The organism is Streptomyces sp. NPDC050534 (genome assembly GCF_044457745.1).
GTDB lineage: Bacteria > Actinomycetota > Actinomycetes > Streptomycetales > Streptomycetaceae > Streptomyces.
This window is the reverse complement of sequence record NZ_JBITHF010000004.1, coordinates 500,617-557,186: the sequence shown is the minus strand read 5'-3', so window position 1 is coordinate 557,186 and position 56,570 is coordinate 500,617. Positions and strand designations below refer to the sequence as shown.

Genomic DNA, 56,570 nt, shown 5'->3' with positions numbered 1-56,570 from the left:
GGGACACGGCGCGGTAGGCGTCGGCCTGCTTCGACAGGTCGTCGAAGATGATGAGGACGTGCTTGCCCTCGTACATCCACTGCTGACCGATGGCCGAACCGGTGTACGGCGCAAGGTACTTGAAGCCGGCCGGGTCGGACGCCGGGGCGGCGACGATGGTCGTGTACTCCAGGGCGCCGGCCTCTTCGAGGGAGCCACGCACGGAGGCGATCGTGGAACCCTTCTGACCGATGGCGACGTAGATACAGCGGACCTGCTTCGACGGGTCGCCGGTACGCCAGTTGTCGCGCTGGTTGATGATCGTGTCGACAGCCAGGGCGGTCTTGCCGGTCTGACGGTCACCGATGATCAGCTGACGCTGGCCACGGCCGATCGGGGTCATCGCGTCGACGGCCTTGTAGCCCGTCTCCATCGGCTCGTGCACCGACTTGCGCTGCATGACCGTGGGGGCCTGCAGCTCAAGGGCACGACGACCGCTGGTCTCGATCTCGCCGAGACCGTCGATCGGGTTGCCGAGCGGGTCGACGACGCGGCCGAGGTAACCCTCGCCCACGGCGACGGAGAGCACCTCACCGGTGCGCTGCACCGGCTGGCCCTCCTCGATGCCGCTGAACTCGCCGAGGACGACCGCACCGATCTCGCGCTCTTCCAGGTTCAGCGCGAGGCCGAGGGTGCCGTCCTCGAACTTCAGCAGTTCGTTGGCCATGGCCGAGGGCAGGCCCTCGACCTTCGCGATGCCGTCACCGGCAAGGGTGACCGTACCGACCTCCTCGCGCGAGGCCGCGTCCGGCTTGTACGACTGGACGAAGTTCTCCAGCGCGTCCCGGATCTCCTCCGGCCGGATCGTGAGCTCCGCCATCTGGGTTCCCTGCTCTCCTTGTTGGGCCCGAAGTCTTTGGGGGTCTGGGGCTGTTTCCCTCAGCGGCTGTGCCGCGGGCCCCCAGCAATCTTCTGCAATTTCTGCACGACCCAACCGGGCCGCTGTTCTTCTTGTTGGCCGGGTGGCCGTCAGCCGGCCAACCGCCGGGACGCCTCCGCGAGGCGCTCCGAGATCGTGCCGTCGATGACTTCCTCACCGACCCGTACGGAGATCCCGCCGAGGACCGTGGGGTCCACGTCCAGGTTCAGATGCATCTGGCGTCCGTACAGCTTCGCCAGCGCAGCGCCGAGACGCTGCTTCTGTCCCTCCGTGAGCGGCACCGCCGAGGTGACGACGGCCACCGCCCTGTCCCTGCGTGCCGCGGCGAGCCGGGACAGGGCCTCGAGGCCCGCCTCCAGGCTACGTCCCCGCGGCCGTGTCACAAGGCGCACGACCAGCCGCTCGGTCACCGGGTTGGCCCGGCCGCCGAGCAGGCTGTGCAGCAGCGCGCTCTTCGCCTCGATCGAGGCCGCCCGGTCGGTCAGTGCGGCGCGCAGTGCGGCGCTGGACTGGACGATCCGGCCGAACCGGAACACCTCGTCCTCGACGTCGTCGAGCGTGTTCGCCTGCTGAGCCGCCGTCAGGTCGGCGGTGGCCGCAAGCTCCTCCACCGAGTCGACGAGGTCACGCGAACGCGACCAGCGCGCGCGGACCATCCCGGTGACCAGGTCGAGGGCCGGGCCGTCGACGCGTCCGGTCAGCAGCCGTCGCGCGAGTTCGGCCCTTGCCTCACCGGACTGCACCGGGTCGGTCAGGACCCGACGCAGGGCGACCTCGCGGTCGAGGAAGTCGGTGACGGCGGCCAGCTGCTCGGCGAGCTGCCCGGCGTCGACCGACGAGGAGTCGGTCAGCGCCTCGAGACGCTCTCGCGCGGCTGCGTGCGCTTCGCGGCTCGCTCCGTTCATGGCGTGGCCTCGGCCTTCGCCGCGCTCTCCTCGAGCCCGTCGAGGAAGCGGTCGACCGTACGGCTCTGGCGGGCGTGGTCCTCGAGGGACTCACCGACCAGCTTGCCGGCCAGCTCGGTGGCGAGCCTGCCCACGTCCTGACGGAGCGCCGCGACCACGGCCTTGCGGTCCGCCTCGATCTGGGCGTGACCGGCGGCGACGATCTCCTCGCGCTGCCGCTGACCTTCCGCCCTCATCTCCTGGATGATCGTGGCGCCCTGCTCGGTCGCCTCCTGGCGCAGGCGTGCGGCCTCGTGCCTGGCTTCGGCGAGCTGAGCCCGGTACTGCTCAAGGATCTGCGTGGCTTCGGCCTGGGCCTCCGCCGCGCGCTCCAGGCCGCCCTCGATCGCGTCGTGCCGCTCTTCCAGGGTCTTCTGGATGTTGGGCAGGAGCTTCTTGCCGAGGACGCCGAAGACGATGAAGAAGCAGATCAGGCCGACGATCAATTCCGCTGTGTCGGGAATGAGAGGATTCTCAGCCCCCGCCTCAGCCAGGAAGGCCATCATGTCTGAACCTTTCGTCGAGAGTGGCTACTGGTCGTCAGCTGCTGAAGACGAAGGGAACGACCAGGCCGAGCAGCGCCAGCACCTCACAGAGCGCGAAGCCGAGGAACATGTTGGTACGGATGATCGGCATGGCCTCGGGCTGACGGGCCATGGCCTCGATGGAGTGACCGAAGACCAGACCGATGCCGACGCCGGGGCCGATGGCGGCGAGACCGTAGGCGATCGCGCCCATACGACCCGCGACGGTGGAGGCAGCAAGGTTAACGAGCTCGGCAGACATTTCCCTGTCTTCCTTTTGTGATGTGTGCGATGCGGTCCGCCGGGAGGGCTTCCCGGCGGCGGTGATGCGGGAGGGGTGCAGTGCGGGTCAGTGACCCTCTTCGAGCGCTCCCTGGATGTAGATCGAGGCGAGGAGCGTGAAGATGTACGCCTGAAGGAACTGGATCAGTACCTCCAGGGTGGTCATGGCGAGCGCCAGCAGGAACGAGCCACCGGCGACGGCCGACATGATCGACGGAGTGAGCAGGTACCAGGTCGCCACGCTGAACATCACGATCAGCATGTGGCCGGCGAACATGTTGGCCCACAGCCGCACCGCGAGGGTGAACGGGCGCAGGATCACGTTCGAGAAGAACTCCAGCAGGACGATCAGCGGAATGAGGGGCTTCGGCAGACCGTCGAGCCAGACCAGGTTCTTGACGCCGCCCCTGAACCCGTGCGTCTTGAACGTGAGGAACATGTACGTGACGTACACCAGCGCCGCGAGTCCGACCGGGTACGCGAAGCGCGAGGTCGCCGGGAACTGCGCCACCGGGATGATGGACATCACGTTCATGATCCACACGAAGAAGAAGATCGACGTGAGGAAGGGGACGTACTTGCTGCCCTTCTTGCCGATCACTTCGAGGGCGATGCTGCGCGCGACGAAGTTGTAACCGATCTCGCCGACCAGCTGCAGCTTCCCGGGGACCAGCTTCGGCTTGCGGAACGCGGCAGCGAAGAAGCCGATCACGACCAGCATGCAGATGATCGTCAGGAGCATCGGCTTCGTGAAGTCGAAGCCGCCGACGCTGAAGATCGGCTTGAAGTTGAACGAGTGAAGGCCCGGCGCGGGAAAGGCACAGTCAGCATTGATGTGGCAGCCGCTTTCAGCGAGCAGCATGTGGGCACTCACCCGTGACTCCTTCGTCGTGACGCATAAGTAACGGCAACCTTGTGTGTCAGCGCGGCTGGTGAGGCCGCTGATCGGCACTGGGGACGTGGTGGTGTGACGGTGCCGCCGCAGTCCGTGGGGCGCATCCGCCGAGGGCCCGGCCGCTCGGATTCCGTGCTGTGATCACAGCTCCCGGTCCGAGTACGCCAGCGACCGTGGAGGCGATGTCCTGCCCCGCTCGAGAAGCGGAAGGAACCCCCACCGGAAGCGCTTCCGGACGATAGCAGATAGGCATGTATCGCCTTTACGTGCCCCCTACGCCGCATCACGGGACTCCGCCTTGACCGGGTCCGCCTCCTTGGCAGGCACGGACGGCACGGGGTCCACGTAGAGCATGCGGCTGGTGAGACTCTGCTTCACCTGGCCACCGACCCACGCGAGAGCGGTGGCCAGCAGGCTGAGACCGAAGGCCCGGCCGTTGAACAACGTGGTGTCGCTGAAGGCGATGACGAAAATGCCGATGAGCAGCATCTGCACGGTGTAGACGAGCAGCCCGGCGGTCATCGCCACCTGCGGCTTGTCCTGCGTGAGGCGCATCAGCGCGGCGGAGCCGAGTCCGAAGAAGCCGGCGACCACCGCGAGGGCCACCAGCCCGCCGACCAGACCCTTCTCACCGGCGACGACCGCGCTGACAACGGTGGCGACGATTCCCACGGGGGCGGCGATGATCGCTGCTCCCCGGAGGATCCGGACGTCGTTTGGCTGCATGCGGACGGCTCCAACGGAAGTGGGGGTCGAGACGTGGTGACCGGGTGTCATCGATCGGTGACCCGGTGCAGTGCAGAGGTTAACGCGAGGAGGTGTGGGCGCTTCGGGCCAAAGGACCGTTCCGCCAGGGCCTTTCGGCGCTTCACTCAACTGGTAGTGAACGCTATCACAAACTATTTGATGCGGTCTTTACCTACTTGGTGTGCCCGCTGTCACACATGAGAGTGACAGCGCGCGTCTGTGCAAAATCAGGGCTGCTTTGTCTGATATTGGGGCACTTTACTCCCCCACGACTTGGCAATGCTCTAGTCAGATTCTTACCTTGCGGAAGTCAGCGGGAGGTACCGGCGTTCCGTCGGTCCACCAGGGGCTGACGGGCACTCACAGCCGTCGCTCCGTTGACTCCCGCCACACCGGCGACGACCGGGGCGCGCTCCTCCTCGGCCGCGTCCTCCGCGGGCGCGGGTTCGGTGACCGCGCCGCGGCGGTAGCGCGGCGGGACGAGGTGCTCGGCCCAGCTCGGGGTGCGCGGGGTGAAGCGCGGCAGCAGGAGCAGGGCGAGGCCCACCGCGCTGAGGATCACGATGCCCAGGACGATCCACATGGACGCCGAGTTGACCGAGTAGGCGAGCGCGCCGAACGCGATGAGCGCCGACCAGAAGTACATGATCAGCACCGCCCGGCTGTGCGAGTGGCCGATCTCCAGGAGCCGGTGGTGCAGATGCCCGCGGTCGGCGGCGAACGGCGACTGGCCGCGCCAGGTGCGCCGCACGATGGCGAGGACCAGGTCCGCGGTCGGCACCGCGATGATCGTCAGCGGCAGCAGCAGCGGGATGTAGACGGGCACCGTCTGGTGCACGGCCGCCTTCTCGGACCCGACGAACAGCTTCAACGCGTCCGGGTCGACCTGGCCCGTGATGGAGATCGCACCCGCGGCCAGCACCAGGCCGATCAGCATCGAACCGGAGTCGCCCATGAAGATCCGCGCGGGATGCATGTTGTGCGGCAGGAAGCCGATGCACATGCCCATGAGGATCGCCGAGAACAGCGTGGCCGGTGCGGCCGCCTCGATGCCGTACGAGTACCAGATCCGGTAGGCGTACAGGAAGAACGCCGCGGCCGCGATGCAGACCATGCCGGAGGCCAGGCCGTCGAGGCCGTCGACGAAGTTGACCGCGTTGATGGTGATGACGACGAGCGCCACCGTCAGCAGGGTGCCCTGCCACTGGGTGAGCGCCACGCTGCCGACGCCCGGGATGGGCAGCCACAGGATCGTCAGACCTTGCATGACCATGACGCCGGCGGCGATCATCTGGCCGCCGAGCTTGATCAGGGCGTCGATCTCGAACTTGTCGTCCAGGACGCCGATCAGCCAGATGAGCGCCGCTCCGGAGAGCAGCGCCCGCGGCTCGTTCGACTTCTCGAAGACCTCACTGAGGTTGGTCAGATGGTCGGCGACCAGCAGGCCCGCGCACAGGCCGAAGAACATGGCGATACCGCCGAGGCGCGGAGTCGGTTCCCGGTGCACGTCACGGGCCCGGATCTCCGGCATGGCTCCGGCCACGATCGCGAATTTCCGTACCGGGCCTGTCAGCAGGTACGTCACCGCGGCCGTGATGCAGAGCGTCAGCAGGTATTCACGCACAGGCTTCCCCACAGGTCTCGCTGGCCATCTCAGCCCCACACCCTAGCGACGGACGCATATGAGTGAGGACTTCCGGGTAGCGACGATGGTTGCACGCGTGCCTGTGCACGCAGGCTGCACCCAGGTTTACCGGAGTGCGAGTACCCCCGCTCAACCGGGGTACGGCTGAAATCTACCGGTCAGCCCGCGCACCTCGTCACGCGCCTTCGTGCTGTCGGTCTCGCCGCGCAGCACCTCCGCGAGCAGGGCGGCGATCCGGTCCATCTCCTCCTCCCCCATGCCCTGGGTGGTGAGCGCGGCCGTGCCGAGCCGCAGGCCGCGGGCGTCGCCGTGCGGCAGTGCGCAGCAGTCGAGCACCATTCCGGCCGCGGCGAGCCGGCCGCGGGCGGTGCGTCCGTCGGTGCCGAGCGGTACCGGGTCGGCGGTGATCAGGTGTGTGTCGGTGCCGCCGGTGGTGACGACCAGGCCCTCCTTGGCCAGCCGGGCCGCGAGCACCCTCGCATTGGCGACCACCTGATGGGTGTACGCGGCGAAGGCCGGTGTTGCCGCCTCGCCGAAGGCGACGGCCTTCGCGGCGATGGAGTGCATCTGCGCGCCGCCCTGCGTGAAGGGGAACACGGCGCGGTCGACCCGCTCCGCGAGTTCGGCGCCGCACAGGATCATTCCGCCACGCGGGCCGCGCAGGACCTTGTGCGTGGTGGCGCAGACGACGTCGGCGTACGGCACCGGGCTGGGCGCCGCTCCCCCGGCGACGAGCCCGATGGGGTGCGCCGCATCCGCGATCAGATAGGCGCCCACCTCGTCGGCGACCTCGCGGAAGAGGGCGTAGTCGATGTGCCGCGGGTAGGCGATGGAACCGCACACGATCGCCTTCGGCCGGTGCGAGAGGGCGAGCGTGCGCACCTGGTCGTAGTCGATGAGCCCGGTCTCGGCGTCCACCCCGTATCCGACGAAGTCGAACCAGCGGCCGGAGAAGTTGGCGGGCGAGCCGTGCGTGAGGTGACCGCCGTAGGGCAGGCCGAGGGCGAGGACGGTGTCGCCGGGGCGCAGCAGGGCGGCGTACGCGGCGAGGACGGCCGAAGAGCCCGAGTGGGACTGCACGTTGGCGTGCTCGGCGCCGAAGAGGGCCTTCGCCCGTTCCACAGCCACGCGTTCGGCCACGTCGACGATCTCGCAGCCGCCGTGGTGCCGGGCGCCCGGATAGCCCTCGGCGTACTTGTTGGACAGGGCCGAGCCGAGCGCGGCCAGGACGGCCGGCGAGGTGAAGTTCTCCGCGGCCACGAGCTGGAGCGTCGTCGACTGCCGGTCGAGCTCCCCGAGCAGGATCTCGGCCAGCTCGGGATCCTGCTGCCGCAGGACGTCGGCGGTCTGAGGGGCATGGGTGACCGGCATGGTGGACTCCGGGCGTCGACGATGACGTACGACCAATGTAGGCCCGGTCCCCCTGGGCTGCGCGGTGCTTACCTCCTCGCGGGCAGGCCCGTCAGCGCCGTCACCACCGGATCCAGTGCCTGGTGTATCTCGTCGCCGATCGAGCGGAAGAACGTCAGCGGCGCGCCGTAGGGGTCGTACACCTCGTCCGCCTCGGCCGTCGGGGCCAGGAGCCACCCGCGTAGAGCGGCCGCCGCGCGGACCAGGGCCCGGGCACGGACGACCACGCCGTCCTCCAGCGGGGGCAGGGTCGCGGGGTCGATCGCCCGGACCAGGCGGGTGAACTCCTTCAGGGTGAACGTGCGCAGGCCTGCCGAATGGCCCATGGAGATGACCTGGCCGCGGTGGTCGCGGGTCGCCGTCAGGACGAGGTCGGCCATGATGACGTGCTCGTCGAGCAGTTCGCGGCCGGTGAAGCCGGAGGCGTCCGCGCCGAAGTCGGCGAGGACCCGCTCCGCGTTGGCCTCCATGGGCGCGCCCTCGTGGCCCCAGGTGCCCGCGCTCTCCACGATCAGCGCGCCGCCCAGGACGCCGAGGCGCTGCGTCACGAGATGCCGGGTCAGCCGCTCGGTGATGGGCGAGCGGCACACGTTGCCGGTGCTGACGTGGAGGATGCGGAAGCAGTCGCGTGGAAGCCCGACAAACGTTGTCGTGATCTCCGTCGCCCGTTCCCCGTTGCCTATGCCACGCCCCGCGTCAGGGGCTGTCAATTGGCCACCTCGAGGTCGGGTACGACCTTGCGCAGCTCCTCCGGCGACAGTGCGCCCTCACGCAGCAGCACCGGCACGCGGCCGGTGACGTCCACGATGGAGGACGGGATGTTGCCGGGCGTCGGGCCGCCGTCGAGGTAGACGGAGACGGAGTCGCCGAGCATCTCCTGCGCGGCGTCACAGGTCTCCGGCGACGGGTGCCCGGTGATGTTGGCGGAGGAGACGGCCATGGGGCCGACCTCGGTCAGCAGTTCGATGGCGACCGGGTGCAGCGGCATGCGCACGGCGACCGTGCCCCGGGTCTCGCCCAGGTCCCACTGGAGCGACGGCTGGTGCCTGGCGACGAGGGTGAGCGCGCCCGGCCAGAAGGCGTCGACGAGCTCCCAGGCCATCTCGGAGAAGTCCGTGACGAGACCGTGGAGCGTGTTCGGGGAGCCGATCAGCACCGGAGAGGGCATGTTGCGGCCCCGGCCCTTGGCCTCCAGCAGGTCGCCGACGGCCTCCGAGGAGAACGCGTCCGCACCGATGCCGTACACCGTGTCGGTCGGGAGGACCACGAGCTCGCCACGGCGGACGGCGGACGCGGCTTCACGCAGACCGGTCGTGCGGTCGGTCGCGTCATTGGTGTCGTATCGCCGAGCCATGTCTAGCGGGCCTCCTCGTACACGTACGTCCGGGAAAAGGTGTGGGGGGCGGTCACGGCAGCGCCTTGCGGGCGGTCGCGAACCGCGGACGGTTGTTGAGGTCCGGGTGGTCGGCCGCGTCGGCCCAGCCCCGCTCCTCGGTGAAGATCCACGGCACCTGGCCGCCCTGGGTGTCGGCGTGCTCGATGACGACGACGCCGCCGGGGCGCAGGAGCCGGTGTGCGGTCCGCTCCAGACCGCGGATGAGTTCGAGGCCGTCCTCGCCCGAGAACAGGGCGAGTTCGGGATCGTAGTCCCGTGCCTCGGGAGCGACGTACTCCCACTCGGTCAGCGGGATGTAGGGCGGGTTGGAGACGACCAGGTCGACCTGGCCGTCGAGGTCGTGGAAGGCCTCGAGGGCGTTGCCCTGACGCAGGTCGACCCGGGAGCCGGCCACGTTCTTGCGGGTCCACCGGAGCGCGTCCTCGGACAGCTCCACGGCGTGCACGCGCGAGCGCGGGACCTCCTGGGCCAGGGCGAGCGCGATGGCGCCGGAGCCCGTGCACAGGTCGACGATGCAGGGCTCCACGACATCCATGGCGCGTACGGCGTCTATGGCCCACCCGACCACGGACTCCGTCTCCGGGCGCGGCACGAACACGCCCGGCCCCACCTGGAGTTCGAGGTACCGGAAGTAGGCCCGCCCGGTGATGTGCTGGAGCGGCTCACGCTGCTCGCGCCGGGCGATGACCTCCCAGTAGCGGGCGTCGAAGTCCGAGTTCTTCACGGAGTGCAGCTCGCCCCGCTTCACGCCGTGCACGAACGCGGCGAGCTCCTCCGCGTCGTTGCGCGGCGAGGGCACGCCGGCGTCGGCCAGCCGCTGGGTGGCCTGTGCCACCTCTGCGAGCAGCAGGTTCACGCAAGTCCTCCGTGTCGTACTGGGTCGTGCGTACGGCCTTTACGCGGCGGCCAGTTTCGCCGCCGAGTCCGCGTCGACGCAGGCCTGGATCACCGCGTCGAGGTCGCCGTCCAGGACCTGGTCAAGGTTGTACGCCTTGAAGCCCACGCGGTGGTCCGAAAGGCGATTCTCCGGGAAGTTGTACGTACGGATCTTCTCGGAGCGGTCGACGGTGCGGACCTGGCTGCGGCGGGCGTCGGCGGCCTCCCGCTCCGCCTCCTCCTGCGCCGCTGCGAGCAGCCTGGAGCGCAGGATACGCAGTGCCTGCTCCTTGTTCTGCAGCTGGCTCTTCTCGTTCTGGCAGGAGGCGACCACTCCGGTCGGGATGTGCGTGATGCGCACGGCGGAGTCGGTCGTGTTGACGGACTGGCCGCCGGGTCCGGAGGAGCGGTAGACGTCGATGCGGAGGTCGTTGGGGTTGATCTCCACGTCGACCTCCTCGGCCTCCGGGGTCACCAGGACACCCGCGGCCGACGTGTGGATACGGCCCTGCGACTCGGTCGCCGGCACACGCTGCACACGGTGCACGCCGCCCTCGTACTTCAGGCGCGCCCAGACGCCCTGCCCGGGCTCGGTGGCGCCCTGGCCGCCCTTGGTCTTCACGGCGACCTGGACGTCCTTGTAGCCGCCCAGCTCGGACTCGGTGGCGTCGATGATCTCGGTCTTCCAGCCGACGCGCTCGGCGTAGCGCAGGTACATGCGCAGCAGGTCGCCGGCGAACAGCGCCGACTCGTCGCCGCCCGCGCCCGCCTTGATCTCGAGGATCACGTCCTTGTCGTCGCTGGGGTCGCGAGGGACCAGCAGGAGGCGCAGCTTCTCTGTGAGCTCCTCGCGCTGCTTCTCCAGCTCCTTGACCTCGGCGGCGAAGTCCGGGTCGTCCGCGCCGAGTTCACGCGCGGTCTCGACGTCGTCGCCGGTCTGCTTCCAGGAGCGGTAGGTGGCGACGATCGGGGTGAGCTCGGCATAGCGCTTGTTCAGCTTGCGCGCGTTGGCCTGGTCGGCGTGGACCGACGGGTCGGCGAGCTTCGTCTCCAGGTCGGCGTGCTCACCGACGAGATCCTCGACGGCCTCGAACATCTTGGGCTCCTGAAATGCGGAAAGGAATTCGGAAGGCGGACGACCAAAAACGCCGGTCCCGGCGCGCCTGTGGAGGGCGCGGCCGTGGACCGGCGAATGGAAGCCCGCTACTTCTTGGAGCCGGCTCCAGCCTTGCCGAAGCGGGCCTCGAAGCGGGCCACGCGGCCACCGGTGTCGAGGATCTTCTGCTTGCCCGTGTAGAACGGGTGGCACTCGGAGCAGACCTCGGCGCGGATGGTGCCGCTGGAGATCGTGCTGCGGGTGGTGAACGACGCGCCACAGGTGCAGCTGACCTGCGTCTCGACGTACTCGGGGTGGATGTCGCGCTTCAAGGTGTCTCCTAGTTTCGGGAGGGCGCCGGGTCGCATCCGCGGGATACGGAGGCGTGAACCGGGGCCGACGTACCAGTCTGCCAGGACTGGCGCCATCCCCCAAAACCGGGGGCTCGCCTGTTCTATTCCGGGCAGGTCTCGGGCAGGCTCGCCGTGCCGCTCAGCCGGCGCTGACGACGCCCTTCGCGTCACCCGTGGCCGTCCCGGCGGTCGCCGACTTCGGGATCGCCCGGTCGTTCCTCAGGGCCGTCCAGACCTGCTCGGCCTTGTTCTTCTCCACGACGACACGGTTCCGGTTGGCCGGGTCGTACTGCACCGGCATGGTGACCATGGTCATCTTCGAGGAGCCGATGCCCTTGAGGCCGCCCGCGAACGACATCAGGGAGTTCACCGACCCCAGGTGGGAGTCGGCGGTCACGGCCTTGGTGGCGGTGTCGGCGAGGTCGTAGAGCTTCTTCGGGTTGGTGAAGACGCCGAGGTGCTTGACCCGGTCGACCAGCGCCTTGACGAAGGCCTGCTGGAGCTGGATGCGGCCGAGGTCGGAGCCGTCGCCGACGCCGTGCCGGGTGCGGACCAGGCCGAGGGCCTGCTCACCGTCGAGGGTGTGCGCGCCCGCCTTGAGGGCGAGGTGGCTCTCGCGGTCGTCGATGGCCTTGGTCGTGGTGATCGGGACGCCGCCGAGCTCGTCGATGAGCTTCTGGAAGCCCTTGAAGTCGACCTCGAGGTAGTGGTCCATGCGGATGTCCGTGATGGACTCGACGGTCTTCACCGCGCACGCCGCACCGCCCGTGGAATAGGCGGAGTTGAACATCACGCCCTGGGCTGCGGGATGGGTGCCGCCGTGGGTGTCGGTGCACTCGGGGCGGTCGATGATGGTGTCCCGCGGGACGGAGACCACGCTGGCGCGCTTGTGGCCCTTGTACACGTGCACGATCATCGCGGTGTCGGAGCGGGCGCTGCCGTCGTCCGCGCCGCCGCCGAGCTTCTTGTTGCCGCCGGCGCGGGAGTCCGAGCCGAGCACGAGGATGTTCTCGGAGCCGTTGTCGACCTTGGTCGGCCGGGACGTGCCGAGGGCCGAGTCGATGTCGACGCTCTTGATGTTGCCGTTGAGCTTGAAGTACAGGTACCCGGCTCCGGTGCCACCCAGCACGACGATCCCCGCGGCGGTCCAGGCCGTGATCAGAAGGCCCTTGTGGCGCCTGCTGCGGGGCTTACGGCGGCGGCCCTTGGCGCTGTTGCGCGGGCCGCTGGTACCGGAATCGCCCGGTATGCCGGGATCCGGCGTGCTCTCGGCGGTCATGTGCTCCTCGTTCTCGTCCGGTCGGTTACCCCCTGATTCCAGGGACAGGCCTGTCGATACGGGTCGTACCGCACCATCGTCGCTCCATCCGGTCAGACGGAGAAACCCGAGAAAGGGTTGCACGACGCACTGTGCCCACACGGTGGACGTCTGGACACAGTGCGTCACATACGTTTACAGGCGTAACGCGCTCACCTGCGGTTTCAGCCGAAGAGGTCGTACGACTGGAAACCGGTGCCGACCGAGACTCTTGTGGCAAAGATCTCGCTTGTGGCCTTACCGGTGCCCTTGTACAGATACAGCGTGCCGCCGGGCGTACGGGCCAGGAAGTCGGCCTTGCCGTCCCCGCTGACGTCGCCGATCGCGTCGAAGGCGTTGTAGCCGGTCCAGGCGCTGCGCACCTTGATGCGGGCCGAGAAGGCACCCGTGCCCGACTTGCCGGTGCCCTTGTACAGGTACAGGTCGCCGGTGCTCTTGTTGCGGGCGAGCAGGTCGGCCTTGCCGTCGCCGGTGAAGTCCCCCTTGCCGCGCAGGGAGTTGTACTGGTTCCAGCCCGTGCCGACCTTCACGCGGGTGGCGAAGGTGCCGTTGCCCTTGCCCGGGTAGATCCACAGGGCGCCGGCCGAGTCGACCGAGAGGACGTCGGGCAGGTAGTCGCCGGTGACGTCGCCCGGGGTGACGATGCGGGTGCGCGTCGTCCAGCCGCTGAACATCTTGGTCCTGGACCACGAGCCGGTCGAGGGCACGTAGTGCAGCCAGTAGACGTCGCCGGTGGAGCTCTGGCGGAGCACGAGGTCCTGGTAGCCGTCCCGGTTCAGGTCGCTCTGCAGGACGAGGTTGAAGCCGTCGAACTGGCCCAGGGACACGCGCGCGGCGAACGAGCTGCCCGTGGAGTCCTTCTCGAACGCCTCCTTGGTGGAGGAGCTGCGCACGAACAGGTCGGCCTTGCCGTCGGTGTAGCTGAGGTTGGCGTCGTCGACGTTCGCATAGGCGGCGCCCACGTACGTGCTGACCTTGGAGAAGACGCTGTAGAAGCCCTTCTTCACGCAGTCCGTCACGCCCCACGAGACGACGCCGACGATGCGGTTGTTCACGACGAGCGGGCCGCCGGAGTCGCCGTTGCAGGCCGCCTTCGTGCCGCTGTCGCTGCCGCTCTGCGTTCCGGCGCAGATCATGTGGCCCTTGACGTACTCGCTGCCGTAGACGCCGGAGCAGGTGGTGTCGGCGTGGATGGTCAGCGTGGCCGACTTCAGCGTCTCGGAGATGTCCTGGCTGGTGGAGCTGGTGCGTCCCCAGCCGTAGAGCTTGGCGCTGGTGCCGCCCGCGTAGGAGGCGGTGTCGCCGGACGTCGTCATCCGGATCGGCGTGGCCTTGACCGGGGCGGTGAGGGTGAGGACGCCGATGTCGTTGTTGATCGTCGTCGGGCTGTACGACGGGTGGGTCCACTGCCTGAGCGGCAGCGAGACGGTGCCGCCGTGCAGGTCGGTGTTGCCGGAGCTGTCGGTGGTGGGCAGCTGCGAGGTGCCGGTCAGGACGGCGCCGTACGCCTTCCAGTTGTAGCTCTTGCCGGACTCGTCCTTGGTGCAGTGCGCCGCGGTGAGGACCTTCGTCGGCGAGACGACCGTGCCGCCGCAGAAGAACCCGATGTCGTCGCTCTCGTCGGTGGTGCCCCGGTCGTCGTAGTACCAGAGCTGCGCCATCCAGGGCGCCGACGTGATGGCGGTGTCGGTGCCGCCGATGACGTACGGGCTCACGGTCGAACCGGTGGAACTGGTGGAACTGGTCGAATCAGTCGAGCCGGTCGAACCGGTCGTGCTCGCGCTGAAGGACGACTTCGGCGTCGCCTTCCCCGCGGTGCCGTCGGTGGCGAGCGCACCGGCGATGCGCCGCTTCAGCTCGGCGGTCGGAACGGAGCTGGTCGCGGGCTTGGTCTTCGGCGTCGGCACGGTGGTCGCGGCGTTCGCCGACGAGCTCAGCAGCGCGGCGGCGACGGCCGCGGCGACACCGGCGGCGGCGACGGGCAGGGCGAGCCGTATCCGGCGTCTGTGACGGCCGGATCCGGACAGGGGTGTGGACAAGAGTGTTCCCCCCAGGGCACATGTGACAGGAGGGGCGCGCGAGTGCGCCCTTCCCTATCAGCGCCGAAAGGCCTCCCTCCGTCACCGAAGTGAACGGGGGGAGGCCTTTCTTGGGAGACTCTTGGAACTGACTGGAGACTGCGCCTCAGTCGCCGTTGCCGGGCGTCGGCGTCGTCTTCTGAATCTGCATCAGGAACTCGGCGTTCGACTTCGTCTGCTTCATCTTGTCGAGGAGCAGTTCGACCGCCTGCTGCTGGTCGAGGGCGTGCAGCACCCGGCGCAGCTTCCAGACGATGGCGAGCTCGTCGGGGGCGAGCAGGATCTCTTCCTTACGGGTGCCGGACGCGTCCACGTCCACCGCCGGGAAGATGCGCTTGTCGGCGAGCTTGCGGTCGAGCTTGAGCTCGGCGTTGCCGGTGCCCTTGAACTCCTCGAAGATGACCTCGTCCATGCGGGACCCGGTGTCCACCAGGGCGGTGGCGAGGATGGTCAGCGAGCCGCCGTCCTCGATGTTGCGGGCCGCACCGAAGAAGCGCTTCGGCGGGTACAGGGCGGTCGAGTCGACACCACCGGACAGGATGCGGCCGGAGGCCGGGGCGGCGAGGTTGTACGCACGGCCCAGACGGGTGATCGAGTCGAGCAGCACGACGACGTCGTGGCCCAGCTCCACCAGGCGCTTGGCGCGCTCGATGGCGAGCTCGGCGACCGTGGTGTGGTCCTCGGCCGGGCGGTCGAAGGTCGAGGAGATGACCTCGCCCTTGACCGACCGCTGCATGTCGGTGACCTCTTCCGGACGCTCGTCGACCAGGACGACCATCAGGTGGCACTCGGGGTTGTTGTGCGTGATCGCGTTGGCGATCGCCTGCATGATCATGGTCTTGCCGGTCTTCGGCGGGGCCACGATCAGACCGCGCTGGCCCTTGCCGATGGGCGACACGAGGTCGATGATGCGGGTCGTCAGCACGCCCGGGTCGGTCTCCAGACGGAGCCGGTCCTGCGGGTACAGCGGCGTCAGCTTGTTGAACTCCGGGCGCCCACGGCCGTGTTCGGGCGCCATGCCGTTGACGGAGTCGAGGCGGACCAGCGCGTTGAACTTCTCGCGCCGCTCGCCCTCCTTGGGCTGCCGGACCGCACCGGTGACGTGGTCACCCTTGCGCAGGCCGTTCTTGCGGACCTGGGCGAGCGAGACGTACACGTCGTTCGGGCCCGGCAGGTAGCCGGAGGTCCGGATGAACGCGTAGTTGTCGAGGATGTCCAGGATGCCCGCGACCGGGATCAGGACGTCGTCCTCGGTGATCTGCGGCTCGCCGGCGGCCATGTCGTCACGGCCACGACGGCCACGGCGGTCGCGGTAGCGGCCGCGACGGCCACGGCGGCCGCCCTCGAAGTCGTCGTCGTCCTGCGGGCCGTTGTCGCGCTGCTGTCGGTCCTGACGGCCGCCGCCCTGCTGCTGGTTCTGCTGGCCGCGCTGGCCGCCCTGGCCCTGCTGGTCGTCGCCCTTGCCACGGCGGTCGCCACGGTCCCCGCGGTCGCCACGGTCCCGGCCGCGGTCGCGGTCACGGCGGTCACGGCGGCCACGGCCGTCGCCGTCACCGGCGTCGCCCTTGGCGTCGTTCTGTCCCTGGCCCTTGGGCTCGTTCTGCGCGGCGGGCGTCTCGGCCTTCGGCTCGTTCTTCGCCTCGGCGGCGACCGTCTCGGGGCTGCCCGCCTCGGCGGTGGCGCGACGGCGGCGGCGCTCCGCGGGAGCGTCCTCTCCGCCCCGCTCGGCATCGCGCGAGGGGCCGCCGGCCGGCTGGCCGGGAATCTCGATCTGCTGCTGGGCGACGGCCTTCTCGGCCGGCGCGGCCGCCTTCTTCTCCGCGGCGGCCTCATCGCCCGTGCGGGACCTGGAGGTGGCGCGGCGCTTGGGCTTGGTCTCGGCGGCGGCCTCGGCATTGGCCGGAGCGGCGGCACCTCCCCCGGCCTGCGCCTCCTTGATGACCTCGATCAGCTGGCTCTTGCGCATGCGCGCCGTGCCCCTGATGCCGAGGCCGGATGCGACCTGCTGCAGCTCGGCCAGCACCATGCCGTCGAGGCCGGTACCGCGGCGTCGCCTGGAGCCTGCACCGGTGGCAGGCGCGGCGGCGTCCGTGGCGGGCGCGGCAGCAGTCTCCTCGACTCGTGCGCCCATCAGATCGGTGGTGTCGCTCACGAAGGGTCCTTCCCTGGAGCGGACGTCGGCCTGTCTGGCTCGGCGACCGGTTGTGCTTCCGGCTTCGGCCCTTGCTGTCTGGACCGCGCCGGGGCGGTGGTCCGCCAAAAATGGCGGAGGCAATATCTTGGGATGGCGCTTCCCGGAGCCGTGACCGTGGCACCCAGTGTCGGTGTCACGTGGCTCGGTCGCACCGATTCCGGAGCGTGCCCGGCAAGTCGCTCAGTGCTCGCGTACGAGGTACTGCCCGCATACGTCGTACGGAACACAGTGCGGCTTGGGAGGCTCCCGGAAGAATGTCTGTCCCGAACTGGGACACGAAGCACCTCGCCATGGTGGGGTCGGGTGCAGACTTGAGATTAACACTACCGGATCCAACAAACATTCCCCCTCTCGAAATCCGGCAACCGTGTGTCAGGTCGCGAGCGGCAGCACGCTCGCCCCCTCCGCGTCGAGCTCGAGCCGGTTCGCGGCCCAGCCCTCACCTGCCACATCGGCCACCTTGTCCGCGCTGTCCGCGTCGGCCAGCGCGAGCACGGTGGGTCCCGCGCCGGAGATCACAGCCGGGACCCCGTCGGCCCGCAGCCGCTCCACCAGTGCGGCGCTCTCCGGCATGGCGGGCGCGCGGTACTCCTGGTGGAGACGGTCCTCGGTGGCGGGCAGCAGCAGCTCGGGGCGCCGGGTGAGGGCCTCGACGAGCAGGGCCGCACGGCCCGCGTTGGTGGCGGCGTCGACGTGCGGCACGGTGCGCGGCAGCAGGCCGCGCGCGGTCTCGGTGAGGACCGGCTTTCCGGGCACGAAAACCACCGGAACGATGGAATCGGCGACGTCCATCCTGATCGCACGCGCGGCACCCGCCTCCATCCAGGAGAGGGTGAAACCGCCGAGCAGACAGGCCGCCACGTTGTCGGGATGCCCCTCGATCTCGGTGGCGAGCTCGAGCAGGGCCGTGTCGTCGAGCTTCGACTCCCCGCCTATGGTCACGGCGCGCGCGGCGACGATGCCCGCGCAGATGGCGGCCGAGGAGGAGCCGAGGCCGCGGCCGTGCGGAATGCGGTTGGCGCACACGATCTCCAGGCCGCGCGGCTGCCCGCCGAGCAGGTCGAAGGCGGTGCGCAGGGACCGTACGAGCAGGTGCTTCTCATCACGCGGCAGCGTCTCGCTGCCCTCGCCCGCGATGTCGATGTGCAACCCCGTGTCGGCCACCCGGACGACCACGTCGTCGTAGAGCCCGAGCGAGAGCCCCAGGGCGTCGAAACCCGGGCCGAGGTTGGCGCTGGTGGCGGGGACACGCACCCTTACGGCTGCGGCGCGGAATGCAGGACCGGCCATCTCTCGATGACTCTCCTTAGAGCTGCGTGATGGTCGAAGACGTTCGATACGACATCGGATACGTACGGGGAGACCCTCGGACCGCTGAGGCGGCGCGGCACCGTCCACATGCTCCATGTGCGGAGGCATATGCGGCGGGCGGGTTCAGCACAGCGTACCGAAGGAAGCTTCCGTGGCGACATAGGGCGCACAGGAGGCGCACGATGCGTGCCGTAAGCCCCCTGTGCACCCCTTGGCGGGAGTTCCCGCTCAGGCCAGACCGAGGCGCTCGGCGGCGGCCACGGCGTCGACCGGGACGGTGACCGGCTGCGGGGCGCCGGCGACGGCCCAGTCGGGGTCCTTCAGGCCGTTTCCGGTCACCGTGCACACGATGCGCTGCCCCGGGTCGACCTTGCCCTGCTCGGCGGCCTTCAGCAGGCCGGCGACGGACGCGGCGGACGCGGGCTCGACGAAGACACCCTCCTGGGCGGCCAACAGCCGGTAGGCGCGCAGGATCTCACGGTCCGTCACCTCGTCGATGAAGCCGCCGGACTCGTCCCGCGCGGCCAGTGCGAACTGCCAGGAGGCGGGGTTGCCGATGCGGATCGCGGTGGCGATGGTCGACGGGTCCTTGACGATCTCGCCGCGCACGATCGGGGCGCTGCCGGACGCCTGGAAGCCCCACATCCGGGGCGTGCGCGTGGCCACGCCGTCGACGGCGTACTCCTTGTAGCCCTTCCAGTAGGCCGTGATGTTGCCCGCGTTGCCGACCGGGAGGACGTGGATGTCGGGCGCGTCGCCGAGCATGTCGACGATCTCGAAGGCGGCCGTCTTCTGGCCCTCGATGCGCACCGGGTTGACCGAATTCACCAGCGCCACAGGGTAGTTCTCGCTCAGCGCGCGGGCGAGGGTGAGGCAGTCGTCGAAGTTGCCGTCCACCTGGAGGATCTTGGCGCCGTGCACCAGCGCCTGGCCCATCTTGCCGAGCGCGATCTTGCCCTGCGGGACGAGAACGGCCGAAACCATGCCGGCCCGCACGGCGTACGCGGCGGCGCTCGCCGAGGTGTTGCCCGTGGAGGCGCAGATGACGGCCTTCGCGCCCTCCTCCTTGGCCTTGGAGATGGCCATGGTCATGCCGCGGTCCTTGAAGGACCCGGTGGGGTTCGCGCCCTCCACCTTGAGGTGGACCTCGCAGCCCGTGCGCTCGGAGAGCACCTGCGCGGGCACGAGGGGCGTGCCGCCCTCGCGGAGCGTCACGACCGGAGTGGTGTCGGAGACGGGCAGTCTGTCCCGGTACTCCTCGATGATTCCGCGCCACTGGTGGGTCATTGCTGCTTACTCTCCTTCAACCCGCATGATGCTGGCGACACCCCGCACGGTGTCGAGCTTGCGCAGCGCCTCGACCGTCCCGCTCAGGGACGCGTCGGACGCGCGGTGGGTGACGACGACGAGGGAGGCGTCGCCGTCCCCGTCCTGCCGTCCTTGCTGCCGCACCGTATCGATGGACACTCCGTGCTCGGAGAACACGGTGGCGACCTGGGCGAGAACGCCCGGTTTGTCGGCGACGTCAAGACTGATGTGGAATCGCGTCACGACGTCGCCCATGCCCGACACGGGTAGCGCGGCGTACGCCGACTCGCCGGGCCCCGTCGCCCCGCTCAGCCGGTTGCGGCAGACGGCGACGAGGTCGCCGAGCACGGCGGAGGCGGTGGGAGCACCGCCGGCACCGGGGCCGTAGAACATGAGCTGCCCGGAGGCGTCGGACTCCACGAACACCGCGTTGTAGGCGCCGCGCACGGAGGCGAGCGGGTGGCTCAGCGGAATCATCGCGGGATGCACGCGCGCGGTGACGGACCGGCCGTCCCCGGCCCGCTCGCAGATGGCGAGCAGCTTGATGGTGCAGCCCATCTCCGTCGCCGAGCGGAAGTCGGCGGCGGTGACCTCGGTCATGCCCTCGCGGTAGACGTCGTCGAGGCGCACCCGCGAGTGGAAGGCGATGCCGGCCAGGATCGCGGCCTTGGCGGCGGCGTCGAAGCCCTCGACGTCGGCGGTCGGGTCGGCCTCGGCGTATCCCAGGGCGGTCGCCTCGTCGAGGGCCTCCTGGTAGCCGGCCCCCGTCGAGTCCATCTTGTCGAGGATGAAGTTGGTGGTGCCGTTGACGATCCCGAGCACGCGGTTGACCTTGTCGCCCGCGAGGGACTCGCGCAGCGGACGGATCAGCGGGATGGCTCCGGCGACGGCGGCCTCGTAGTAGAGGTCCTTGCCGTGCTCCTCCGCGGCGGCGTGCAGGGCCGCGCCGTCCTGCGCGAGCAGCGCCTTGTTCGCGGAGACGACGGAGGCGCCGTGCTCGAAGGCGGTGGTGATGAGGGAGCGGGCGGGCTCGATGCCGCCGATGACCTCGACCACGACGTCGATGTCGCCGCGTTTGACGAGGGCGGTGGCGTCGGTGGTGACGAGGGAGGCGTCGATGCCCTCGCGCACCTTGGACGGCCGCCGCACGGCCACGCCCGCGAGCTCCACGGGCGCGCCGATCCGGGCGGCGAGGTCGTCGGCGTGCGTCGTCATGATGCGCGCCACCTCTGAGCCGACGACCCCACAGCCCAGCAGCGCCACCTTCAGCGGACGCGTACGCATCATCCGACCTCGTTTCCTCATACCAGCTACGGTTGCACCAGTCTCACTCACCGGACGGGAGTTTCTATCCCATGTCCGGATCGTGAGACATCGATTTCATTTGTACGGGGGTGGCGGACAGGAGATCTTCCACCCCTTTCCCTTCTTCTGCCGTTCTCCGGCTCACCCCACGTCGAGGCGCAGCAGGTCCTCCTCCGTCTCGCGGCGGACGATGACGCGGGCCTCGCCGTCGTTCACGGCGACGACGGGCGGCCGGAGCACGTGGTTGTAGTTGCTCGCCATGGAACGGCAGTACGCGCCCGTCGCCGGCACCGCGATGAGGTCACCCGGTGCCAGGTCGGCGGGCAGGAACGCGTCCTTCACCACGATGTCCCCGCTCTCGCAGTGCTTGCCGACGACCCGGGCGAGCATCGGCTCGGCGTCGGAGATGCGCGAGAGCAGGGCGACGCTGTACTCGGCGTCGTAGAGCGCGGTGCGGATGTTGTCCGACATGCCGCCGTCGACGGAGACGTACGTCCGCAGGCCGTCCAGGGGCTTGATGGTGCCGACCTCGTAGAGCGTGAAGGCGGTCGGACCGACGATGGCGCGACCCGGCTCGACGGAGATCCGCGGGGTTTGCAGCCTGGCGGCCTCGCACTCACGGGTGACGATCTCGGTCAGCGCCTTGGCGATCTCGTGCGGCTCGCGGGGGTCGTCGTCGCTGGTGTAGGCGATGCCCAGGCCGCCGCCCAGGTCGATCTCGGGCAGCTCGACCCCGTGCTCGTCCCGGATGTCCTTGAGCAGTCCGACGACGCGGTGCGCGGCGACCTCGAAGCCGGACATGTCGAAGATCTGCGAGCCGATGTGGCTGTGGATCCCGATCAGTTCGAGCCCGTCGAGCCGCAGCGCCCGCCGCACGGCCTCGGCGGCCTGTCCCCCGGCGAGCGGGATGCCGAACTTCTGGTCCTCGTGGGCGGTGGCGATGAACTCGTGCGTGTGCGCCTCGACCCCGACCGTGATCCGGATCTGCACCCGCTGCCGCTTGCCGAGCTCCTGCGCGATGTGCGCGACGCGGACGATCTCCTGGAAGGAGTCGAGGACGATACGGCCGACGCCCTCGGCGACCGCGCGCCGGATCTCCTCGACGGACTTGTTGTTGCCGTGGAATGCGATGCGCTCGGCGGGCATGCCGGCGGAGAGCGCGGTGGCGAGCTCGCCACCGGAGCAGACGTCGAGGTTGAGCCCCTCCTCGTGCAGCCACCGCACGACGGCGCGGGAGAGGAATGCCTTGCCGGCGTAGAAGACGTCGGCGTCGGACCCGAAGGCACTGCGCCAGGCCCGCGCCCGGGCCCGGAAGTCGGCCTCGTCGAGGATGTAGGCCGGGGTGCCGTGGCGCTCGGCGAGCGTCTTGACGTCGACGCCGCCGACGGTGGCCACGCCGTCCTCGCCGCGGGTGACCGTGTGGGCCCAGACCTTCGGGTCGAGCACGTTGAGGTCGGTGGGCGGTGCGGAGTAGTGGCCCTCGGGGAGGACGTCGGCGTGACGGGGCCCGGCGGGGTGTGCGGAACGGCTCATGTTCTCGGGTGGCTTTCTGTGTGCGTCACAGGTTCACAAGTTCACAGGTGATCGGGTGCGTCGATGCCGAGCAGGGACAGGCCGCCGGCCAGCACCGCCCCGGCGGCTTCGGCGAGCGCGAGCCGGGCACGGTGGGCGGCCGAGGGTTTCTCGTCCCCGCGCGGAAGCACGGCGGGCAGTACGGCGAGAACGGCATCGGCGACGTCGACGAGGTGCCGGGCCAGGCTGTCGGGCGTGCGGTGTGCTGCCGCACGGGCCAGGACGCGGGGGTGGTCGGCGAGGGTGCCGGCGAGGCGGGAGAGGAGGACGACGCATGGGGCGACGCATGCCTGCGGCTGGTCTCCCTGTACGTCTCCGGGCTCGGGGGTGAAGCCCAGATCGGCGGCATTGCGGCTGAGGGCCCGGGTGCGGGCGTGGGCGTAACGGACGCGGAAGAGAGGGTTGCTCTCGCGCTGGACCAGGTGATCGGCGGTGATACGGGGCCGGTCGTGGGCGGCGGGGTGCAGCAGCGCCCAGCGGGCGGCGTCGGGGCCGAGCAGGGCGGGGTCGTCGGGGGCCGGGACGGGCCGGAGGTTCACCGGCTCGCGATGGCCGACCTCGACGCGCCCCCCTTGCGAGCCGACGATCCGCACCAGCGCGTCCGCGACGACCTCGGCGCGGACGTCGTACGGGATACGCAGCTCCACGACCTGCCCGGCGAGGGAGTCGCCGTGGCCGTAGGCCGGTCCGGCGTCGAGGATCTCGCGGATCAGGGCGGCCGCGGAGGCCGCCGCCCCATCGAGGCTGATGTTGATGAACCCCGGCCCGGTGACCACGACGTCGGCGACACCGTCCGTCCCTGCGAGATGCCGCCGCAGGATCTCGGCGACACGCAGAGGCGGCTGCCCGGCCGGCCGTGCGAGCTGGAGGGCGATGCTGGTGGCGTAGTCACCACACCCTCCGGGACCCGGCGGCCCGACGACGGCCCGTTGCGGCACGGCCACACTCAGCTCCCCCCCGTCGACAGCACGACGCACCGCGCGCAGCACGGTGCGGGACAGCTCGACGGGGGTCACGGGACAAGCGTATGGGAGGAGGGGGGTGGGTATGCGAGCCGGTTTGGGGAGGGTCCGGGATGTGGACTGGGGATCTGTCTGGGCGGGGTCTAGCTGGAGGGGGGCTACGTGGACGCGGTCTGCCTGAAGGCGGGCTACGTGGACGGGGTCTGCCTGGAGGGGGTCTAGCTGGACGGAAATCCAACCGAGGGATCTCTCGGAGTTGCCGCGGGCGTCAGCCGCCGGCGCCGCGCCCGGCCCGCTCGGCCTCCCCGACGCCGAGCACGCTCCCGACCTCGGACTGACCGCTCTCTCCCCTGCTCCCGCCGCTGCACCGCCGCTCGATCAACTGCCGTACGAGACGCACGAGTTCGGCAGGTTCGAAGGGCTTGGCGAGGAAGGCGTCGACACCCACGTCCAGCCCGGCGTCGACCTCGTAGGAAGTGCAGGCACTGACGATCGCCAGGGGAAGATCACGGGTCCGGGGGTCGCTACGCAGCCGGGCGGCGGTACGAAGCCCGTCAAGCCGGGGCATCACGACATCGAGCGTCACCACGTCGGGACGCACCTGATGCACGACATCCAGACACTCGGCACCGTCAGCCGCGGTCACCACCTCGAAACCCTCCAGCTCGAGATTGACCCTGATCAGCTGCCGGATGACCTTGTTGTCGTCCACAACAAGCACCCGACCCGACGCGCCTGGCACAACTCGAGAGTAGGTCGGGACCGGCCACCGCGTCCGGCTTTTCCCTGTTTCTGGCTCGGGCGGGGGACGGGGGTGGGGGTTGGTTGGCGGTGGGGGGCTGGTTGGGGGTGGGTGAGGGTTGGTTGCGGCGGGGGTGAGGCGGGCTTGTGGGGTATGCGGGGCGCGACTGCGTGCGTGTGTTCGGGGCGGGGGTACGGGAGGGGCGGCAGTGGGCCGGTGTTCTGGGGCGATCGTGGGCCGGTGTCAGAGCGGCGAGCGCGGGGTTCACGGTTGAGGGGCGGCCGGGAATCGGCGGTTCCGGGGATCAGCGGTTGATGGGCGGCTCGAGGGTTAGGTCGATCATGGCTTGACGGTCAAAGGGTGCGGCGCTGCTGACGCCCCGGGGGTGACGGAGGGTGTGCCGCACCGGGCGGCGTCGAAAGGGCGACGACGGACCGCACGGGTGGCACAACCGGGGCGCGGCAACGAGGTGCTGGCACTGCTCGCACCGCGGAAAACCCGTTCATGAACACCCCGGATCAGCTGGTAGGGTTCTACCCGTCGCCGCGCACACAGCGCAGCAGACACGCCCCCGTAGCTCAGGGGATAGAGCAACGGCCTCCGGAGCCGTGTGCGCAGGTTCGAATCCTGCCGGGGGCACCCTGTATGAGGTGCCCAAGACCCCGTCACCAGCGGAGACGCTGAGGCCGGGGTCTTTGCGTATCTGCAGCCGTGTGCAGCCGTATGCCGCTCTGAGCGGCCCTATGTCGGGCCCTGTGGACTATTTGTGGACAGGATCTTGAGGCATCGCAGCAGGTCAGCCCTCGGAAAAGGCCAACCCTCGTGGGCCATGGACCGGGTCGACGCCTAGGAGTCCACAGCCGCGCCTCAAAAGGCCATCAGGCGGACGGTTCAACCGCGACGCCACTACAGGAGGACTGGGGTGGAGCCGCTGCCGCGTGTGGAGTGAGAGCGATGACCCCGGCACCCTCAACACGCGTGTCCGCCGTCAGCTTGAACGGGCTGACGCCCAGAACCGCAGCGATCTCGGGAGCGAGGTGGAACGCGGCCCACTTCCATTCGTCCTCGTCCTCATCTGATTCCGTCGCCTCGTCCCATACCGCCGGCAAGCCAAGTCGCTCGCGGTGAGCCCGTTCGAGAGGCAGGGGCTCTCCCAGCGTCAGGTGGGCGTCCTCGGCTTCACCGGTCTCGCAGTAGCGCCGCAGCACGATGCCGTCCTGAGCCACGAGCCAGGCCGAACCATCGCCCTGCGACCCGTAGTAGTACGCCTGGGCCTGCCCGTAGCGGACGCTCAGGTCCTGACACAACCGCAGCACATCATCACTGCGCTGAGCGTCACACGGGTCGCACCACGGGCCGATGACCAAGGTCCACCCGTCGAGTTCCGGGCTGACGTACACGCGCGACATGCCATCCGGATTGCTCTCGGACTCTCCATGGCCGTCATCATCGATGATCTCCTCGGCCTCGGCGAACGTCACGGGACGAGACTGGGCAAGCCCCATCGTCTCCATGACCCCCGCTTGGTCGCCCGTGGGTACGACCATCCAGTACAGCCAGCATGTGGCCAGGACTCTTGGCAGATCATCGGAGGAAGAGGGCACAGGCACAGAGTGCCACGACGTGCCTCGGCCACGAGGAGGCCCCGGAACTCCAGGAGCTCAGGGCAGACGCAGCCAACCTCACTCGTACTCGCGCAACAGCTCTTCGATTTTCCGGTTGGCGATCTCCTGGCGACCGTCGATGCACTTGGCGTAGCGGCCCAGCAAGACCTCGACGCTGTTGCCCGCGCGCTCAGCCACCTCGGTCGGGTCCACGCCGGCGTTCAGCCACGTCGACAGCGCCGAGTGCCGAAGGTCGTAGGGTCGGGCGGCCAGCGGGGAGGCGACTACGGCCGGCGGGAGCGCCAGCGCCCGCGCTTCTTGCCACACGCGGTAGTACGAGGACGAGGCGACCACTCCCCCGCGCTCGCTGGTGAACAGGCGTCCGTCCTGTGCGGTGTCGAAGGTGGCTAGGTGCTCCCGGAGGATCGTGACCGGTTGAGGCGGGATGGGTGCGAGCCGGAGCTCCTCCACAGGCCGGTTCTTCAGGCCACGGTCGTCGTGCGTTTGCCCAGAGTCGGTCCACTGCCTGCCCACACTAGGGCGGGTGCGGTGCAACAGTGCTGTCCCCCAACCGCTCTCAGGGAGCTTCAGGTCTGCTTCGGCGAGTCCGAGGACTTCGGCCGGTCGCAGAGCGCCGTAGTACATGCACGCGAAGAGCCCGACCAACCTACGGCCGCGGGCCCGGCTGTATCCACCGACGTACGAAACCGCGGCGAGCAGAGCGCGGGCTTGCTCAGGGTTGGCCACCACCCGGGGGTCGACTTCCTTGACGACCTTTGGCTTCTTCCAGCGAAGCATCGTGATCGGGTTCTCTTTGAACTCGCCCAGGTCTACCGCGTAATGCACCGCGTTGACGAGTGTGCGCCGTTTCCGTCGGACCGTTGCCGCCGCTGCTGCCGTTCCGTCGAGCTTGAGTTTGAATGAGTCCAGCACGGCGAGTCCTATCGCGGCGTCGGCAAGATCTGAAAGCGGGCGAGAGGCTTTGGCCACCCAGTGCAGTGTGTTCGCGATCTCCGTTGGTGGCTGGCGGTCATCAGGGCCGGGGAGAACAAACGCCCAATTACGTAGCGCCTTCCTGAGCAGTTCGTCAGCCGGCCGCCCCGGGCGCTCGTCGAGAAGCGCCATCGTTGTGGCAGTCAACGCCTCGTTGATCCCATCACGTGTGTTGGGCGCAGCGTGCGGCCATTTCATGGCGAGGTACTTCAGGGCGAAGGAGTACCAGGTCATCGAGGCTGCCTTCTCGACCATCGAGTCCGGCAGCCCGGTTGTTGTGTCGAACTCTTCGCCCGCATGGGCGGCGCGCAGCAGCTTGGCGCGGTAATGATCGGCAAGCCCCTTGGTGCGGAATTGCTCGGAGAAGACACTTCCGCCAACGGTCCATCTGACGTCGTAGGACGCCTTCTTGGTGTTCCTCTTCCGGACACCCCAAATCTTGACGTCAAGTGACTTCACGCGGTCGCCTTTTCTCGGGCGGCCAGCCAGGCGTCGAAATCGCTACGCCACACCCGCAGTTCTCCGTTGGGCAACTTGAATGCCTGCGGCGCCTGTCCCAACTCCCGCCAGCGATAGAAGGTTCGGCGCGAAATGCCTTTCAGCTCACTGCAGATCTCCCGAACGGTCAGCATCTCGTCTTTCACGTTCACGCTCCTTCCCGGGTGAGTTGGTCTTGCAAGGCTTCGCGGGCGGTTTCTCGGTTGAGTTGGATGTCGTGGGCGATCGATGCGGCCAGGGCGGATTCGCCGGGGGTGTGGCCGTGACCGGCGTACTGCCAGTCCGCGAGGACGAGGACGGTGTCCGGCTCGACCTCGTCGAGGCCGAGGGCAGCACGTTCCTGGGCGGCGCGGTAGTCGGCGCGGGTCTGGCGCAGTGCGCCGAGGGTGGTGGAGTAGCGGCGGGACTTGGTGGAGAAGTGGCCGCGGAAGCCGAGCATGTGCGCCCAGGCCCACAGCCGCCGGTCCGGGTAGAGCGGGTCGAGGTGCTTGCAGGCTTCGATGAGGCGGCGGGCGTGGTCGGGCACGTGGTGGCGGTCGAGGTCGGCGAGTTCGGCGATGCGGCGGTCGAGGGTGCCGGTGTTCTCGGCGGCCTTGGTGGCGTACTTGGCGACGTAGGAGGCGACGGCCTGTTCGGTCAGGTCGGAGCCGTCCCCGAATGCCTTGACGGGGCGCACGTCGAGTTCGCGGCCCCAGTGGAAGGTGCGTGCGGGCTGCTCGCCGGCCGCGGGGAGGTCGAGACGGGTGTAGGGGTGCCGGACGGCGTCGTGGATGGCGTCGGTGAGCAGGTCCGTGCCCGCCCAGGCGGGCGGGGGATCTTCGGGGCCGTCGGGTCCGTCGAGGCGGATCACGGCATGGAAGTGGATGGCGCCGCGTTTCTGGAACTCGGCGACCTTGCCGAACGAAAGGCGGCAGACCTCCTTCAGTTCCCGCTGGGTCAGGCCAGCGCGGGCGGCGATCTCGCGGCGGAGCCGGTTGGTGAAGCGCTGCCACAGGTCACCGGCGTGGTTGTTGAACAGCACCGCGCCCGCATAGTCGTAGGTGTCCGGGTCCAGGGCGGTGCCCAGGGCGGGATCGTCCTCGCGGTGGCGCCGGCCACAGCGGCAGCGTCCGTGGTCGGGACGGTTGTGGACGAGACCGAACGACGGGGCGGTGAGGGTGGCGAACACCCGCGGGTGATCCCGCACCGCGGCCGGGATGTCGCGGCGGTCGTCCCCGGCGAGCCCGGCCCGGATCAGGTGGTAGGTGTCGCCCGCGTAGGTCCAGGCGCAGGACGGGCAGCGCGAGGCACGACGGTTGCCGCACGCGATACGCAGCCGGCCACCGGGTTCCCCGTGCGTGGTGTAGCGGTGCAGGACCTCGCCGGTGCTCTTGTCGACGCGGGTGGTCCAGCCGCGCAGGTGTACGGGGTCGCTGCAGCCGCCGGTGCGGTGGATCTGGTGCTGCCAGCGCTCGAAGTCAGGGGCGGAGGCCACCCGCAGCAGGTCACGGAGCGCGAACGGGTCAGTGAGCAGGTCAGGCACGGGCCGCCTCCCGCACCAGGTCCAGCAGATCGGAGGACGGGGTCCACAGGCCGCGGGCGCCGGGCCAGGACACCGGACGGGCCAGGCGGTGAACCTCGGAGAGGTGCCAGTGCCACTGTCCGGGGGCGGACCACAGGGTGCACATGCCGTCGTCCGAGTGACAGTCGTCGAGGAGGGCCCAGCCCAGGACGGCGCCGGTCGGCTGCGGGCGACTCAGGAAGGGGCGGGCCATGACCGCGTACTTGGCGGCGGGGTCGAGGGTGGCGTCGGCGTGGAGGAGGAGCCAGCCGCGGTAGTCGGTGGCCCAGCGCCGGTTCTCGATCCGCTTGGTGCCGTAGGCGATGCAGGACGCCCAGGGCTGCCACAGGGTCAGGCCCCGCACCTCCGCGTGCTCCGGGGCAGTGGTCATCACAGCACCTCCAGGAGGGCGGTGGCGATCCACTGGGCGACGTTGGCGGGGACGGCGTTGCCCGCCTGTTTGGTCTGCTCGCCGCCGTGTCCGAGGACGGTGTAGTCGTCGGTGAAGCGCTGGGCGCGCAGGTGCTCGCGCGGCGAGAGCATCCGGAAGTAGCAGTCGTCGACCGCAAGTTGTGGCGGGACGGCGTCGGTAGCAGTGCCCAGGACGACTCCGGCGGATTCGCGGGTGGCGATGGTGTGCAGCGGGCTACCGGTGGTGGTCGGTCCGCCCCTGCGGTAGGGGATCACCAGGCCGTGGTGGTTGCCCCCGGCGGTGATCGAGGCGAGCGGGTCGTCGATGGCCCGCGTGGTGGAGCCGCCGCCGCGGTGCTCGGTGATGAACGGGGCGGGCGACAGGAGCGCTTCGCTGTCGCGGGTGGTGCGGGTGCGCATCGGCACGGTGACCGGGGCGGCATCCGTGTTCCAGCTGCCACCGGCCGGGACCAGCAGCGGCGGGATCGCGAGACCGTCACCGATGCGCACGGTACGGGTGGGCAAGGGAGCGCTCAGGACGGGGAAGGCGCGTCCGTCGCCGGTGTCGGCGTGGTTGACGGTGATCACCGATGGCGTGCGGTGCTTGTCGAGACCGAGCCGGATCTTGCGCAGGGTGGAGGCCGCCAGCGGGCGCATGCCCTTCGTGGAGCGATCGCCGATCCGGGTCCCGGGATCGGCCCAGTTGATCGCGGATGCGGCGGGGCGGACGTAGGGCTCCACCAGACGATGGCGGCAGCCCGGGTGGGGGCAGCGGAAGTCGTACTGCTGGCGGTACTTGCCGATGGTGCGGCCGTTGCGCCAGGACTGCACCGCCAGCACGTCCCGCTCACAGACCGGGCACCAGGCCGGCGGGCGCACCGCGAGATCCGGGGCGCGCATCGTGGTCCGGGTGAAGACGATGAAGATACGGTCGCGCCACTGCGGAGCACGCGGGTTGCTGGTGTCGTCGCCGATGTGGGCGGCGGTGACCGAGACGATCTGGTGGCGGTAGCCGAGGATCTCCATGCCGTGCAGCCACCAGGCGAACAGCGGCCAGGCGGTGGCGAAGCGGGGCACGTTCTCACACACCACGGCATCGAAGTCGTGGACCTCGGTGGCGCGCAGGATGTCGTAGGCGGTCGCCCTGGTGCGCTCCCACGCGGCATCTGCCATCGGGCCGTCCTCGAACAGGTCCAGCTGGCCCGCGCTGGGGGCGGCTTTGGGGCGGCGGATGCCGTCGGCGGGGCTGCCCTCGGTGCAGATCGGGGAGCCGACCAGGACGCGGGCCTTGGGCAGGCGGCGCATGTCGTAGTGGTCGAGGTCCACGCAGAGGTGTTCGGCCTCGGGGAAGTTCGCGGCATGGGTCTCCACCGCGCGGTCCCAGTGGTTGGCGCCCAGCACCACGTCGAAGCCGGCCCGGCGGAAGCCGTCGGAGTCTCCCCCGGCGCCGCAGAACAGGTGGATGGAGGTCGCACGCGAGGTCGCGGAGAGTCGGGTCATCGCGCACCTGCCAGAGTGTCCAGAACCATGGCGGCCTCGGTCGCCACCGCGGCGAGCGCGCGCAGGGCATCGGACGTCCCCAGGTCGGCGATGAAGACGACGTCGACGTCGCCGTTGCCGACCCGGAGGCTGACGAACGGTGCCCCACTGGCGTGCTCGACGCCGTCGAAGACACGGATCACGGAATGGGTGTCGGGCTGCAGGTGCGCCGTGGCAGTGAAGGTGTTCACGCCGCCACCTCCAGGTCCGCTGTGGTCAGGCGGGGGCGCAGGGGCACGCTGCCGGTGCCGTGGCAGACACGGCAGTCGACGCGGAGCAGGACGCGGGAGCCGTCGTCGTGGCGGACGCCGGAGGTGATGGCGGCGGTGGCGAAGCCGTCGCAGTCCGGGCAGATCCGCGTGCGGGTGAGCGTGGCCGGGGTGGGGCCGTGCATGATGGTGGTTCCTTCCGGATCGTTGGTTCGGACAGGGGACGGCGCCCGGAGCGGACGAGACTTGGCGGTTGAGACCGCTCCGGGGGCCGGTCAGCGTCGGCTGTCGGTCGCGAGGATCGAGCGGACGACGACGGTGCACACCGCGACCGAGGCACCGGTGAGGGCGACCGCGAGCAGCAGCGAGACGAGGACGGCGCCGACGACCAGGACCACAGCCGTGCCGCCGCCGACGAGGGCGAGCACGGTGCCCGGGGAGAGCCGCACGACCGGCCGGGACGGCACCGGTGCCACCGGGACGGGCGGCGGGGTCTGCGTTCCGGGCACGACGCTGGCCGGCTCGACGACGGCGGGAGGGGCGGCCGCGCGGGTGGGCGTCGGCATGACCGGGATCTTCGGCTGGAACATGAGTGAACTCCCTTCCGGGGCTGGTTATTTGACGAATGGGTTGAGGAGCGGGGCGAGCAGGCTGTCGGCGAGGAGGTAGCCGCCGACGAGCAGGACGATCACGAGCCACATGGGCGGCCGGAGGGTCTTGACGCCGACCACGGCCAGGCAGGTGATGAAGAGCCACAGCGGCACGGACACGGCTACCTCCGTCGGTTCTCGTACTTGCTGGTGATCTGGCAGCGGTGTCCCTTTGCCGCCATGCAGGCGGGGCCGTAGTTGGTGTATTCGGCGGACCAGCCGCACTGGTCGGCGGTGCAGGCGGCGAGGTAGCCCTTTTCGCCACTCCGGGTGAGGGCGCGGCCGATCTCGACGGGGCCGTAGCGCTGGAGGCGTTCGAAGAGGAAGAACCGGTGTCCCATCGGTCAATGTCCCTTCTGGTCAGGTGAGTTGGGCGGTGATGGCGGCGGCCATGGGGGCGGGGACGCCGAGGCGGGCGCGCAGGGTATCCGCGTCGATCGGGTGGCCGGTGCGGGCGTGGTGGGCGTCGGCGAGCTTGCGGGCGTGAGCGACCAGGGCGGGCGGTACCGGCACGGCCGGGACGGGCTCAACGGGCGCCGGGTCGGCGGCGGGGAGAGCCGGGGTGTCGTTGACCGGAGGGACCTCGGCGGGCTCCGGCTCCGGTGCGCGGTCGACGTCCACGTCGGAGGCGACAGGCTCCGATAGGGGCGCCGGCGGCGGTTCGGGGGCGTGGGCGAGCAGGGTTCCGCCGAGGAAGGCGAGTGCGGGCCAGCCGGCGATGCCGAGGCGGAGCAGGGCGGGCGGGTGTTGCATGTCGAGGAAGCCGGCCGTGGCGACGTTGGCGCCCAGCGAGGCGGTGAGGGCGGTCAGGAACCAGCACCAGGCCAGCGTTGAGCGCTGGGCGCGCAGTCGGCGCCAGGCGGCGACCATGAGCAGGTCGACGGAGACGGGGTAGGCCCAGGCCTTCCACCCGGTCTGCCCGGCGGCCTGGGCGAGGTCGTGCAGGTGGGAGAAGGACAGGGCACCGGAGATCACGGCTTGGACCAGGACCAGGTGATACAGAGCGCGGCGCACGGTCTTCACCTCCCTTCGCAGGTGGTTGGGCCAGGAACGGGGCGGGGAGCGGTGCCCGGCCGCCCCGTCCCGGCGGGTTCAGTCGGCGGCCTGGCCGGTGCCGAGGCAGGTGAGGCACAGGCCGGTCTGGTGGTCGCCGGTGAGGCGGCCTTTGCGGGTGCCGACCTTGACGGCTTCGGTGATCTCGCCGTGGCCGTCGCAGTCCGGGCACTTCACCGGCTCGGGCTTCGCCTTGCCGGGGTCGTCTTGCGGCGGGTCGTGGTCTTCTTCGGGGCGGTCACGGCGTCCACCCCTCGCCGGGGTAGTCGGGGCCGTCGGTGGGGTCGTAGCCGGGCGGGAACAGGCCGGGCGGAGGCTCCGGCAGCGATGCGGCCAGGCACGGGCCGACGGTGTCGACGAAGTTCTGGTCGGCGCCGAACGTGTCGGCGTAGAGGGCGAGTTGGCCGAGCATCACCACGGTGCGGGCGAAGTCCTCGCACTTGGGGCACATGGCGGGTGATCTCCTTTTCGGGCATGGCTCGGGTAGGGACCTGGCGCGAAGGCGGTCACGCCGACCGTGGAGCAGGAGTGATCAGGCGGCTTCGGCCACCGAGGGCGCCTCGACCGGCGCGAGGTCGACCAGGGGGCGGAAGCGGGCCAGTTCGGGAAGGTCCGGGGTCAGGTGCGCGTGCCTGTTGCAGGCGGTCACGGCTTCCCGCATCGAGGTGTAGGCGGAGCGGATGCGGGTCCACTCGCCGTTGGAGTAGCCGACCACGGCCATGCCGGGGCGGTCGTTGCGGATCTGGGTGGCGGCGAAGACCGCGTGTGGGGAGACGTCGCCGAAGGCCATCTTGGAGCTGGTCTCGTCGTTGACGCGGTGCGACATCCGGCCGGTGAGCTGGGCGCGCAGCATGGTGATGCCGTCGCCGAGTTCGGAGCCGAAGCGCTGCCCGTAGATGTCGACGAAGATCCCGGCGGCACGGCCGAGCTGGGCCAGCCGCACGAGGGCGACCACGGCCCGCTCGCGGCGCTTCTTCTCCTTCGTCGTGGTGAACAGGGCCAGTTCGGCGATCTCGTCGATGGTCAGGACCACGGGTACCGGGCGCAGGTGGTCAGGCAGGCCCCAGATGTCGGCGGTGATCTCCGCATCCAGGGTGTCCGCGCTGATCCGCTGTTCACGCCGGATCGTCTGGTAGATCCCTTCCATGCGGGCCACGAGGGCTTCCAGGAGGTCGGCGGCATCGTCGGCGTTGTCGGCCAGGCCCGAGAACCGGCGGGCCAGCGGGGCGAGTTCCACCCCGTTCTTGCAGTCGATCCCGACCAACGCCACCCGCTGCGGCGCGAGTTCCCTGATGACCCGGCGCTGCGTGACGGACTTGCCGGAGCCGACCGCGCCCAGGGTGACGGAGTGCGGCACCTCTCGGTAGTCGCGGTAGTGGACCGAGCCGTCCTCACACAGGGCGATCGGAATCCGTAGCGCGGCGGAGTCGGTGCGGGCCGGCATCTGCACCCGCTTGAGGACGTCGTAGCCGGTCACGGAGATCTCGACGGTGCCCGGTTTGATCTCGCGGGAGGTGACCTGGTGGACGCCGAAGGCGTGCCGCAGCCGGTCCACCGCGGCCGAGTAGTCGAAGGCGTCCTGTCCGGGCCGCATCCGGATCCGCAGCCGCAGGCCGGTCCGCGTGGGCCTGATCCAGATCAGCCGGGGCACGCGCTGGCGCGGGATCTCCCAGTTGAACCAGCGGGCCAGGGTCAACCGGAGCCGGGAGGCGGGGACGGTGAGGTCACAGGCGTCCATCACGGACGCGTACCGCAGGCGGACCTTGAGGGTGGCCAGGACGACACCGAAGCTCATCCAGTACCAGGCGGGGCGGCGCCACCGCAGCAGCAGCGCCAGCCCGACCAGGACCGCCAACGCGATCAGCAGCAGTGCGCGCATGGCGGTCAGGCCTCGCCGTTCGAGCCGGCCAGGGTGAGTTCCTTCGCGGCGACCGCGATCGCGCGGTAGGAGATGCCGTGCCCGAAGTCGTTCTCCCACGGTCGGGCCATCAACCCGGGCAGCTCGACCGGCAGGCCGGGCATGAGGTCGGGCTGAATGCCGTCCTCGGCGACCACGACGGTCACCGCGTCGGGACGGCCGTCCACGATCACGGCGACGTTGACGTTGTAGAGCACCCGGCCCGACTGCTTGTCGACGGCGATCTCACCGGTCTCCCGGTTCTTGACCTTCTTCTCCGGAGCCTGGATCAGCATGACCGTCATCGCGGACGTGTCGACGGGGATCTGACGCATGATGGAGTCTCCCTTTTGGGATCGGCCCCGGGCTGCGTTGTGATCTTGGCGGATGGCACGTGGCCCGGGGCAGCTTGTTGGTGCGACACCCCCGAAGCTACTCGCAGAAAAACTGCGGGTCAACAGAAAAACTGTGACTAGTAGGAGAACTCCGAGTCTGCGACACTGAGTGCGACGAGAAGGAGGCAGAAATGGCCAACTATGGGCTATTCGTACGCTTCACGCTGCGCGACGGTGCGGGCAAGGCGTTCGACGCGCTGATCCAGGAGACCGCCGCGGGGATCCGAGCACACGAGCCCGGCACGCTGGTCTATGCGTGCCATGAGGTAGAGGGCTCACCCAATGAGCGGATCTTCTTCGAGCTCTACGCCGACCGCGCCGCTTTCGAGGAGCACGAGCGTCAGCCTCACACTCGTCACTTTCTCGCCGAGCGCTCCAAGTACGTCGAGAAGACCGAGGTTGACCGCCTTCAGCCGTACGCCGGCAAGTACCCCACAGGGGCGGAGAAGTGACGGCTTCCGATACCAAGTCCCTCGGTCAGAGGGTGAAGGACCTGCGCCGCGCTGCGGGCATGTCACAGAGTGACCTCGCTGCCGCCATGGGCCGCTCTGAGAGCTGGGTTTCGCAGGTCGAGAGAGGCGTACAGCCCGTCGAGCGTCTGTCAGTTCTCCAAGCTCTCGCCGATGCGCTCAACGCTCCTGTGCGTGAACTACGGCCAGACGCAGCCCCGGCGCAGGAAGCAGAACCAGAGGAGCAGACGAGTAGCAACGATCTCGACGGCCTCCGGGTAGCCCTTACCGGTCACCCCGCTCTAGGCAGCCTCTTCCACCAGCCCCCCGCGGAACCGACCCCGTCGCTTACCGAGTTCCGTCAGCAGGTAGCCGAGGCATGGACTCTGGTGCACGCATCGAGCTACGCGGCGCTGAGCGATCATCTCGCCAAACTCCTCCCCAGTATCGAGACCGCAGTACGTCACGCGCCGGCAGGCGAACGCGCAGAGCTCCATGCCCTACGCGCCAAGACCTACCAAGTGGCGGCGGCGAGCTTCACCCGGCAAGACCAGGCGGATGCCGCATGGGTGGCGGCCGACCGCGCTCTGCAGGCGGCCGAACTTGCAGGGCAGCCGCTGGAGGTTGTCTCGAGCCTGTTCCGCATGGCGCACGCCTTCATGCGACAGCAGCACATGGAGCAGGCCGAGCAGGCAGCACAATCTGCTGCAACCGTCATGGGGCCGCGGACCGAGGCCTCAGCGTGTCCACCGGAAGAGCTGTCGCTGTTCGGCGCTATGAATCTCGTCCTCGCAGTGATCAACGCGAGGGAGGGCAATCGTGGGCGGACCCATGAGCACATCGAGCGAGCGCGCGAAGTGGCGGCGCGCTTGGGTGGGGATCGCAACGACTTCGACACGGAGTTCGGTCCGACGAATGTCGAGATTCACGCCGTAAGCACAGCCGTGGAGTTGGGAGACGCAGGACTTGCACTAGAGGTAGCCCAGCAGGTTGACGCGTCAGGTCTCTCGCATGAGCGGCAGTCACGTTTCCTGCTTGACGTGGCGCGAGCACACGCGCAGCGGCGACACGTCGGTGAGGCTACAGCCGCGCTCTTGGAGGCCGAGGCGTTGGCGCCCGAGCAGATTCACGACCACCACTTGGCTCGCGAGGTCATCCGCGACTTGATCCAGCTCTCGGAGCCGCGTATCCCCGAGCCGCTGCGCGCCTTGGCTGAGCGGAGTGCTGTCCTCTAGAAGCGTCCCGTCTTGCTGGTCCGCCGGCCGCGATGGGCCAGCAAAAGACGGTTCACCCACGCAGCCATGCCCTCCGGTGCCGGGCAACGCCGTAAACCCGCTCGACCTGCTCATCCGTGAGCTTGCCCGAGAGGGGCGCCAGCGCCGACACTTCGCGCTCCTGATAGATCCGCACGGTGTACTGCGTCACGGCACGCTGCAACGTGGCGACGCCGACAAAGACGAGGACGGGTTCGACGGGAACGGGAAACCCACAGTGTCGTTCCAGCACCTCTTGGGCATAGGTAGCCTCTGCTTGACTGGCCGCCGCGTACGGGACCGGCTGACCACGGTTGACCTTGGCCATGGTGTCGCCGACCCAGACCGAAGCGTTTTGGTGGTGCTTGGTGTTGATGGTGAACACCCCACCAGGGCCGATCAATAAGTGATCGATGTCCCCGCCGTTGGCCTTGGGCACGCCATGCAGAACCTTCCACCCGCTAGCCGAGAGTCGTTGCAGCTCCCGACCCACACGGCGTTCGCCTTCGAGCCCGACGTACCAACTATCCCACTCCGAAGACCGCCGCAGCGCCCGAGTCCACAACCTCTTGACTGCCGACGGACCTCGTGCAGCGATCGTCTCAAGGACGACCGCACCGGGGCGGTTCTCTGCCAGGTCATCGGCGACGGTCAGCTCGGGCAGAGCCACAGGCTGACGACGCCGGGGCGGGCTGGTATCGGCCGACTGCCGTGGAGGTGGCGCAGGCGGCGATTCAGAAGCCGCGCGGGGGCGCGCTTCCTCAGACCGGACACTCACCGAGTCCCCGAGGTGCTTGCGCAGCAACGCCACGGCCTCATCCCGGTACTTCACCACCTTGATCGTGATGACCTTCGTCAGCCGATCCGCCCACGCGACGGTGGTCCCGTCCGGCAGGTTCACATACAGCCGATCCTTGCCGTGCCGCTTCCACGGGTTCACCGTGAGATCGCTCATCGGCCCGCGCCCCCAATGCGTGTCCTCCACACATGGCAGCAGCCAAGCATGAGCCCTGCAAGAGAGCCTTGCGGTCAGACTTTCCCTACATCAATCAAGCCAAATATGCTGAGCCTGAGCCGCTCGCGCCGTATGAAAGCGTGCTGTGTCCGTGATCCAGACGATCATGTCATTGACGATCTCGGGCAGACGCGCCCCGGCCTGGACCCGATATACGCGACGCATAGGGTCGCGAAACCTGACCTCGTACGTACCGTCTTCGAGCAGAGCAGCAACCACGTACCAGCCATCATCGCCGGACCCTTCAACGATCAGGTAGCCATTGTGTGGTAGCTCGAAGTCATACATCAGCTCGTAGAGCAAATCCTCCGAAGGATCCGCATATGTCTGCCCGTTGACGCTCACCGCTCGGCAGTAGGGACTTACCGTCATGCATGGAAACGTAGCCGAGTAGAGCGAGCAACCGACAGCCTGAGGCTCGACGCTCCAAGACCTGATGGGGTGAAAGATTCCACATCATCACGGCTCGCCGCGCTCGCTCGTACGGCGGACATTCGGCGCCTGTCGATCATCGCCAACCCGACCGCCGCATGCTCCGTCCAACCAATCAACGACCGCGCTGGCCAGCACACCACCGTCACCACGATCCGGCCTCAGGAATGGAAAAGATCAACAGCAGCTCGACCTCAACGCTCCGGGGCCACGTCACACCCTTCCACCCGGTTGCCCACACCAGTAGGTCGGATCAAACCGAGGGCCGCGCCAAGCGCGGCGGCGCCGGCCGGTCGCCGCCGCGCCGCCTCCATGTCTTCGCCACCGGCGCACGTCGCCGCCCGCCCGTCGCCGCCCGCAGCGGCCACATTCCAACACGGGCACGGGGAACGAACGATGATCCCCAACGGGACAGGTCAAAGACGCTTTGTGTTACCGCAAGAGGCCGGATCGCGGTGGCGGCGGCATGCGGGCCGACGCTGCCAGATACGCGGGCGTTCGCACGGCCCGCTGATCACCCACCGGGCCACCGGCCGGACGGCGGACGCGGCCATGAGCGGGGGAGAAACCCGCCGTGGCTGGGGCGGTCGGCTCCGCGACTTTAGCCAGCCACTTTGGCGCGAGCCTCGAAGATCATGGCCCCAACGTCGTGCTTTAGCGGGCAGGTCCACAGACTGCCCGACGCGCCGGAAGCTTACGGGGCCATGATCACTCGCGCCAAAGCAGCTCCCGGCCAAAGTCGCTACACCGACCTCATTCGCTGTACCGCTCGCTACCTCTTCGCCTAACGCTCACGACACCGCATTTAGTCGTTCCCGTAATCATCCTCGAATCCACCGGAATACCGCTCCAGCAAGTCCTCACTCCGCTCAATAACGTACTGTTGGGGAACGTCGGCCAGGCGAAGTTCCGCAGTGCTCACAAGGCTAAGTTCGCATATTGGACAGAGAAGCTGTCGCGCAATGCACACAATTTCGCTTTTTACCTCATCTCCCTCCAGCCACTCCTTTGTCGTCCGAACAGATTCGAGGCGCAATGGCACTGTAACTGCACAGCCAGGGCAAGAAACTCGCTCGAAGGCAAGTTGCCCCGACCCCGGTGAGACTGAGTCGAGATATCGTCGCGTGAGGGCATCTCGACCAACTGGACTCTCAGCAGCTTTAATTCGAGCCTGCACTTCGTCCGGCCTGAGCCTTGAGAAGAACTCCTTAGCCGCCTGAAGGCGTGTCTTAACTTCGTGAGCCAGCTTCTTGTCTTCTACGTCGACAAGGCTTCGTCCATGCGCGACGATATCCGCTCCAACCACATCTTCCGTTTTAAGTCCAAGATGCCCACACAGAGTGTCTGCAACTCTAATGAAGCGGGGAAGCCATTTAGCCTGATCAGCCGCCAGGGGAGACTCACTACTGTGCAACTCCTCGTTCCGCAACCCGATCAGGAATTTGGCCTCACTTTCCCTCTCTGCAAACTCGGGGATCACTAGAGTGAGCCGAGAAAGCACGCCCGACGCCTGAATCGATTTTGGATTTTTTGTGTGATATCCGGCGGCATGCATGATCGAGTCGCCCGTTGGGTCGGCCAGCAAGGTCGGATTCACCCTCGCCAAAGGCGCACGAAGGAGGAACTCGAGACCAAGCAGGATCCAAAGCGCAACCTCGTCGTCTTCAGCATGGGGATGCCCGGCGGCTCTACTGAAGTACAACTGAGCCTTACCCAGGAAGTTATCGAAACTCCACATCATTCCCCCAAACGTAGGTTCGCTCCAAGACTCGCTCCATATTCGCGTTAACGGGAGGGCGCCGATGAAGCAATCGAGTGTTGTCTATGATCAAGAGGCGTTGGTCCAGCCACTCGATCACGGCCGACGGGCGCTGCCTTTCCATGTCATTGACACTTACAGCACCACGCGGAATGCAAATGCGCGGATCCCATTTTACTCGCCAACGGGCCCCATTAGGTATAGCGGCTGGCGAGTAACGTACCTGCTGCCTACGGTTAGTGATTCGTAAAACGGTCCGGGCCATTCCGGCAACGAGATCCTGGCTAGGTTCCAAGAGTTCTGTGGATGTACGCCCAGATACGTGAACGGCGCGAAGCAAAAGCCACCTTGGAGGGTGGGACGACACAGCGCCATCTGTATGCCAAGGGAAAGACCCCAAGCCGTACGTTCCCGAAAGACTCCAGCGATCGCCTTCGAGGCTGTCACGTGGCGTCAAGACCTGTGGCCCGCTTGGCTGGCCAAGCCGTCGAGCAACGTCTGTCGTAGTGCCCCTGTCCATCACTGCAAATCCATGACTAGATAGCTCTCGAAGCCAGCCGCTCATCCAAGCATCATGACCTACGCATGGCACTTCAGGAGAGCGATCGACCCAATCGATCCTCCGCCGGCTCACTACCCAGTGGCGGCCTGAGGGAAGCCCATCCCTTAAGCGCGTGCGCAAGTGCACGACCGCACCGCGCGGACCGATGCGCGTACTACAGTGAAGCTGTGAGCGGTTCACTGGGTTCCTGGGCTTCAAGCGATGCGGCACGCGCGACCATGCAAGCCAATCGTTCGCGCGACACCAGGCCAGAGCTGGCCTTGCGCCGGGCTGTGCACGCGTTGGGGCTGAGGTATCGAGTGTCCGTTCGCCCGCTGCCCTCTCTGAGGCGCACAGCAGACCTTGTCTTCACACGGGCCAAAGTAGCGGTCTTCCTCGATGGTTGCTTCTGGCATGGTTGCCCAGATCACCACACCGTCGCAGCGACAAACTCCGGATATTGGCAAGAAAAGGTACGGCGCAACAGGGAGCGTGACCGAGATACCAACCTGAGGCTTACCGAAGCAGGATGGCTTGTGCTGCGCATCTGGGAGCACGAGGATCCGGACGAGGCGGCCGTCCGGGTCAAGGAAGCCGTTAGGGACCGGCTCCCGGTTCGTGAGCTCGATAGCCCTCACGTGGAGAGGATATAACTGCAGGTCACAGCACTCTGGAGTCACACAGCTGACAAAGACTCGCGCATCTCGTAAGATGCACCGCATGCCCGAGCGTCCCACCCAGCAGCACAGTCTCTTCGAGCCCCCTACTCAGTCCGAGGAGGCCGCGGGACCGTTCGTACCCAGCAGGATCCCCAGCACCTCGCCCTTCCATCAGCCTCGTGATCTGACGGAGGCCCAAAGGGAGAAGTTCCGCAAGATGTCGCGGGACTCCAGGGAAGCACGGCGCTCAGCACTCGCCGGCGAGGGACCGGATCCGATTCATGAAGTCAACGTTCCGAACTTCCATCCTCTGAATCTTATGCCGCAACGCGACGGGCAAGGACTAAGCGCCCTTTCCTTGTTTAGTGGCGGCGGAGGACTCGACTTGGGAGTCGAGCGCGCCGGCTTCGCCCACACAGCGTCATTCGAGATTATGCCGGAAGCTGGCGACACTCTCCGGAAAGCTCGTAGCGAATGGGCCGTCTTCAGCGGAGAAAAAGACGGTGATGTGAGGGGCGTCAACTTCAAGCAGTGGCGCGGGGAAGTGGACCTGCTGCATGGAGGACCTCCGTGCCAGCCATTCTCAAACGCTGGACGCCAAAAAGGTCATCTCGACGAACGCGACATGTGGCCACAATTCGTCAGGGCGGTCAAGGAAATCCGACCCGCGGCATTCATCGGTGAAAACGTTCCGGCACTTGCAAGTCCCAAGTTCTCACAGTACGTATCGGAAAGTATTCTGGCGCCACTGTCGGGCAGCTACCACATCCAGCAAGTGATCCTTCAGGCAAGCGACTTCGGAGTGCCGCAGGTCAGGCGTCGCGTTTTCTTTGTCGGTTTTCGCACGAAGAAAATGTCTAATGCTTGGCATGCCCCTGAGCCTACTCACTACTGGGGAGATGCATCAATCACAGGCGGAAGCCGCTGCATGGGTCTCCGAGAGGCATTGGGGTTGCCGAACATCGGCATTGACGACTTGTCACCGACCATTCGGAGCAGCCTAACCGGCCCGCGTCATACGACGTCTATCCTTAACAGCGTAGCGGCCCAACGCAAGTTCGAAAGCTTGCAAATTTGGCCCAACGGAGTGGCCGCAGACCGCGCTTCAGCGCGCGCCTTCGTGGCTAAGAACGGCCACTTCCGTCTGTCCGTACCGGATATCGCTCTCATCCAGGGATTCCCCGAAGACTGGCCCTTTGTGGGTGCTACGTATATGGCACTGGGGCAGATCGGTAACGCGGTACCGCCGCCGCTCGCCTACGCGATGGCCTCGTCTGTTCTCGACGTACTGTCTAAGTAGTCATGAACTAGCCAAGTAGTCACGAACAAGTCGGCGCAGTTCGATTGCCGGCTCTGTGGTGATTTTGGGCATATTCTGAATGTAGGATAGTGGGATGTGTGGATTATTCAGAGTGGCGCCGCGAGACATCACGTAATAGCAGCGTTCTCGCATGAGCTCTACCATGCGATCCAACGAGTAACCGAGCTCCTTACCCGCTGACAGGTCCGCCGCTTCCAGGTACCGCGCAGCCGTCCATTGATTCTTCATAATCCACTTGGCTTCCTCCTTGGTGTAGAACTCTTTCTCGCCAAGGAGATTGATGACCGAGTCAGCCGAGACGCCCCTCATGGCGTGTTCAGCCAGCTCGACGTCGGGGCCCACGTACCTCTCCTTCTCCGTGATCCAAGGAGCCATGTCATCTGGCGAACCATAGTAGCTGTGCAGGAGGCGAGTACCCGTGCGGTCATAGACACCAAAGAGCCAATGAATGTTCTTCCACTTAGCGAAATGATTGGGACCCAGGTCGCGAACGGTCGAAACACCCTTACTCGTAGCAGATTTAAGTTCAAAGGGAACGGTCTGCCCATCGACGGTCAGGTATGCATCAATGTCTGACCTCCTGCGATTTTCCGGGACTTCGAGATTGAACCGATCAATCATCTGGTTCTCGCGCTGGTCGTCCTGAACGCTCATGATCGTATGATGGCAGCCCCGAGGGATCAGTGCGATCGCAGTGGCCAAATGAGCACTCACATCCTTTTTAGCCCTATTGCCGGAAATGGTAGTAATTACCGTGATGGCTGTGAATCAAGGCCGCGCCTTTGGCTACGTTGCCCGATCGACCAGAGCCGAAGCTGCGGACCATTCGTGGACAGGATGTGCTCCCCAAAAGCCCTAGGGCGCTCTGACCAGCAGTGTCGACCCAAGCGGCACCGCCCTCCGGAGCCGGGTTGGACCGTGACTCCAGGAGGCCCCAACACTGGCCGGTAGTTGCGCGAGGGACCGGGCTTCCTTCGCCTAGCTCGCCCTCAGGCACACATGCTTGGCGTTCGCCATGAGGCAGGGTGGCACGCCTCCACAGGTACTGAGACGCCGGCTTCCCAGACCCTTTTCCGCAGCCCGGACCACCGCCTCAGGCCTCCTGGTCAGGTTGGTGCTGGGGACGGTCGCGCGGGGCCTGCGGCTGGTCGTGCAACGGTCGGGGCAGCGGACCTTTTCCGGAGCGACGCAGCGCACAGCCGCGCCGATAACGAGCATGGATGGCGATCAGATCTCCGGTGCGAGCCACGGATAAGCAAAGGGCGCCGTAGTTACGGCAGTTGAGTATGTTCTTCCGAGTTGGTCCTCCGTAACGAGGCATATGCTCGGAGGCAAGACGGGCTGTCCTCGCACAACGATCGACCGTTCAGGGACGCGACCAAGAGGAGTCGGAGCCGATGAGTCCGGTGCAGCTTTCCATCACTGCCGCCCTCTGTGTCTCCGGCATCGCCCTGCACATCTGGTCCTCCGCGCCAGACCGAGCCGGGCGGCAGTACTCTCTCCAGCTTCCGGTAGTCCTTTTGTACTCCCTGGCCGCAGCCCTCTTCCTGTTCTCCGCCTTCCCAGACTCGATGACCGAGGGCCGGGCCCTGGGTTTCGGGATCAGCGGGGCGGCCGGCTTCGCCGCCTTCTTCCTGCTGGCGTCGTTCACATGGCTCAACAAGACCCGGCCCCTGGACCAGATCTCGGCGCAGCTGAAGAAGGCGACCCGGGAGAACACCGCGCTGCGCAGGCAACTGTCGCAGCAGCGGCCGGCGGAGGACACTCCGCGGCCCGTCCTGCAGTGCACCCGGTACGAGCTGCCGTTGCAGGGCGACCGGCGCCATCGCATCGGGATGATCACCGGGAACATCGCCAACGTGCTGGGGACGGACGTGTGGGTCAACTCCGAGAACACGCGGATGGAGATGTCACGCGTCGACGAACCCACCCTCTCCGCGACGATCCGGTACCACGGCGGCTGCCGGGATACTGCGGGCCATCTGGTACACGACACCATCGCCCTGGAGCTGGCCGAGCACATGGCTGGCCGCTCCCATGTGACGGCGGGATCCGTTCTGGTCACGGGGCCAGGAGAGCTGCAGGAGAGCCACCAGGTCCAGCGCATCCTGCATGTCGCCGCCGTAGAGGGAGAACCCGGCTCGGGGTACCGGCAGGTCATCGACCTGGAGCGGTGCGTGCGCAACGTCCTCACCGAGGTGGACCGACTGGCCGCCGCTGGCGAGCCGCTGCGCTCGGTGGTGCTGCCGCTCCTCGGAACCGGCGGCGGCAACAGCGACCTCGGCAAGACCGTGGATACTTTGCTGGGCGCGACAGTGAGCTACTTCCGCTCCCACGCGGCATCGCGCATCCGCGTCGTCTACCTGCTCGCCTACACGGACGTGCAGGCCACGCTGTGCCGGGCCGCTCTCGACTCGGAGCCCGCGATCTCGCCGGAGAGCGCGGGCCGACTCGAACCGGGAGGTGACGGCCCTTAGGCCAACATAAGCCACTTCCTACGAAATGACTGCAACTGGTCCCTGACCTCCGACGAACGCGTGATCGGGGAGATACTGACCAGGTGCATCCAGTCGTTCCACCGGCGCTGGATACGCTTGTCGATGGACCCGTTTGCTTTCTTGGCCCGATCAGCCCATTTGAGGGTGTACTTGAAGAAGGTCATGTACGGGTACTCCGAGTCCTCGGCGGCCATGGCGCGCGCCTCCTCCAAATACGCTGCCACCTCCAGCAGGTTCTCCGTCCTGTTGTGCTCTGGCCCGTCCTCGGCGAGGTACCTTCGGAAGAGCACTGTGGCCAGCGTATTCAGCGCGAACGCGTCACGGTGCTGGGCGATGGCCTGCCGGGCGAACGAACTGGCCGGAGCATGCCGGCCTCGCTTACTCGCCCCAAGAGCACGCTGCTCCCAATACCGCGCGTTCCAGGCGTATGCCTCCTGTAGTGCCTCGTACCAGGCGTCCAGGCGTTCCGCCCCCAGCCACGCAGTCAGCACCTCGTGGTCGAGGAGTTGGCGCACCATACGGTAGGCGAGCGTGCGCGACGCGATGGCGGCCGGGGAGATCTGGACGCCGTAGTGCTGGGCGAGTTTCAGGGTGACGTCGTAGTTCTCCTGCGCGCTGAAGGAACTCTCCAGCATGTATGACCCAAATGCCCGGTGCCGCGGGTAGAGGCGGCCCCCTGCGACGCGGATAAAGTCGGCGAGCACCGACTCTGAGTGCAGCAGGGCGTTCAGCTCGCTCGCCGACAGTCCGCAGACGGATGCCGCAGCGCCCATTGGCAACCCGTATCCGAGGGCGGATGTGATGCAAACAGCCTGGAAAACCGCTCGTTCGGTCTCGCTCCTGAGGCGCGAGTAGCCTGTCTTAACCCTTATGCGGAACCCGTCGGCCTCCTCTAGGTTCGACATCGCCGAGAAGAGGTTCCTGCTGTGCTTCTGCGTGAAGTACTGGACCTGTTCGTCGTGGCCTGCGTCGGCCACGATGCCGAGCCGTCCGTGCTCTTTGAGCTGCCGAATCAGAGCCTCGATCTCCACAGCCTTCAGCTTGTCGGAGACCTCGGCGTCGGCGAACCCCACGCCCGTAAAGCTACGGCGCACCTCCCGGGCGCGCGAACGCCGTTCCACGGCCAGCAGCTTGAAGGGGATGCCCCGCTCCTTGGCGCACAGAGCCATATCGGCGAGGTCGCCAGCGAAGTCGGCAGCGCCTTCTACAATGAGGAAGGTCCTTGGATGCTGTCTAAGCCACCACAGGGTGGCTTCCCGGGACGGACGTAGTTCGGGGTCGAGTAGATATGGCGTCCAGTTCTGCTCCACAAGTTTCCTCGCGACCCGCAAAGCTATTGTGCTCTTCCCTGTGAACGCGGAACCGGTCAGGCAGATGACCTTCTGCTGTTCGTCCGAGATCGCCTCGCGGAAAACTCTGTCGGTGAAAATGCGTTGTGCGTCGAGGTCGCGCAAGATGTCAGAGTATAGGGGTTCGTGCCCGGCGTAGAAGTCATGCCGGTCGTCGAGGCGGTACTCGGCGCCCGTGCGAATGGGATGCCACTGGCTTAGGAAGCTCAGAACGTTGGGGTTGATGCGACTAGGGTTGTCTGCCGACACATCGGCCTGCTGGAAGTAATCTGGCCAGCTGGCCCGGACCCTGGCGAGGAACTCCTCGGCCGTGGCTTCGACCGGGATAAGACCCCACTCACGGAAGCGTTCCTTGTCGAATTCGTCGATCGTCGGCATGACGATGACGGAGGGCTCGGAGCTGCCCTCCACACGCCCCTTCTCCAGGACGTTCTCCAGGTCCAGCTCGTCGTTGAGGCTGGCGCCCAAGATGATGGTGGGCGTCTCCAGGTAGCTGTCGGCGAAGATGCTGTGCCAGCGGTGGCGCTGGGCGACCGCGTACAAGTAGGACGAGATGTCGAAGACGAGGTCGTCTATCTTCTTCGCCCAGGCAACGCCGTGCAGGTGGACGAGGATGGCCTGGTGGCCCGAGGGCACCCGGTGAGAGTCCGTCCACGAGACGGAGACAAGCTCCTTGGCTGAGTGGTCGGTGAACTGCTTGGTGTAGGCGTTCTCCACCGAGTCATCGATGTTCAACGACCAGATGTACCGCCAAGGGATGGAGACTAGGTCGGCGTACCACGATGGTGCGGTGCAGTTGGTGAAGCGGTCCGCCATGTAGGCCAAAACGTCCTGGCCGTCCGCCGTGACGCGCGACCTCGCCATCGAGAAGACCTGGCGCAGGTTGCCGCGCGGATTGCCAGGCAACGAAAACGCCGTGGCCATCTCCTGAGCAAGGTTCCAGCCGCCGGGCAGTCGCCCCAGCGGCCCCTCCGAGTCCAGGCTGGCGCCAGCACCCAGCAGCAGCTGGTACTTCGACTCGGTGATGGCCCGCATCATGCTGTCCCACTGCTCAGCCGTCATCCACGGTTTTGGCACGACCCGTCCTCTTCTTGAGATGCTTGAGCGCGGTGCTGCGCCGGAGCGTGAGCGCCCCCCATCATGGGTTCAAGCAGTCAATCAGCCCGACAGGCCTTCATGAGTGAGTTCGCCTCCTCCGGTCAGGCAGATCGTATCGAGTCCGGGCCGTGGACGAGACGGATGCGACGGTCAGGAATGCCGCGCTCACGCCTATGAATCGCCGTGCCCGAGTACGTGGACTACCTGTGGACAGGTTGCACACCATCGACCGGCTGTAAGCCCATGAACAGGGCAAATACCAATTCCCGAAAGGGCCTCCGGAGTCCTAACTAAGTGTCAGCTTCCGGAGCGCCTGTTGCTCTCCGCTTGCTGCGCTGCCAGACGACGCAGGATAGTGCGGTCCGCCTGTGGGATGGAGTCCAGCAGGTCTATGAACCACGGTGCGATCCACGATGAATCCCGGTGGAGCCACTCGCCTGGAGAGAGGGCGGTACCGGGTACCCAGTCCCGGGAGAGCGGCTTGCTGCTTCGTGTGGCCGCAGCAATGCTTACAGACGGCTCCGCTTCTCCAGCGTCCCGCCGCCCGAGCTGAGCTGTCACACCGATCAGCCACCACTGGAACAACCGTTGGGACGGCGACGCCGACTCCACAGCCGCACGCACGGCCGGAGAGACGAGCCCCACTGAATTGAACGCATCAAGCGCCAACCCCTCCGGCGGATCTAGGTGAGACGCTGTCTCCTCCGTGACCACCAGCGGTGTGTCCGAGATCTTCGCCTCGAATGCCTCCGACACCCGCTCGATCTCCGCGTAAGTATCCGCGGCGAGCTCAGCGTCCAGGAACTCCCTGACCCCGCCGAAGAAGTACGGCGGTGTCTCGATCCTCAAGTCTGCTTGTGCCCTCCGCCTCAGTTCGTCGACAAGGCTCGGCCACGGACGGGAGCTGCTTGAGCCGGAGCCCTGCTCGTACCAGTCTTCCTTCGTGTCATTCGACACGAACAACACGCGGCGACCACTGGGGGGCAACTGGCGGACATGCGCGATCAGCTCTTCCCAGAGGAGGAAGTCGCCAGCCGACTTCAGCGGCGTGTCCTTGTCGGAGTCGGAGAATCCGGGAGGGATCTTGTTCGGGAACCGGAAGGCGGTCGCCTCCTCCAGACGCTTTCGCAGGATGTCGTCGTCCGGCTGCTCGCCGATACTTTCCCCGTAGAGCTTCGCGATGCGCTTAAGAATGGGGTCTTCCGCATCGGCGGAGTTCAGTGCTAAGCCGTGGTCGGCTTTGAGCATGTCCAGGTGACGTTTGAACTCATGACGGTAGACGTCGAGGTGAGCATCGACGCCGGAATCCGCGACGAGTGCGTCGAGTCCCGCTATCTCCTGCTGGGCCCGGGCGTACTTGTCGAGCTGGGTACACACGACCTTCTTCGCCTCGACGATCGCTTTGCGGGCTGCCATGAGCTTCTTGTTGACCTCTGAGGCAGCATCAGCGAGAGCCCTTTTGCGGGATTCCAGTGTGCTGCGGCGGCCGCGGACGAACTCAAGGCCGACCTGGTAGGGCATCCACAGCCGTCCTGCGGTCTGCTCAAGTGCCGACAGGACCTCTTTCCTGGAGGTCTCGGTGTACTCGTACAGGCTCAGCAGGACGTTCGTGTCCAGCACGATGACGCCGTCGTTGAAGAAGGCGCTGCGCTCCGCGTCCTCAGCCGACGGCCCGGGCTGGAGCCAGGCTGCAAACCGCTGCAGCAGTACCGGGTCGTCCATATTCCCCTGCGGCTCGGCCATGACCCTCCCTTAGCCGATCATCCTGGCACAAGCAGCCTTCAGTCGGCGGGCGCGCGCGGCTGCAGCGGCTGTGCTGCCTCTCAGCTTCCGTTGCCCCTTGCGGCTCCAAAGCCGCAAGGGGCGGATCTTCTACACCCCGTCGAAGTCAGCGAGCATGGCTGACACCCGGGCAGGGGCTTTGTCGAGGAGGAAGTCGTCGACGAATGCCACGTCCGCAACGTCTCGGCTGTCAGCTGCGGCGGCGTCGCGCACAGAGCTGATGCGGGGGGAGGACAGCGTGGCGTCGGCTGCCTCGAACGGGCCCTTGGCCGCGACCCAGACCCGCTCTTCGAAGAGAACCGCAGGGCCGGTGCCGCCCAGGTCGTCCACGAATTCCGCATCGCCGGGCGGGAAGTCGGACGCCCAGTTCCGCAGCAGTCCCGCAGCCCGGCGGCCATGCTGGCTGCTGGCGGCGCCTGTGCCTTGGAGGATGGCCAGGAGTTCCCCGGCCAGTCGCCAGTCCAGGAGGCTGTGGTACGCCATGTTCGTGTAGTCGCGCAGGCACTGGTAGCACGAGCCGCGGCAGTCCCGGCCGTGCGCACCGTCCGCGAAGCCGGCCAGCATCCTGTTGGCAGTCGCCATGAGCTGCTCGAAGACCTCCCGTTCGGCGAGGTGTGTGCAGTAGCCGGCGCCGTTGTCCAGGGTGTCGGAGAGGAAGGCGAAGGTGCGTGCCTTGCTGCTGCCGGAGCCTGCGCCGTGGATGCCGGATGCGATCTCGTTGGGCTGCACCTGCAGGAGCGAGCCCGCGGCGGTGCGCAGCAGGGCGGCCAGCGAGTACCAGGCCGCCCGCCGCCCCGAGCGGTCGTCGGGGAAGCCGGTGCTCTGCGGCACGGAGGTGAGGTTCAGGCGCAGACCGAGCGCTGGAATTTCGCTTGCCTGGGGGCCGAGCAGGAACAGGTCCGTGTGCTGTGTGGCGCCGATAGCGGTGGTGAGCGGTTCCTCGTCGGCGGCGATGTCCTTTGCAAGCCATGGGAACAAATCCGCCGCCCCGGCCTCCAGATAGGCGCCGGACCAGCGTGTGGTCGGGCTTACTTTTGAGAACTGAAACAGTCGGCCGCCGTTGTCGTTGACTGCGTACCGCTCGCCCTTGCCGGCGTGGACCACCATGCCAGGTGCCTCGATCTTCAGCGGTGCGCCGTGCTCAAGGTCGGCGGCAGTGCGGGGGGCGAGCGACCTGGCCCTCCATGCGAAGTTGCCGTCGAAGTCGCGTGCCTTACCGGAGTAGAAGCCGGCCGGTTCGCGCAGTTCGATCTCACGGTAGGAGCCGTCGGCTGTTCCGCAGGCGCGGCAGGGCTGCGGTGGGGCGTCCTCTTGTTCCGGCAGCGCCTGTACGTCCTCTGCGAGGTGTCCGCAGGCACGGCAGATACCGATGAGGACAGGCTGCCCGAGCGGTTCCTGCACGGCTCGCGGGGCCCGCCCGGTCGGCTCGAACGCGACTGCGCCGACTGCCGTGTGGACCTGTCCGTCCTTGACCGTCTCAGCGCCGGGAGCGAACTGCGAGATCGCGATGTCCAGCGACCGGTCGACCACTCCGCTCGGCGGCCAGGGGTAGGACTCGGAAGGGCGCTTGGTGTACAGGTAGCGGGCTGAGGTGGGGAATCCGAACATCGGCAGCAGGCCTGACTCCGCCAGCCGTTGGCTGAGTTCGTGGTGGCCACGAGGCTCGTCGGCGATCTGGGTGACGCGGTTGACGAGCTCCTGGGCCACCCATGCCGCCGCCTGAGCCGGGGACCAGGTGCTGCGGGTGCGGTCGGCGAGGGCTTCGGCGAGACTGCAGATTTCGGCGTCATGCGACTTGATCCATCCGCTGACCGCTTCACTTACGGCGGGCCAGTCTGCAGTGTGGCCGAACTGGCCGTGGACGTTGCGGGTCGGATCGGTCCCTGTGTCGTCCCCGGCCGCGCCATGCGCCGCGTCGAATGCCCTGCGGAGCACTTCGGCAGCGAGGACCCGCTGGTAGATGTCCTTCATGTCCGTGGACAGGTAAGGCGGCGGAGTCGGATCGTTGGTGATGCGCTGGGGGTCTTGGAAGTAGTGCTCGTCGTGGCTGCGGCCGCGGCACACGGTGAGTGCAAGCGCGACCGGCGAGGTGCGCCGTCCTGCCCGTCCCACGCGCTGCTGGTAGTTGAACCGGGTCGGCGGCATGTTCGCCATCAGGACAGCGGCCAGCGGGCCGATGTCGACTCCGGCTTCCATCGTGGTGGTGACAGAGAGGATGTCGAGGGTATCGGGGAGCTCGTGCTCCTTGCCGTCGAGGAAGATGCCTTGGAAGCGGGCCTGGCGGGCCTGGGCGTCCAGACGGTCGGTCTGGCCGGTGAGTTCGGCGGCGTTGAGGCGGAAATCACCGAACTGCCTGTGCGCCATCCAGGCGTAGTAGTCGGCGTCTGTGCCCTCGAACGGCTCGGGCGCAGCAGGAAGGGGCCGCCGGCACTTCGTGCACACCCCGACGCCGGGGTGGAGGTGCCGTCGCCGGCAGACGGAGCAGGTCCAGGACACCGCTCGGCCGTGACGCAAGGCGACGTGCTCAGGCTGAATGACGTATTTCTTGACTGCCTCGCCCCAGATCCGCTCGACGGTATTGCGGAGGTCGTCCGGATCCTGCCCCAGGTGGTCCGCTGCGCTGGCCCAGAAGTCCCGCAGCTTCTTCGGCGGTTCGTCAGCCGGGCTGCGCAGTCCTGCGAAACGGCGCATGTGGCCGAGGACTCGCAGGCTGGCCCGGGCCAGCGCGGCATCGGAGGCCCGCTCGGCTTCGAGTGGTGCCTGATCGGTGGCGAGGGTGAGCCAGCCCAGGCCCAGAGACTCGAAGTCCCGTCCGGCGCTGCCGAACAGCCCGTTGAGCAGCTCGCTGGTCAGGGCTTCGCGGATGTCCTGGCGCAGCTGCTCCTGCCGTTCGCTCAGGACCAGGCTGGATTCGTCACGTACCTTGCCGCCAGGGACCTCGGGCCACTGGTACAGGGAGGTCCAGGGCTGCGGCTGGGAGCCATTCTGGTAGCTGGTCTGCTGCAGGGACGCTTTCGGGCCGCCGGGATTGATGCCGAGCTGGACCAGGCGTTCAGCTACCGCGCTGCCGTGGCTGTCGAGGCTGGGCACCCGGCTGAGGCGGCTGTAGAGCGCAGCCTCTTCTGCCGGGTCGGGGAGATCATCGTCAAGATCGTCGAGGCTTTCGGATGCTTTCTGGAGCTTCACCCAGGCGTCATAGGTCTCCGGGTCACGGGCGCGCAGCCGGTCGCGGGCGGCTTTGGCTGTCTCCTTGTCGACGGGGTTGTCAGGGGATTTGCGGTAGAAGCCCGATACGGCTGCGAGGTCGGCGGCCGGATCCCCCTGGCCCTCGACCTCCTCGGCAAGCAGCAGGCGCAGGAGGTCCTGGTAGTGGCGCAGCCCCAGGCCTGCGGACAGCTTCGCTGCGTCCTGACGGCTGTCGGAGAAGACCACCGCCTGCCTGTTCGGCAGGTGGGAGAGGATCCCGGTGGTCAGCACCTGGTTGACCTTCTCGAAACCGGTACGCATGGACCTGACTGGTGTACGCATGCGGCGCGAGTCGTTGAGGCTGAAATGCTCCGTCCCGACCTGCCTGACCTCCCAGTTGTCACCGCAGTTGGGGCACTGGGTCGGTGCCGCGGGGAGGTCTTCCGCTTTGAGCCGGGGCCGTCCCTTCTTTGGCTGCGGCACGCTGCTGTGGAAGGACCAGCCGGTGTGGTCACGCTGGTTGCGGAGGATGCCGGTGCGCGGGTCGTACTTGCTGCGCTTGAACTCGAAGTCGGCGCTCAGCGTGCCCTTGTCCGAGGTGGAGTTCCACTCCAGCTTCTCCACCGCAGGGTCGTCCTTCCGCGGCCAGTAGACGACATAGTTGGCCGCGCTCGGCCCCGTAGCAGCGGCGTCGGGCAGTGAGTCGAGGTCGGGCAGGTCCGCAAGCAGTCCGGCTTCGAAGGGGCGCCCTTTGGCCGCGTTACGGAAGGCCGATTCTGGTGCGTACCCGCCGAGGAACGGATCTCCGCAGTTCTGGCAGTAGAGGAGTTCCAGCACGCGTGCATCGCAGCTGCAGCGCGACGTGGGGCGCGGGTACAGCTTGCCGACGGTCCTCTCCATACCTTCCGGACGCGGAGCGTCGGGACACTGAGGGTCAGAGCAGGCCCAGACACCGGGGATGTTGCGGAAGAAGAGGTGCCCGCGCAGCTTGGGCGTCCGGGGATCGGCCGAGCGTCGCAGTGCGGCGAGGACTCCGCGCAACGCCTTCTCCTGCACGGCGGTGTCAGCGGCAGGGAAGATGCGAGCGGCAACAGCGTCGTCGAAGTCGGCGATGAGGCGGTCACCATCACGCAGGGCGTTGACCAGCGCGTCACCGGCACCGGTATCTGCCAGGAACTGGTCGGCCTCGGCGGGCGCGGGATCCGCGTCCAGGGCGGCGTAGGCCTCGGCGTGATGGGAGATGTCGGTGCGGGTGTGCGCCGGCAATACAAGCTGACCGCCAAGGACCACGAACCGGTTGCGGTCGACGCCGAAGAACTCCTGCAGGAAGTCCAGATCACGGGGGGCTTCGAGGGAGGCGGAGGCGGCCAGGATACGGAACTTGTCCGGCCTGTGGTCCAGGCCGAGGCGGTGACGCAGGTTGCGCAGGAGGTAAGCAATCTCTGTGCCCGCCGTGCCCCGGTACATGTGGAGCTCGTCGACGACCAGGGTGAAACGGGCGTCGGGCACCTCCTCCAGCCAGCGGCGCGTCTTGTCGAAGATCTGCGACTCGCGCGAGCGCATCAGCATGACATTGAGCATGCTGTAGTTCGTGATCATGATGTCGGGCGGAGCCTGGATCATGTCCCAGCGGCAGCGCATCTCCGCGCCATCCAGCCGGGGGATGAAGTACCGGCCGTCGCCGGAGGCTTTCTGCGCCTGGCGGGAGCGCTCCTCCGTGGCGGCGAACTCCTTGCGCAACGTCTTGACGCCAGCCGGCGAACCGACCTCACCGGGCACGGGCGTTGCCCCGGTGTAGCGGCCGAAGTAGAAGCGGTGGCCGGGCCGCGACCGGGCAAGCCATGCCCTGGCGTCATCGCTGTCTAGCGCCCTGCGCAGGCGCATCATCTGGTCGTCGACGAGCGCGTTCATGGGATAGAGGACGAGGGCGCGTACAGCTGCGTGCCGGCCGGCCTCGCCTGCCCGCTGGGGTTGATACTCGCCGTTGGGAGAAACCCACCAGCGGTTCGACGGCGGCGAGGCGGTCGGCCAGTCGGCCGACTCGCGGACGAGGTCGGCCAGAATGGGCAGCATGAACGACTCTGTCTTGCCCGAGCCTGTGCCGGCCGTGACGACGACGTCGCGCCCGTCGCGCACAGCCGCAGCCAGGGCCCGGTGCTGGTGCTCGTACAGGGAGGGGACACCCTGCATCAGTCCAAGCTGGACCAGTTCCGCCAGGTCAGGGTGGGCTCCTGCTGCCTTCACGGATTCCGCGATGCCCGCGTCCATCTGAACGTAGCGCGGGCGGACCTCCAGCAGAGGACGCCTCCAGGCTCCGCCGTTCACGTCGAACAGGTCCTGACGCTCGCGTTCGAGGTGCTCGTCAGCAAGCCCGAACGGCGTGTTGTAGTAACGGAAGAGCGCATCCTTCAAGTGCTCGAACGAACCGAGGATGTCCACATCCCGGCCAGGCTGCTGCGAAGCGGCGTCACTCATCATTCTCCCCCAGATGCTGTCCGAGCGATCGTGCAACCTTGGCGGCTACGGCGTGGGGCACGTTGTCGTAGGCGAGGTTCTTGGCTTGGGCGTTGATACGGGGCGCGAGGCCGCAGCACATCACGGCCACGCGCCGGTGCAGGTCGGGCAGGGGGTATCCCCAGTCGACGAATAGAGTCCCGAACCTCTCACGCCCGGAATCCTTCTCTGGCCGCCAGCGCAGCACGTCCGCAGTCCGGCTCCGGCTCTCCAGCACGAGGTAGACGCCCTGCTCGTGGCTGGTCTCGTACCATTGCCCGTCGCGCAGAACCTGGCATACGCGCTTGCTGTCGCGCCGCTTGAGCCGGTACAGCCCATCGCCCTGGGGCCGCGGAACGAGCCGGTATTCGCCGCGCTCGAGATCGTACTGTTCCAGTGGCTTGCCGAACTCCGGCGCAGAGGTCGGCGCTCCAAGGCTCAACGGCGGCAAGAGCGCAGCTCCTTGTAGCGCGAAGCACGGTGTGTAGGAGAGGCCGAGCTCGGCCGCCCAGCTTGCAAGCCCTGCTTCGTCGTCAAATTGGACGATGAGAGACGGGGGCAAGGGGATGTCCGTGGGCGGACGGTCACTGGGCACCCGGAACAGCTCCAGCAATCCATCCTCCACCGCCTGCGCTACGCGCGCGTCAAACGCGGCCGTCCGGCTCCCGGTGAGTACCGCCAGCCCCCGCGCCTGCGGCAGGCGGGTCAGGACTGGAGGGGCCGCGCACCAGCGCCGATTGCGCCAGTCGATATCCATGTAGGCCAGGGAGACGGCGTCGCGCAGCCATCGGCCCGGGGATCCCGGTTCGATGTCCTGACAGTGCTTCGCTGCAAGCCACCACATGCCCTGCTTGGCATCAGACAGCGTGCCGGCGCCCTGCTCACTCAGCCAGCGCAGCAGCAGGGCTCCTGTATCGGTCATCAGGTTCCCCGCCTTCCGCTGATCGCTTCCGCTGCAGCTACATAGTCGCGCCAGGCAGGAACCTGCAGGCGCTGGGCGGCGCTGAGGACGGCGTATGCCCAGGCGTAGTCGTCGGGTGCCGGCGCGGGAGCGGGTATGTCAGCTGCTGCTACCAGCGCCCTGACTGACCAGCGGGCCGCCGTACGGTAGACCAGCCAGACGCAGCCGTCCGGCACCTCAATCTCAAGGCAGGGGCCAAGTGCTGCAGCGGGCAGACGGGAAGTCATCCAGGCCGGGACCGACCGTTGCTTGGCCCGGCGCACACCGCCGTGGGGATCCAGCAGCACGGCCTCCAGAACACTTGAGCGCAGCAGCTCGCTTCGCGGGAGGCTGATACTTCTTGCCGCAGCAGCCCCACGGATGGCAGCCTCGGAATCCGTTACTTCGCTCAGCTCAGACCGGGCAGTACGGTCGCAGGGGTATCCAAGCGTCCCGGTGCCCGGCGGCAGGCCCTCGTGAAGTCCGTCGTGCAGTGTGAAGACCTGGCTGCTGTGGGCCGTGCCCACACGGTGCTCTCCCTCATCGAGGGGGATCAGGCAAAGAGGGAAGGGCACTCGGGGATCGGCGCGCAGCTTCTCAGTGCGGCCGTCGAGGACGACTTCCACACGGCCGTCCTGTGAGTCGCTGGCCGGCAACATGAGGTCGGGAGCACCGCCCCGGAGGAAATGGCCGGCCACTCCGGCGCCCGCCCGGTACTCAGGGGCGATGCGCAGCCCGCCGGACAGCACGGCATGGTGCCGGATCTGGGGCTCGAGGACGTGTGCGTGGTCTCCGCCCCGGTCGAGGGCGCTCGCGAAGGCACGCCCGTTGACGGCGCGCACGCCCTTGATCAGCTTCCACCCCGGTACCGGCGCCGATGCTTCACGGACGGTACGGCCGCCGAGGACATCGACCATGGAGCGCACTGCGCGGACAGCGGAGTCAGCGGCGAGAATCCAGTGCTGCTCGCCGGGCTCGAAATACTCCGTACTCACCCACTCCCCTAGGTGCGGGTGCAGCCGCAGCAGCAGCACCTCCTGCGGTGCCCACTCAAGGACCAGCTGCTCCCCCTCAAGGCGCAGACCGTGTTCCAGCTGCTGCCAGGAGGGGTGCAGCGATTCCAGCCCCT

The 56,570-nt window shown here is 67.7% G+C and carries 53 protein-coding genes and 1 tRNA gene (2 of these 54 only partly in view); 7 read left to right on the top strand and 47 right to left on the bottom strand.

All coding sequences use genetic code 11. The features are described 5' to 3' along the window. The 15 genes from atpA to ACIBN2_RS16825 form a co-directional block, all read right to left on the bottom strand. Positions 1–859 carry the 5' portion of a F0F1 ATP synthase subunit alpha gene (atpA, locus tag ACIBN2_RS16895; RefSeq protein WP_128801917.1) on the bottom strand. The gene continues 734 nt to the left of window position 1, outside the view, so only the first 859 of its 1,593 coding nucleotides appear in the window; it begins with the start codon at positions 857–859; the stop codon falls past the left edge of the window. A gap of 149 nt (positions 860–1,008) precedes the next feature. Further along, on the bottom strand, positions 1,009–1,824 hold the full coding sequence (locus ACIBN2_RS16890) for a F0F1 ATP synthase subunit delta (protein WP_399135152.1): 816 nt from the start codon (positions 1,822–1,824) through the stop codon (positions 1,009–1,011). Further along, positions 1,821–2,369, bottom strand: a complete 549-nt coding sequence (locus tag ACIBN2_RS16885; RefSeq protein WP_399135151.1) for a F0F1 ATP synthase subunit B — start codon at positions 2,367–2,369, stop codon at positions 1,821–1,823. Before ACIBN2_RS16885 ends, ACIBN2_RS16890 begins: the two co-directional genes overlap by 4 nt. A gap of 34 nt (positions 2,370–2,403) precedes the next feature. Further along, positions 2,404–2,649, bottom strand: coding sequence for an ATP synthase F0 subunit C (atpE, locus tag ACIBN2_RS16880; protein WP_232652291.1), 246 nt, complete (start codon positions 2,647–2,649; stop codon positions 2,404–2,406). A gap of 87 nt (positions 2,650–2,736) precedes the next feature. Continuing rightward, entirely contained in the window at positions 2,737–3,543 is an 807-nt protein-coding gene (gene atpB / locus ACIBN2_RS16875) for a F0F1 ATP synthase subunit A (RefSeq protein WP_399135150.1), read from the bottom strand. A gap of 294 nt (positions 3,544–3,837) precedes the next feature. Then, positions 3,838–4,290: a hypothetical protein gene (locus ACIBN2_RS16870; RefSeq protein ID WP_393870138.1), complete on the bottom strand. Its 453-nt coding sequence runs from the start codon at positions 4,288–4,290 to the stop codon at positions 3,838–3,840. Between the two features lie 331 nt (positions 4,291–4,621). Further along, entirely contained in the window at positions 4,622–5,935 is a 1,314-nt protein-coding gene (locus tag ACIBN2_RS16865; protein ID WP_399135148.1) for an MraY family glycosyltransferase, read from the bottom strand. A gap of 150 nt (positions 5,936–6,085) precedes the next feature. After that, on the bottom strand, positions 6,086–7,327 hold the full coding sequence (glyA, locus tag ACIBN2_RS16860; RefSeq protein WP_399135146.1) for a serine hydroxymethyltransferase: 1,242 nt from the start codon (positions 7,325–7,327) through the stop codon (positions 6,086–6,088). A gap of 68 nt (positions 7,328–7,395) precedes the next feature. Further along, positions 7,396–8,076, bottom strand: coding sequence for a protein-tyrosine-phosphatase (locus ACIBN2_RS16855; RefSeq protein ID WP_399135144.1), 681 nt, complete (start codon positions 8,074–8,076; stop codon positions 7,396–7,398). Continuing rightward, positions 8,073–8,720: an L-threonylcarbamoyladenylate synthase gene (locus ACIBN2_RS16850; protein WP_399135143.1), complete on the bottom strand. Its 648-nt coding sequence runs from the start codon at positions 8,718–8,720 to the stop codon at positions 8,073–8,075. Before ACIBN2_RS16850 ends, ACIBN2_RS16855 begins: the two co-directional genes overlap by 4 nt. Positions 8,721–8,772: 52 nt before the next feature. Further along, positions 8,773–9,618 carry a peptide chain release factor N(5)-glutamine methyltransferase gene (prmC, locus tag ACIBN2_RS16845; RefSeq protein ID WP_399135141.1) on the bottom strand — a complete coding sequence of 282 codons (846 nt, stop codon included), beginning with the start codon at positions 9,616–9,618 and terminating at the stop codon, positions 8,773–8,775. A gap of 39 nt (positions 9,619–9,657) precedes the next feature. Then, on the bottom strand, positions 9,658–10,734 hold the full coding sequence (gene prfA / locus ACIBN2_RS16840) for a peptide chain release factor 1 (protein WP_399135140.1): 1,077 nt from the start codon (positions 10,732–10,734) through the stop codon (positions 9,658–9,660). 107 nt (positions 10,735–10,841) lie between these two features. Continuing rightward, positions 10,842–11,066 carry a 50S ribosomal protein L31 gene (gene rpmE / locus ACIBN2_RS16835; RefSeq protein ID WP_350835713.1) on the bottom strand — a complete coding sequence of 75 codons (225 nt, stop codon included), beginning with the start codon at positions 11,064–11,066 and terminating at the stop codon, positions 10,842–10,844. Positions 11,067–11,226: 160 nt separating this feature from the next. Further along, a complete protein-coding gene (locus ACIBN2_RS16830) occupies positions 11,227–12,366 on the bottom strand; it encodes an LCP family protein (RefSeq protein WP_399135138.1) in 1,140 nt (379 codons plus the stop codon). A 203-nt stretch (positions 12,367–12,569) separates the two neighbouring features. After that, on the bottom strand, positions 12,570–14,120 hold the full coding sequence (locus ACIBN2_RS16825; RefSeq protein ID WP_399135137.1) for a trypsin-like serine protease: 1,551 nt from the start codon (positions 14,118–14,120) through the stop codon (positions 12,570–12,572). On the opposite strand from ACIBN2_RS16825, the gene ACIBN2_RS16820 reads away from it, so the two are divergent. After that, positions 14,104–14,415, top strand: coding sequence for a hypothetical protein (locus ACIBN2_RS16820; RefSeq protein WP_399135136.1), 312 nt, complete (start codon positions 14,104–14,106; stop codon positions 14,413–14,415). The two genes, ACIBN2_RS16825 and ACIBN2_RS16820, sit on opposite strands and share 17 nt — an antisense overlap. A gap of 174 nt (positions 14,416–14,589) precedes the next feature. Here the strand turns inward: ACIBN2_RS16820 and rho are convergent, their stop codons facing one another. The 7 genes from rho to ACIBN2_RS16785 form a co-directional block, all read right to left on the bottom strand. After that, positions 14,590–16,635 carry a transcription termination factor Rho gene (rho, locus tag ACIBN2_RS16815; protein WP_399135134.1) on the bottom strand — a complete coding sequence of 682 codons (2,046 nt, stop codon included), beginning with the start codon at positions 16,633–16,635 and terminating at the stop codon, positions 14,590–14,592. Between the two features lie 414 nt (positions 16,636–17,049). Beyond that, positions 17,050–17,967, bottom strand: a complete 918-nt coding sequence (gene thrB, locus ACIBN2_RS16810; protein WP_399135133.1) for a homoserine kinase — start codon at positions 17,965–17,967, stop codon at positions 17,050–17,052. 249 nt (positions 17,968–18,216) lie between these two features. Continuing rightward, the gene (gene thrC, locus ACIBN2_RS16805; RefSeq protein WP_399135132.1) at positions 18,217–19,275 is read right to left on the bottom strand and encodes a threonine synthase; all 1,059 of its coding nucleotides are present in this window, start codon (positions 19,273–19,275) and stop codon (positions 18,217–18,219) included. A 6-nt stretch (positions 19,276–19,281) separates the two neighbouring features. Continuing rightward, on the bottom strand, positions 19,282–20,580 hold the full coding sequence (locus tag ACIBN2_RS16800) for a homoserine dehydrogenase (RefSeq protein ID WP_399135272.1): 1,299 nt from the start codon (positions 20,578–20,580) through the stop codon (positions 19,282–19,284). A gap of 162 nt (positions 20,581–20,742) precedes the next feature. Continuing rightward, positions 20,743–22,134 (bottom strand): diaminopimelate decarboxylase, encoded by a 1,392-nt coding sequence (lysA, locus tag ACIBN2_RS16795; RefSeq protein WP_399135131.1) that lies wholly within the window; start codon positions 22,132–22,134, stop codon positions 20,743–20,745. A gap of 41 nt (positions 22,135–22,175) precedes the next feature. Next, complete coding sequence (gene nrtL / locus ACIBN2_RS16790) at positions 22,176–23,189, bottom strand: ArgS-related anticodon-binding protein NrtL (protein ID WP_399135130.1); 1,014 nt, start codon at positions 23,187–23,189, stop codon at positions 22,176–22,178. Positions 23,190–23,403: 214 nt separating this feature from the next. Further along, positions 23,404–23,856, bottom strand: coding sequence for a response regulator (locus ACIBN2_RS16785; protein ID WP_399135270.1), 453 nt, complete (start codon positions 23,854–23,856; stop codon positions 23,404–23,406). 588 nt (positions 23,857–24,444) lie between these two features. Between ACIBN2_RS16785 and ACIBN2_RS16780 the strand changes: the two genes are divergently transcribed. Continuing rightward, a tRNA-Arg gene (locus ACIBN2_RS16780) sits at positions 24,445–24,516 on the top strand. Positions 24,517–24,755: 239 nt separating this feature from the next. On the opposite strand, the gene ACIBN2_RS16775 is transcribed toward ACIBN2_RS16780, so the two are convergent. The 16 genes from ACIBN2_RS16775 to ACIBN2_RS16700 all read right to left on the bottom strand — a co-directional run bounded on the left by ACIBN2_RS16775 (position 24,756) and on the right by ACIBN2_RS16700 (position 34,606). Continuing rightward, a complete protein-coding gene (locus tag ACIBN2_RS16775) occupies positions 24,756–25,358 on the bottom strand; it encodes a hypothetical protein (protein ID WP_399135129.1) in 603 nt (200 codons plus the stop codon). A gap of 201 nt (positions 25,359–25,559) precedes the next feature. Then, on the bottom strand, positions 25,560–26,933 hold the full coding sequence (locus tag ACIBN2_RS16770) for a tyrosine-type recombinase/integrase (RefSeq protein ID WP_399135127.1): 1,374 nt from the start codon (positions 26,931–26,933) through the stop codon (positions 25,560–25,562). Further along, positions 26,930–27,106 carry a helix-turn-helix transcriptional regulator gene (locus ACIBN2_RS16765; protein WP_399135269.1) on the bottom strand — a complete coding sequence of 59 codons (177 nt, stop codon included), beginning with the start codon at positions 27,104–27,106 and terminating at the stop codon, positions 26,930–26,932. Before ACIBN2_RS16765 ends, ACIBN2_RS16770 begins: the two co-directional genes overlap by 4 nt. Positions 27,107–27,120: 14 nt before the next feature. Next, on the bottom strand, positions 27,121–28,494 hold the full coding sequence (repSA, locus tag ACIBN2_RS16760; protein WP_399135126.1) for a replication initiator protein RepSA: 1,374 nt from the start codon (positions 28,492–28,494) through the stop codon (positions 27,121–27,123). Beyond that, the gene (locus ACIBN2_RS16755) at positions 28,487–28,903 is read right to left on the bottom strand and encodes a hypothetical protein (protein ID WP_399135124.1); all 417 of its coding nucleotides are present in this window, start codon (positions 28,901–28,903) and stop codon (positions 28,487–28,489) included. The genes repSA and ACIBN2_RS16755 overlap by 8 nt, the downstream gene beginning before the upstream one ends. Next, positions 28,903–30,423, bottom strand: coding sequence for a DNA cytosine methyltransferase (locus tag ACIBN2_RS16750; RefSeq protein WP_399135123.1), 1,521 nt, complete (start codon positions 30,421–30,423; stop codon positions 28,903–28,905). The genes ACIBN2_RS16755 and ACIBN2_RS16750 overlap by 1 nt, the downstream gene beginning before the upstream one ends. Then, positions 30,420–30,653, bottom strand: coding sequence for a hypothetical protein (locus tag ACIBN2_RS16745; RefSeq protein WP_399135122.1), 234 nt, complete (start codon positions 30,651–30,653; stop codon positions 30,420–30,422). Before ACIBN2_RS16745 ends, ACIBN2_RS16750 begins: the two co-directional genes overlap by 4 nt. Continuing rightward, entirely contained in the window at positions 30,650–30,856 is a 207-nt protein-coding gene (locus tag ACIBN2_RS16740) for a hypothetical protein (RefSeq protein WP_399135120.1), read from the bottom strand. The genes ACIBN2_RS16745 and ACIBN2_RS16740 overlap by 4 nt, the downstream gene beginning before the upstream one ends. A 90-nt stretch (positions 30,857–30,946) precedes the next feature. Next, on the bottom strand, positions 30,947–31,261 hold the full coding sequence (locus tag ACIBN2_RS16735) for a SpdD-like protein (RefSeq protein ID WP_399135119.1): 315 nt from the start codon (positions 31,259–31,261) through the stop codon (positions 30,947–30,949). Positions 31,262–31,285: 24 nt separating this feature from the next. After that, positions 31,286–31,441 carry a hypothetical protein gene (locus ACIBN2_RS16730; RefSeq protein ID WP_399135118.1) on the bottom strand — a complete coding sequence of 52 codons (156 nt, stop codon included), beginning with the start codon at positions 31,439–31,441 and terminating at the stop codon, positions 31,286–31,288. A 2-nt stretch (positions 31,442–31,443) separates the two neighbouring features. Further along, positions 31,444–31,662, bottom strand: coding sequence for a mobile element transfer protein (locus tag ACIBN2_RS16725; protein ID WP_399135116.1), 219 nt, complete (start codon positions 31,660–31,662; stop codon positions 31,444–31,446). A 19-nt stretch (positions 31,663–31,681) separates the two neighbouring features. Beyond that, positions 31,682–32,335 (bottom strand): DUF2637 domain-containing protein, encoded by a 654-nt coding sequence (locus tag ACIBN2_RS16720; protein ID WP_399135114.1) that lies wholly within the window; start codon positions 32,333–32,335, stop codon positions 31,682–31,684. Positions 32,336–32,413: 78 nt separating this feature from the next. Further along, a complete protein-coding gene (locus ACIBN2_RS16715; RefSeq protein ID WP_399135113.1) occupies positions 32,414–32,551 on the bottom strand; it encodes a hypothetical protein in 138 nt (45 codons plus the stop codon). 61 nt (positions 32,552–32,612) lie between these two features. After that, positions 32,613–32,825: a hypothetical protein gene (locus ACIBN2_RS16710; RefSeq protein WP_399135112.1), complete on the bottom strand. Its 213-nt coding sequence runs from the start codon at positions 32,823–32,825 to the stop codon at positions 32,613–32,615. Positions 32,826–32,906: 81 nt separating this feature from the next. Next, positions 32,907–34,253, bottom strand: a complete 1,347-nt coding sequence (locus ACIBN2_RS16705) for an FtsK/SpoIIIE domain-containing protein (RefSeq protein WP_399135110.1) — start codon at positions 34,251–34,253, stop codon at positions 32,907–32,909. Positions 34,254–34,258: 5 nt separating this feature from the next. Next, a complete protein-coding gene (locus ACIBN2_RS16700; RefSeq protein ID WP_399135109.1) occupies positions 34,259–34,606 on the bottom strand; it encodes a hypothetical protein in 348 nt (115 codons plus the stop codon). A 191-nt stretch (positions 34,607–34,797) separates the two neighbouring features. Here ACIBN2_RS16700 and ACIBN2_RS16695 point away from each other — a divergent pair, with 191 nt between their 5' ends. Both ACIBN2_RS16695 and ACIBN2_RS16690 read left to right on the top strand, forming a co-directional pair. Further along, complete coding sequence (locus tag ACIBN2_RS16695) at positions 34,798–35,118, top strand: putative quinol monooxygenase (RefSeq protein ID WP_399135107.1); 321 nt, start codon at positions 34,798–34,800, stop codon at positions 35,116–35,118. Between the two features lie 32 nt (positions 35,119–35,150). After that, complete coding sequence (locus tag ACIBN2_RS16690) at positions 35,151–36,350, top strand: helix-turn-helix domain-containing protein (RefSeq protein WP_399135106.1); 1,200 nt, start codon at positions 35,151–35,153, stop codon at positions 36,348–36,350. Positions 36,351–36,402: 52 nt separating this feature from the next. Here the strand turns inward: ACIBN2_RS16690 and ACIBN2_RS16685 are convergent, their stop codons facing one another. The 3 genes from ACIBN2_RS16685 to ACIBN2_RS16675 all read right to left on the bottom strand — a co-directional run bounded on the left by ACIBN2_RS16685 (position 36,403) and on the right by ACIBN2_RS16675 (position 39,556). Continuing rightward, positions 36,403–37,323 carry a nuclease-related domain-containing protein gene (locus tag ACIBN2_RS16685; RefSeq protein WP_399135105.1) on the bottom strand — a complete coding sequence of 307 codons (921 nt, stop codon included), beginning with the start codon at positions 37,321–37,323 and terminating at the stop codon, positions 36,403–36,405. Positions 37,324–37,413: 90 nt separating this feature from the next. After that, the gene (locus ACIBN2_RS16680; RefSeq protein WP_399135103.1) at positions 37,414–37,755 is read right to left on the bottom strand and encodes a hypothetical protein; all 342 of its coding nucleotides are present in this window, start codon (positions 37,753–37,755) and stop codon (positions 37,414–37,416) included. A gap of 865 nt (positions 37,756–38,620) precedes the next feature. Then, positions 38,621–39,556: a hypothetical protein gene (locus tag ACIBN2_RS16675; RefSeq protein ID WP_399135102.1), complete on the bottom strand. Its 936-nt coding sequence runs from the start codon at positions 39,554–39,556 to the stop codon at positions 38,621–38,623. Between the two features lie 759 nt (positions 39,557–40,315). Between ACIBN2_RS16675 and ACIBN2_RS16670 the strand changes: the two genes are divergently transcribed. Both ACIBN2_RS16670 and ACIBN2_RS16665 read left to right on the top strand, forming a co-directional pair. Continuing rightward, on the top strand, positions 40,316–40,768 hold the full coding sequence (locus tag ACIBN2_RS16670; RefSeq protein WP_399135268.1) for a very short patch repair endonuclease: 453 nt from the start codon (positions 40,316–40,318) through the stop codon (positions 40,766–40,768). Positions 40,769–40,835: 67 nt separating this feature from the next. Beyond that, positions 40,836–42,074, top strand: a complete 1,239-nt coding sequence (locus ACIBN2_RS16665; RefSeq protein WP_399135101.1) for a DNA cytosine methyltransferase — start codon at positions 40,836–40,838, stop codon at positions 42,072–42,074. Here ACIBN2_RS16665 and ACIBN2_RS16660 read toward each other — a convergent pair whose 3' ends face one another. Next, positions 42,075–42,749 carry a hypothetical protein gene (locus ACIBN2_RS16660; protein ID WP_399135099.1) on the bottom strand — a complete coding sequence of 225 codons (675 nt, stop codon included), beginning with the start codon at positions 42,747–42,749 and terminating at the stop codon, positions 42,075–42,077. It lies immediately after the preceding gene. A gap of 743 nt (positions 42,750–43,492) precedes the next feature. Here ACIBN2_RS16660 and ACIBN2_RS16655 point away from each other — a divergent pair. After that, positions 43,493–44,572, top strand: coding sequence for a hypothetical protein (locus ACIBN2_RS16655; RefSeq protein ID WP_399135098.1), 1,080 nt, complete (start codon positions 43,493–43,495; stop codon positions 44,570–44,572). Here ACIBN2_RS16655 and ACIBN2_RS16650 read toward each other — a convergent pair. The 5 genes from ACIBN2_RS16650 to ACIBN2_RS16630 all read right to left on the bottom strand — a co-directional run. Then, entirely contained in the window at positions 44,569–47,004 is a 2,436-nt protein-coding gene (locus tag ACIBN2_RS16650; RefSeq protein ID WP_399135096.1) for an SIR2 family protein, read from the bottom strand. The genes ACIBN2_RS16655 and ACIBN2_RS16650 overlap by 4 nt on opposite strands. Before the next feature lie 333 nt (positions 47,005–47,337). Then, complete coding sequence (locus ACIBN2_RS16645; protein WP_399135094.1) at positions 47,338–48,783, bottom strand: PIN-like domain-containing protein; 1,446 nt, start codon at positions 48,781–48,783, stop codon at positions 47,338–47,340. A 129-nt stretch (positions 48,784–48,912) separates the two neighbouring features. Continuing rightward, positions 48,913–54,486, bottom strand: a complete 5,574-nt coding sequence (locus tag ACIBN2_RS16640; protein WP_399135092.1) for a DEAD/DEAH box helicase — start codon at positions 54,484–54,486, stop codon at positions 48,913–48,915. After that, on the bottom strand, positions 54,476–55,423 hold the full coding sequence (locus tag ACIBN2_RS16635; RefSeq protein WP_399135091.1) for a hypothetical protein: 948 nt from the start codon (positions 55,421–55,423) through the stop codon (positions 54,476–54,478). The genes ACIBN2_RS16640 and ACIBN2_RS16635 overlap by 11 nt, the downstream gene beginning before the upstream one ends. Next, a protein-coding gene (locus ACIBN2_RS16630; protein ID WP_399135090.1) for a hypothetical protein crosses the window boundary here: on the bottom strand, positions 55,423–56,570 show its 3' portion. Its footprint extends 946 nt past the window's final position; 1,148 of the gene's 2,094 nt are visible here — the last part of the coding sequence; its start codon lies off the right edge, out of view — the gene reads right to left on this strand; it ends in the stop codon at positions 55,423–55,425. Before ACIBN2_RS16630 ends, ACIBN2_RS16635 begins: the two co-directional genes overlap by 1 nt.

What these genes read in the sequence shown, in the direction of transcription:
- ACIBN2_RS16680 (WP_399135103.1), bottom strand. Translation starts at nt 37,755, where the DNA reads ATGACGGTAAGTCCCTACTGCCGAGCGGTGAGCGTCAACGGGCAGACA.
- ACIBN2_RS16755 (WP_399135124.1), bottom strand. Translation starts at nt 28,903, where the DNA reads ATGACCACTGCCCCGGAGCACGCGGAGGTGCGGGGCCTGACCCTGTGG.
- ACIBN2_RS16660 (WP_399135099.1), bottom strand. Translation starts at nt 42,749, where the DNA reads ATGAGCGTTCAGGACGACCAGCGCGAGAACCAGATGATTGATCGGTTC.
- glyA (WP_399135146.1), bottom strand. Translation starts at nt 7,327, where the DNA reads ATGCCGGTCACCCATGCCCCTCAGACCGCCGACGTCCTGCGGCAGCAG.
- ACIBN2_RS16735 (WP_399135119.1), bottom strand. Translation starts at nt 31,261, where the DNA reads ATGTTCCAGCCGAAGATCCCGGTCATGCCGACGCCCACCCGCGCGGCC.
- ACIBN2_RS16800 (WP_399135272.1), bottom strand. Translation starts at nt 20,580, where the DNA reads ATGCGTACGCGTCCGCTGAAGGTGGCGCTGCTGGGCTGTGGGGTCGTC.
- ACIBN2_RS16885 (WP_399135151.1), bottom strand. Translation starts at nt 2,369, where the DNA reads ATGATGGCCTTCCTGGCTGAGGCGGGGGCTGAGAATCCTCTCATTCCC.
- ACIBN2_RS16655 (WP_399135098.1), top strand. Translation starts at nt 43,493, where the DNA reads ATGAGTCCGGTGCAGCTTTCCATCACTGCCGCCCTCTGTGTCTCCGGC.
- ACIBN2_RS16675 (WP_399135102.1), bottom strand. Translation starts at nt 39,556, where the DNA reads ATGATGTGGAGTTTCGATAACTTCCTGGGTAAGGCTCAGTTGTACTTC.
- ACIBN2_RS16725 (WP_399135116.1), bottom strand. Translation starts at nt 31,662, where the DNA reads ATGGGACACCGGTTCTTCCTCTTCGAACGCCTCCAGCGCTACGGCCCC.
- ACIBN2_RS16695 (WP_399135107.1), top strand. Translation starts at nt 34,798, where the DNA reads ATGGCCAACTATGGGCTATTCGTACGCTTCACGCTGCGCGACGGTGCG.
- ACIBN2_RS16750 (WP_399135123.1), bottom strand. Translation starts at nt 30,423, where the DNA reads ATGACCCGACTCTCCGCGACCTCGCGTGCGACCTCCATCCACCTGTTC.
- ACIBN2_RS16635 (WP_399135091.1), bottom strand. Translation starts at nt 55,423, where the DNA reads ATGACCGATACAGGAGCCCTGCTGCTGCGCTGGCTGAGTGAGCAGGGC.
- ACIBN2_RS16870 (WP_393870138.1), bottom strand. Translation starts at nt 4,290, where the DNA reads ATGCAGCCAAACGACGTCCGGATCCTCCGGGGAGCAGCGATCATCGCC.
- ACIBN2_RS16710 (WP_399135112.1), bottom strand. Translation starts at nt 32,825, where the DNA reads ATGTGCCCCAAGTGCGAGGACTTCGCCCGCACCGTGGTGATGCTCGGC.
- prfA (WP_399135140.1), bottom strand. Translation starts at nt 10,734, where the DNA reads ATGTTCGAGGCCGTCGAGGATCTCGTCGGTGAGCACGCCGACCTGGAG.
- ACIBN2_RS16890 (WP_399135152.1), bottom strand. Translation starts at nt 1,824, where the DNA reads ATGAACGGAGCGAGCCGCGAAGCGCACGCAGCCGCGCGAGAGCGTCTC.
- ACIBN2_RS16685 (WP_399135105.1), bottom strand. Translation starts at nt 37,323, where the DNA reads ATGAGCGATCTCACGGTGAACCCGTGGAAGCGGCACGGCAAGGATCGG.
- thrB (WP_399135133.1), bottom strand. Translation starts at nt 17,967, where the DNA reads ATGGCCGGTCCTGCATTCCGCGCCGCAGCCGTAAGGGTGCGTGTCCCC.
- ACIBN2_RS16645 (WP_399135094.1), bottom strand. Translation starts at nt 48,783, where the DNA reads ATGGCCGAGCCGCAGGGGAATATGGACGACCCGGTACTGCTGCAGCGG.
- ACIBN2_RS16820 (WP_399135136.1), top strand. Translation starts at nt 14,104, where the DNA reads ATGACGTACGGGCTCACGGTCGAACCGGTGGAACTGGTGGAACTGGTC.
- thrC (WP_399135132.1), bottom strand. Translation starts at nt 19,275, where the DNA reads ATGACCCACCAGTGGCGCGGAATCATCGAGGAGTACCGGGACAGACTG.
- ACIBN2_RS16765 (WP_399135269.1), bottom strand. Translation starts at nt 27,106, where the DNA reads ATGCTGACCGTTCGGGAGATCTGCAGTGAGCTGAAAGGCATTTCGCGC.
- ACIBN2_RS16640 (WP_399135092.1), bottom strand. Translation starts at nt 54,486, where the DNA reads ATGATGAGTGACGCCGCTTCGCAGCAGCCTGGCCGGGATGTGGACATC.
- ACIBN2_RS16650 (WP_399135096.1), bottom strand. Translation starts at nt 47,004, where the DNA reads ATGACGGCTGAGCAGTGGGACAGCATGATGCGGGCCATCACCGAGTCG.
- ACIBN2_RS16705 (WP_399135110.1), bottom strand. Translation starts at nt 34,253, where the DNA reads ATGCGCGCACTGCTGCTGATCGCGTTGGCGGTCCTGGTCGGGCTGGCG.
- ACIBN2_RS16740 (WP_399135120.1), bottom strand. Translation starts at nt 30,856, where the DNA reads ATGCACGGCCCCACCCCGGCCACGCTCACCCGCACGCGGATCTGCCCG.
- ACIBN2_RS16700 (WP_399135109.1), bottom strand. Translation starts at nt 34,606, where the DNA reads ATGCGTCAGATCCCCGTCGACACGTCCGCGATGACGGTCATGCTGATC.
- ACIBN2_RS16850 (WP_399135143.1), bottom strand. Translation starts at nt 8,720, where the DNA reads ATGGCTCGGCGATACGACACCAATGACGCGACCGACCGCACGACCGGT.
- ACIBN2_RS16665 (WP_399135101.1), top strand. Translation starts at nt 40,836, where the DNA reads ATGCCCGAGCGTCCCACCCAGCAGCACAGTCTCTTCGAGCCCCCTACT.
- ACIBN2_RS16830 (WP_399135138.1), bottom strand. Translation starts at nt 12,366, where the DNA reads ATGACCGCCGAGAGCACGCCGGATCCCGGCATACCGGGCGATTCCGGT.
- lysA (WP_399135131.1), bottom strand. Translation starts at nt 22,134, where the DNA reads ATGAGCCGTTCCGCACACCCCGCCGGGCCCCGTCACGCCGACGTCCTC.
- atpE (WP_232652291.1), bottom strand. Translation starts at nt 2,649, where the DNA reads ATGTCTGCCGAGCTCGTTAACCTTGCTGCCTCCACCGTCGCGGGTCGT.